This is a genomic window from Nonomuraea sp. KM88 (genome assembly GCF_052245635.1).
Taxonomy (GTDB): domain Bacteria; phylum Actinomycetota; class Actinomycetes; order Streptosporangiales; family Streptosporangiaceae; genus Nonomuraea.
The window spans coordinates 56,828-112,339 of the sequence record NZ_JBQQCC010000019.1 but is presented as its reverse complement, the minus strand read 5'-3'; the positions used below and the strand labels follow the sequence as shown (position 1 = coordinate 112,339).

Sequence of the window (55,512 nt, the reverse complement as noted above, 5' to 3'; positions counted from 1 at the left end):
ATGCTCCTCCGTCTGGACTCGTGGGTGCATGGCCGGCATGTGCCGCTGCGGCGCGATCACGGGCCACAAGGGGGTGTTCTCGTGGGCGGCGCCCCCTCCCAGCGTCACGACGGTTATCACCTGACACCCGACCGCGGATGCACCGACCGGCTCCGGATCCACAGCGAACACGCACCTCATGCCGGGATCGGGCGGGAGCGCCGACGGTGGGCGCCGGGTGGGACGCCGATCTGCCGCATGAAGGCGCGGCGCATGGTTTCGGCGGTGCCGAACCCGCTGTGACGGGCCACGACTTCCAGGCCCTCGGTTGTGGTTTCCAGCAGCAGGCGGGCGGCTTCGACGCGGGCGCGTTCGACGTACTTGCCGGGGCTGAGCCCGACTTCGCGGCTGAAGATCCGGGTGAAGTTGCGGGTGCTGGTGGACAGTCGGGCGGCCATGGCGGGCACCGTGTGGTCGGCGGCGGGGTCGGCGGCGATGTCGCACAGCAGCTGGCGCAGTGCCTGGTTGCGTACCGTCCGCGTCCGCTGCCAGACGCTGAACTGGGGCTGGCCGCCCGGCCGTTGCATGAACACCACCAGCCACCTGGCCACCTGCCGCGCGAGCTCCGCCCCGTGGTCCTGCTCGATGAGGGACAAGGCCAGATCCACCCCGGCGCTCACGCCCGCCGCGGTCACGATCGGCGGGTCCTGGACGAAGATCGCATCAGCCTCGACCGTGACGGCGGGATAGGCGGCGGCCAGCTCCTCGCGAAAACGCCAGTGCGTGGTGACGTGACGCCCGTCCAGCAGGCCGCCCTCGGCCAGCACGAACGCGCCCGTGCACATCGCCCCCACCCGCCTGGCCTGATGCGACAGACGCCGGACATGCTCGACCAGCTCACGCTCCAGCATCGCCCGCCGGCGACTCAGCCCTCCGGCCACCATGAGCGTGTCCAACGGACCCGCGACATCCGCCACATCCACATCCACCCCCATGCGCATCCCGCACGAGGTCCGCACATCCCGCCCACCGGCCGAGGCCAGCCACACCCGGTACCCGCCACCCGCCATCCGCGCGGCACTGGCGAACGCATCCGCCGGCCCGGCCACATCCATCAGCTGAACCCCGTCGTACACCACGAAGAGCACCCGCCGCTCGCCGGCCCCGCCACCGGGCACGTCGATGACATCGCGCATCACCCACCCCCGCACTTCACAACATGTCTGATCAGCCGTCGTGTACCTGGACCCGCTGGCTCTGAGCGGCCAGCCGGGCCCGCAGCAGCGGTGCCAGTTCCCGGTCTCGCTCGGTTTCGGCCGGCAGCGCCTCCATGAGTGACCGCATGCGCTCCTCGATCAGCGGTGCCACGTAGCGGTCGGTGTGCACGTACAGCTTGTCCGCCAGAATCGCCTCCAGCACCTGGTCCCCGACCACGTCCGGGTCGAGCCCGTAGCGTTGGAGAAGGGCGTGCCCCTCCTCGGCGGACGGGTCCTGCCGCTCCTCGGCTCGAGCGCTGTTGAGGGTGACGTTCGTTCGCACGAGTCCTGGGCACACGACCGTCACCCCGATGCCGTTCGCTATGAGCTCTGGCTGGATTCGCAGCGACTCCGACATGCCGACCACGGCGAATTTCGACGTCACGTACGTGACGTTGGTGGTGGCGATCAGCCCTGCCCCGGAGGCGGTGTTGACGATGTGCCCCGGCCCGCCTCGGTCCAGCATGCGTGGCAGCACGGTCTGCACGCCGTTGATCACGCCGCCGAGGTTGACGTCAAGCACATGGTCCCACTGCTCGTAGCGCAGAGCCCTGATCGGTGTGAGGAAGCCGAGCCCGGCGTTGTTGCAGAGCACGGCGATCGGGCCGAGCCGGTTCTCCGCGGCGTCGACGACGCGGGTGAACGCGTCCCGATCGCGGACGTCGAGCGGGAAGACCGCCACGGCCGAACCGTCGCCCGCGAGCGCTAGCAGTTCCCGCTTCGCCGACTGCAGTCGCTCCTCATCGAGGTCGGCCAGCGCGAGACGGGCGCCTGCCCTGGCGAACGCGCGGGCCATGCCGAGCCCGATGCCTTGGGCGCCTCCGGTGATGAACACGGTTCGGCCTGCTAGATCCTTCATGGCGCCTCCTGCTCGTGACAGTGACTCTCACTTTTACTGTAGTGCATGTAACTGCCATCTGAAAGTCACTCCCAAAATTTCGGCTAGGCTGTTGCCATGTCTGAGGAGCCCCGGCTGCGAGAGCGGAAGCGTCGAGCAGCGATGCGCCATGTCCAGGCGGTGGCGCTGGACCTGTTCGACGAGCATGGCTTCGCCGCCGTCACGATCGAGCAGGTCGCGGCGGCGGCCGACGTTTCACCAAGCTCGGTCTACCGCTACTTCGGCACCAAGGAAGGGATCATCTTGTCCGGTCCCGACGAGGGTCTGGTCGGCGAACTGCGAGAGCTGTCAGCCGAGGGCCGCCCGATGATCGAGGCGCTACGCCGTACGGTCGCGTTGTTCGTCGCCACCTCGGCCGGTGACACGGTCGACCGACGGAGGGTGCGTTACCTGATGGAGGTGCCGTCCGTCCAGGCGGCGGTGGCTCATCGGTTCTTCAGCGACACCTCGGCGGTTGCGGATTATCTCGCCAGGCAGATGGGCCGTCCCGTACATGATCTCGAGGTTCAGATCATGTGCGGGGCACTGTACGGCGGGATAATCGGGACGCTCCGGCACTGGCACACCACGAACTACGCGGAGTCGCTGGGCGACTTGCTGGACAAGACCCTGACAGCCCTGGAGAGGGGTTTCCGCGTGGACCGCCACTGAGACGAATGCCGCTGGGCACTGCCGAAGATCCACGGCCACCGCGACGGGCTCAGCTGCAGGTCGCCTGCCGACGGGTCGGGCATTGATGTACACGCGCCGTCCCATGGCGCCGTGGCCTCACGGAAAATGGCTGGACAGAGCGCACGCCAATGTCGGCTGGTTGGTTATTTAGCGAAAAAGGTTCTAGCACACCCGGCATGTGACGGTCAATCAACAGAAAAGGATCCCATTCGAGCGGCCGAACCTTAGGCGAGTTCACGCGCGGCCAGATGATCGACGTTGCGTTGGACGAGAACCGACCATACATCCTGAGCGAAGGACACGTAGCCCACCTATTCGGCCATGCCGCCGTGGACTCCTCTTTCGTCGGCCGTCTCCATGATCGAATTGTTTTCGCGTGAGCGGCCGCGAGTCAGGCATGGAGTCAGAAATCAGCCGTAGCCCTGGGGTGGAATTATCGAACGAATGCCGCGGCAGGCCCCGCCCAGCCGCGGCCCTGAGCCTGAATCCACGGCATGATTCCAGGTGATCGTTCTCCGGTCCATTTCCATGAGGGGCCGGTCAAGCCGTCCATCACGCGGGGTGGATCATGGATGGCGGCGAAGGCGTTCATCCAGGCGGGCACGCTGATGAGTCGGCGGGGCGGGGTGGCCCCGCCGGCGCCGGGGTGGAATGCATCCGGAACGTGGTGATCAACGCCGGGATGACGACCACGGCCATGGCCAGGAAGACGTCGGAGAAGGCAGCGCCTTCGTGCCCGGAGTGCAGGGGGTTGATGGCGCCGCTGCCGCTCTGCTGCCTTGCGGTCACCAGCACACCGAACAGGGCGGGGCCGGTACCCGCGCCAAGAAACTGGGCTCCTTGCAGGATCCCGAGGCCGGCGCCGACCTGGTCGGCCGGCAGCGCGCTTGCCACGGCGCTGATGATCGGTGTCATCACGCAGACGAACCCGACGCTGAGCCCGAATATCCCGACCCCAGCGGGGATCGCCGACGTGCCTCCCGCGAAGGTCGACAGGAACAGCGCGAACACTCCGACGGCTGCGAGGCCCGTAAGCACCAGGAGCCGGGTGCCGGTGTGATCGGCGAGGCGGCCGATCAACGGAGAGACGATGGCGACGGCCACCCCGGCCGGGATCATGACCAGGGCCCCGGCCCCCGGTTCGAGACCGTTGACGTCAACCACCAGGAGCGGCACGAAGACCAGGCCGCCGAGGTTGATGATCATGGCGAGGAACGCGACGACGACCCCGGCCCGGTAGATCTGATGGGTGAACAGCGCGGGCGGGATGAACGGCTGCGCGCTGCGGGCGGTGCGCCACCCGAAGAGCGCGATGGCCACGATCGCCACCACGAGGCTGCCCCAGGACGTGGGTGCGGTCAGGCCGGCGACCTGTGCCTGGGTGATGCCGAAAAGGATCAGGCCGGCGCCGAGGCCCAGGAGGATGCCGCCGGGAAGATCGAACCGCTCCGCGCCGGCTGGGGCCCCGCCCGGTAGCACCCGCAGCGTCACGGGAAGCAGCACGCACGCGACCGCGAGCATGAGCCAGAACAGCGCGGGCCAGCCGAGGGACTGGCCGATCCCGCCACCGACAGCCGGTCCGGCGGCGGTGCCGATACCCGCGGCCGCGGAAACGACGCCGATCCCCATCCCCCGCTTGTCCTCCGGCATCAACCTGGTGACGGCAATGATGGAGAGCACCGGGATCGCGGCTGCGCCTACCCCCATCACGATCCGCCCGAGCACGAGCACGAGGAGATCCGGGGCGAGCGCGCAGATCAGGCTGCCGGCGGCGTATGCCAGCAGGGCGAAAGCGAAGAGACGCCGCAGGCTCACCCGGTCGGAGATGCGGCCGTAGAAGGGGATGCCGACCGAGAACGTCAGCAGAAACCCGGTGACGACCCACGCGAGCTCCGCCTCGGAAGCCCCGAACTCCGCTCCGATCGACGGGAGCACGAGATTGACCATGTCGCTGGCGATGACCGTGGCGAGCATCGCCGGCAGGAGCACTGCCAGCAGGGCTGGCCCTGAGCCGGTTCGTTCGGTTGCGGTCGACGTGGGTGTCATGAGACCCGTCCTCCGTGCGGCAATACTGCCACTGAAGTAGTTACAGTTAGGGCCGAAAGAAGGGCGGAGGACGTGCCTCCGCCAGTGCTCGGCTAGCGATTCGGTGGTGCGTGCTCACGCTCGGCGGCCAGCACCTGCTCGACCAGGTGGGCGATGGTCGTCCGGCCGAGCCGTTCCTTCATGGCCTGTTCCGCGTCCCGGAACTCCACCTCGAGCAGGTTTTGCATGTGGCGCCCGACCTCGCATGCATCGCTGGCCGGATGGGCGTGCCGCGACAGGATCGGCCCCTCCTCGACGGCGCCGTAGGCGTCGTGGAGCGTGATCTCGCGCGGGGCGCGGGCAAGGGACCAGCCGCCGCCACGCCCCTCGGTGGACCATACCAAGCCAGCGTTCCGCAGGCTGCCGAGGATGCGCCGCACGAGAACCGGATTGCTCGCCAGGCTGTCCGCGATCTCCGCGGAGGTCAGTGAGCGTTCCCAGCGCGCCAACATCGTGAGCGCGTGAATCGCGACCGCGCTCCTGCTGCTGAGACTCATCCGCACCCCTTCGCGCTCCGCTGCATGCGGATTGAACTGTAATGAGGCTAGTTGCAGTTTGATGGCTCGTCAATCCAGAAGGTGCGTCGGCGTGGATGCTCGCCGCGCGCGTGCCGGGGAGGTGGTCAGAGCTCGGCGAGGATTCCCGCGACCAGGGCCGCGCGCTCGGGCAGGGTGGACAGCACGATCCGCTCGTGCAGCGCGTGCGCGCCCGCCCCGAGGGGACCGAACCCGTCGAGTGTGGGCAGGCCCAGCGAGCCGGCCGTGTTCGTGTCGGCGGCCCCCGCGGCGGGTTCGGCGGCGACGTCCTGGCTCAGCCGCTGCCCCGCCGTGCGTACGGCGGCGCTGAAGGGGTCGTCGGGGCCGTCGGAGGTCCAGGTGGGCCTGCTGGACAGGATCTCCGCCCGGACCCGCGCCCCCTCGCGCACCGGCGCGAGGGCGGTCAGCTCGGCGAGCACCGCGCTTTCCACGGCGGCGTCGGCGAAGCGCAGCCCGATGTCGGCCGAGGCGCGTTCGGCCACCACGTTGGTCTTGCCGCCGCCCGACAGCGCGCCGACGTTGCACAGGACTCCTTGGGAATGCCTGCCGACGACCTCGCGCACCCTGACGAGCTGGTCGACCAGCTCGTCGATCGCCGAGATCCCCTTCTCGGGGTCGAGCGCGGCGTGCGCCGCGCGCCCGTGCACGCTCAGCCGCAGCCGGGTACTGCCGCGCCGCCCGCGCTTGAGCGCGCCGCCGGGGTGTGGGGACTCGAAGCCGAGTGCGGCGAACGCGCCCTCCGCGCGTTCTCTGACCAGAGTGCTGGACGTGGGGGAGCCGATCTCCTCGTCGGCCACCACGACCACGCGTACCGGCCGGTGCCGGACGCCGGTGCGCGCGGCCACTTCCAGGGCCGTCTCCATGACCACCAGGCCGCTCTTCATGTCGAAGACGCCGGGCCCGTGCGCGAGGGTGCCGTGCTCGGCCGACTCCGTCACCTGCCACGGCATCGGCCCTGCCAGATGGCCTTTCGGCCACACGGTGTCGTGGTGGCCGATGAACAGCAGCGGAGCCTCGTCCGCTCGTCCGGGGGAGCCGGGGAAGTCGGCCGTGACGTGGTCGCCGGTGGGCTCGGCGACCCGGCGGGCGACGCCGCCGAGCTCGGTGTAGCGGGCCACCAGCAGGTCGGCGAGCGCGTTGAGCGCCTCGGCGTCGCCGGTGGGGGTCTCGTGCTCCACGTAGCGGCGCACCCGTTCCGTCATCTCCGCCGCGCGCGCCCGGGCTGCCTCACGAAGCCCGGTGACCGGGGTGCCCGCCGCACCGTCGTGGGGGGATCCGACGCTGATCATCTGCTGTCCTCGGGGGTTGGAGGGCAGGCGACCCGGTGCGGGCCGCCCCTGCGTTGCAGAGCATGATACGTGACGTATATCCGTCGCGATGGCCCGGCTGGCGCGTGGCTTCAGCGTCTATTTCGCGATTATTCGCAGCTCAGCCAGCATTGACAGCATTGACGGCATCTTGATACCTACTCTAGATGCGACTTTAAGGTACGAATCCCCGACATCACCCTCGTTCGCTGCAGGAGCACCCCGTCCTCATGACGTCAACCACAACGCCCGTGGTCAGGACCCTCACCACCCCGGACGAGCTCGGTCAGGCGACCACGCTCTACCGGGACGTGTTCGGCTACACCGACCTGCGCCAGGGCGCCAGCCCGCGGCTGCTCACCGCCCTGCGCGACAACGGCGGCTCCGTCGTCGGCGCGCGTGACGGCGACCGCGTCATCGCCTTCGCCTTCGGCTTCCAGGCCACCGACGGGACCAGCTCCTACCACTACTCCCAGGCGGCCGTGGTCCACCCCAGCCACCAGGGCTGCGGCCTGGGCCGGGCGCTCAAGTCGGCCCAGCGCGAGGTCGCGCTGGGCTGGGGCGTCACCCGGATGCGCTGGACCTACGACCCCCTGATCGCGCGTAACGCGCACTTCAACCTGGATGTGCTGGGCGCGGTCGCACGCTGGTTCCACGGCGGCTTCTACGACGACGGCTCCGACCGCCTCCTCGTCGACTGGGATCTCGGCATCGCTCCGGGACCCCGCGTACCCGCCCAGGATCCCCCCGCTGACCTGGGCGACTGGGCCCGCCCGGTCCCCGACGGCGACCGGATCTGGTTGCCGATCCCGTCCGACTTCACCGCCCTCGCCAAGCGAGACCCGCTCCACGCGGCACGGGTGCGCACCGATCTGGCAGCCGCACTCGGACCGCTGATGGATGACGGGTGGGCGGCCGTGTCCTGCGTGCCGCACACTCCCCAGACCGCCCTTTACCGCTTGGAGCGTGCCCTGTGACGACAGGCGACCTCGAACTCGCCCATGCCGAGAACCGGAGGCTGAGCAGCCCCGGCGAGCGCTTCGGCGCCCGGTTGCAACGCCGCTCGTCGGCCGAGGCGTTACAGCAGAAGGTCATCGAGCAGGAGACCCGCAATCTCGGCGAGGCCCTGGAGCGGATCACCGCCGATGGATCCGCGACCCGGGCCGCCGCCGCCGTGGTGGCCGCGCGGCGGCGCTTCGTCACCGGGTACGGCAAGTCGTTCGCCTACGCCTCGCTGCTGGCCACCGACCTGTCCGCCGGACTCTCCCACGTCACCCTCGTCGACGGCGCCGTGGTGCGGGTCCTCGACGTGCTCAGCGAGGTGAGCCAGAACGACGTGCTGGTCGCGGTGTCGCTGCGCCGATACCGCCGCGAGACGGTCGTCGTCGCCCGGCACTTCGCCGAGGCCGGCGGCGCGGTGGTGGCCATCACCGACGACGCGCGGGCGCCCCTGGCCTCCATCGCGGCCGAAACCATCGTCGTACGGACCGACAGCGCCTCCTACGCCGACTCGCCCACGGCGGTCGCCGCGGTCGTGCACCTGCTGACCACCCTGGCCACCGCCAGTTCGAAGGGCGCCCGGCGCAGGCTCGCGGAGCGCGACCGGCTCAGCCACGCCCTCGGCAACTATCTGGAGGACTGAACCATGCGCATCGTCGAAGCGTCACTGCACCTCGTGCGGCTGCCGCTGGTGCACGCGTTCCAGACCAGCTCCCATCGTAAGACCCACCTGGATCACATCCTGGTACGGCTGGTGGAGGAGTCGGGAGCCGAGGGGTGGGGCGAGATCGCCTCTCCGTCCGACCCCTTCTACTGCCCGGAGACCACCGAGACCTGCTGGCACATCGCCGAACGTTACCTGCTGCCCTCCGTCGTCGACGCCGTCTGGGAGCACCCGGCGGAGTTGCCCCGGCTGTGGCGCAAGGTACGCGGCAACCGCTTCGCGATCGCGGGCGTCGACGCCGCCGGCTGGGCCCTGTGGTCGGAGATCCGCGGCGTCCCTCTGGCCAAGGCGCTGGGCGGGACCCGCAGCGAGGTCGTGGCGGGGGTGTCGCTGGGCATCGAACCCACCTACGACGCACTCCTCGACCAGGTACGCCGCCAGGTCGACGCCGGTTACCCGAGGGTCAAGCTGAAGATCGCCCCCGGCTGGGACACCGAGCCGGTACGGCTGGTCCGTGAGGCCTTCCCGGACCTGGCGATCCACGTCGACGCCAACGGCGCCTACGGCGAGACGGCGGAGGAGCTCGCCGTGCTCCGCGGTCTGGACGACTTCGGGCTGCTGATGATCGAGCAGCCGTTCGCGCCGCGCAACCTGGTCGCCCACGCCGCCCTGCAGCGCGGCGTGCGGACGCCGGTGTGCCTCGACGAGTCCGTCGACACCATCGACGACCTGCGCACGGCGCTCGCGCTGGGAGCCGGCCGGGTGCTCAACATCAAGGTGTCGCGGATGGGCGGGCTCACGGCCGCCGTGGCGGCCCACGATCTCGCCCGGGAGCACGGCGTGGACGTGTGGTGCGGCGGCATGCACGAATTCGGCATCGGCCGCGCCGCCAACGTGGCCCTCTCCAGCCTCCCGGGATTCACCCTTCCCTCCGACGTGTCGGCCTCGGCCAAGTACTACGCCCGCGACGTCGTCCAGCCGGAGGTCGTCGCCGACCAGGGCGTCGTCCGGGTACCGGACGGGCCTGGACTGGGTCACACCGTCGACGCCGCCTTCATCGGCGAGAACCGGCTGAAGGAAACCACGATCACCGCCCCGGCCACGTCCACCCGTCGCGGCTCCCCACCCGCAGGGGGCCCTGCCACGGCGGGATCAGCTGCCTGAACCCCGCGCAGAGAGAAAGCACATGAGCACCTCCTCCGGCACCTCCCCCAAGAACGACACCAACGCCTACGCCGTCGAAACCTCCCCCGGGCGCCGCAGGCTGACCAACATCATCGCCCTGATCGGCCTGGTCGCCTCGGTCTGCGCCGGTTTCCTCGCCAACGGCCCGACCCTCTGGGGCCTGCTGCCGATCGCGCTGTACGCACTGCTGTCCCTGCTCGGCATGGACATCGTGATCGCCACGGTCATCGCCCTGCTGTCGGGGGTGCTGGTCGCCCAGATGCCGCCGCTCGACGTCGGCGCGCTGCTCGGAGACTCCCTGGCCGACCAGGTGACGATGATCGGACTGATCATCATGCTGGGGTCCGGCGTCGGCGAGATCCTGAAGGTCACCGGCGTGGCCGCGACCATCGTGCGCGGGGTCATGCGCGTCGTGGGCGAGAGGAGCCGCTCCGCCGTGATCCTGGGCGTCATGGTGGCCTCGTTGCTGCTGGTGGCCAGCCTCGGCACGCTGGCAGGCGCGCTCGCCATCGCGGCTCCCATCCTGCTGCCGATCACCGCGCGAATGGGCTTCACCCGGTCGGCGACCGCGTCGATGATGTTCATCGGCGGCTGCGCCGGGTTGACCGTCGCGCCTTTCGCGGGGTCCAACGTGGCCATCATGGACGCGGCCGGGATCGGCTACCTCGGTTACCTGGGCTACGGAGCCGCACCGCTCGCGGTGCTCTCGCTGATCATGGGGCTCATCGTGGTCCCGTGGATGCAGCGCAGGACCGAGCGCGCCGACGACTTCTACAGCGAGGCCGAGGTCGGCGCGGCGACCGACGCGGACGAGCCGGCCGCGGGCACGGGCCGGGCCACGGCCGCCTTCCTGATCGTGCTGCTCGCCAGCGTCGTCTACGCGACCGTCACCATGGCGGGGACGGCGTTCCCGCTGCTCGCCCTGCCGGTGCTCGGCGTCGTCACGGGCCTGGCGAGCGGCCTCGGCCCCAAGGAGATCATCGAACATCTCTACCGGGGCGCATCCCGGCTGATCAGCATCTTCCTGCTCTTCTGGCTGCTGGCGGGGCTGTTCATCACGATCGACAAGCTCGCGCCCTTCAAGGTGATCCTGGACATGTACGGCGAGAGCCTGGCGGGCAGTTCCCCCTTCGTGTTCACGATCCTCATCGCGCTGCTCGGCTGGGTCGGCGTGCCGGGGGCGACGGCGGCCCAGGTGGTGCTGCTCGACAAGGTCTTCGGCGACCTGGCCGCCCACATCGGCGTCGGCGTCGGCGCGTGGACGGTCGTGCTGCTGTTCGCCTCCAAGGCCGACACCTACGGCCCCTTCCCCAACGGCAACATGGTCGGCGCGATGGGCCTGGCCCGCTCCTCGAACCTGCCGAACATGATGATCACGGGGTGGCTGCTGCTGGTCCCGGCCTGCCTGATGTACACGGTCATCCTGCTCCTCCTGTCCCCATGAGACCGGGATACGGCCTGCTGGACGTCGCGACACCTGGAGGATGAGCACAGTGACGGAGCACGACACCGTAGTCCGTGGCGGCACCCTGATCGACGGCACCGGCGCCCCCGGCTACCGGGCGGACCTCGGCCTCGACGGCGGGCGGATCACCCGGATCGCCCGCCCCGCCGGCGGCGACCCGCCGAAGGGCCGCACCACCGTCGACGCCTCGGGTCTGGCGGTCACGCCGGGCTTCATCGACCTGCACTCGCACGCCGACTTCAGCATCGAAGGCTGGCCCCAGGCCACCACCCAGCTCCACCAGGGAGTGACGACCCTGGTGACGGGGAACTGCGGGTGGTCGCCGTTCCCGCAGGATCCGGCGGGCCTGCTGCGCGAGTGGAGCGACTTCCTCGCTCCCGAGACCGGGTGGGACTTCACCGACACCGAAGGATTCGCGGCCACGGTGTCCGGCGCGCGGCCCGCCGTCAACCTGGCGTTGCAGGTCGGGCACGCGGCGCTGCGGGTCGCCGTCATGGAGGGAGCCGAACGGCCCCCCGAGCCCGCCGAGCTCGGCGCGATGCGCGCGCTGCTCCACGCGGCGGCGGCCCAGGGCGCCTACGGCTTCTCCACCGGCCTGATCTACGCCCCGGGTTCCTTCGCCACCGAGGAGGAGGTACGCGCGCTGGTGGCCGAAGCGGCGGCGGCGGGCCTGCTGTACTCGACGCACATGCGCAACGAGTCGGGGGCGCTGCTGCCCGCCGTACGCGAGGCGCTGGGCGCGGCGGAGGCCGCCGGCGGCCGGCTGGAGATCTCCCACCTCAAGGCGATGGGACCGGAGAACCACGGCTCCGTCGTCACCGCGCTCGCCGAACTGGACCGGGCGCGGGAGCGCGGCGTGGACGCCACCGCCGACGTGTACCCGTACACCGCCTCCAGCACCACCCTGACCTCGCGGCTCCCTCTGTGGAGCATGGACGGCGGGCCTCCCGCCCTGCTGCACAGGCTGGCCGACCCCGCCGATCGCGAACGGGTGGCCGAGGGCCTGAGAGCCCGCTTCGGCCGCGACGTCGACCCCGAGGGCGTCATCCTCGCCGAGCTGGCGGACGGACCCTACAGCGGTGCCGTCGGCGACAGCATCGCCGAGATCGGGCGGCGCGAGGGCACCGATCCGGCGGAGGCCGCGCTGCGGGTCCTCGCGGCACACCGCGCCTCGGTGAAGATCGTCAACCACGCGATGAGCGAGGAGGACGTCGTCACGGTGCTGCGCCACCCGATGGTGTCGGTCGCCAGCGACGGCTGGGTGCTGCGGCCGCAGGGCGCGGGGCTGCCGCACCCGCGCAGCTTCGGCACCTACCCGCGGGTGCTGGGACGGTACGTTCGCGAACTCGGCGTGCTCGACCTGCCCGAGGCCGTACGCAAGATGACCGGGCTACCGGCCCGGCGGCTGGGAATGGCCGACCGCGGCCGCCTCGCCGAGGGGGCGGTGGCCGACATCGCGGTCTTCGACCCCGGGACCGTCGCCGACCGTTCGACCTACACGGATCCCTGGCAGCTGTCCACCGGCTTCGCCGCCGTCCTGGTGGCCGGCGTCGCCGTACTCGCCGACGGCTCGCCCACCGGCGCGCGGCCGGGCACGGTGCTGCGCCGGCCTCGCCCTCGCCGCCCGGCCACCCGGTGACCTCGCCACCGATGCCAACCCGGGTGCCTCCTGTGCCCCTGCTCAGCAGGGGATGGCACCGGCCAGGCCGGCTCGTCAGAAGCACGGCAAGGTGTGCCGGCGATCCCTCACACGGTCGTGGACGGCGCGCAACCCCGCAGTCGTCGACGCGGGTCGCCACGGCCAGCCCGCACTGCTCGCACGCCAGGTTGGGGCCGTTCCGTTCGTCCAGGCCGCAGCAGCAGCCGTCACACCGCTCCGGGATGAGAACGGTGCCGCGGACATCCCCGGGCGCGATCGCGACCGTTCCGCGGGGTCCGTACGGCAGGCGAGACACCGGCAGATAGACGCCACGGGCCTCCGCCTCGTGCGCACCGACCTCGTCCCATGGCCGCCACGGCGGCCCGGAGGGTTCGGGGCGCACCGCGTAGGTTCCGGGCTCCAGCAGCGCCGGAAGCAGGTCGTGACCGTACGTCTGGTCGGCGTGGTCGGGAAGCTCGACCCGCGACAATCTCGCAGTGAGTACGGCACCGCATCCGGTGCATGCGAAAACGACCAAGCGTCACTCCCACGCCTTGACCATGCGATCGTGGTCATGCCAGAACAGGCCTGCCCACGATCACCTTGGCACACGAGGGCCTCACGAAGCACCGGGCGGCGTGGGCCGGGCGTACAGGTTCCCGTTGGAGCTGCCGACATAGACGAAGCCGCCGGCCACGACAGGGACAGTCGCGGCGGTGCCGCCCGTCCGGAACGTCGATCGCACCGTGCCGGTGGCCGGGTCGAGGGCATAGAGCGTCCCCTCGCGGTCCGAGACGTGGACGGATCCGGCCGCCGCCACCGGGCCGGCGTCGCGGCCACCGGGCAGCGGGAGACGCCAGCGCATCATGCCCGTGGCGGTGTCGAGCGCGTACAACGTACGGTCGGGTCCGGCGGTGAACACGAGCCCGTCCGCCACGGCGGCGCTCCACGTGAACAGGGGCTGGTCGCCCTTGGCCGGGAAGTCCCACAGGCGGGCGCCGGTGGCGGCGTCCAGCGCGTGCGTGGTGCCCTCGTCGTCGCCCACGTAGACGGTCCTGCCGGCCACCATGGGGCGGGAGGAGATGGCGCCGTCGATCCGGGTCCTCCACCGGACCTCGCCCGAGACGGCGTCCAGGGCGTGCACGCCGCCGTCGCCACTCGTGGCGTAGACGGTGGCGCCGGCCCGGAGCAGGAGGACGCGGTCGTGTTCCGCGCCGAGCCGGTGATGTCGCCGCCGGGTTCCGGTGGCGGGGTCCAGGGCGTACATCATGCCGTGGTCGCTGCCGGTGAGGACGACGTCGCCGGCCAGCACGGGCTCGGGGGCGAGCATGTCGCCCGCCGGCTCGAAGCCCCACAGCCGCCTGCCGGAGGCGGCGTCGAGCACGACGAGTTCGGCCTTCAGGGACCAGGCGGGGCGCCTGGTCCACAGGTAGAGGCGGCCCGCCGCGACCACCAGGTCGCCCATGACGATGATCTTCCGGCTCCACCTCGGGCGGCCGGTGGCGGTGTCCAGCGCCACCACCCTGCCGGTGCCGCCGGCCGCGTACACGGCGCCGTGCGCCACCACGTGGTCGTCCACCACGGGACCGCCCGTCCGATAGCGCCACCGCACCGCGCCGGTGGCGGCGTCCAGCGCGGACACCGTGCCGTCGCGGCTGGTGGCGTAGACGACGCCGCCGGTCACCACCGGCGCGGTACGCACGGCCGCGTCGGTCGGGAAGCTCCACCCGCGTTCGCGCACGGCGGCGGGAGGCCGGGCACCCGGCTCGTACCGGGCGAGCAGCCGGTCGCGCAGCAGCGGCGAGACGAGCCGCACCGCCTGCCGCGACGACGAGGTCAGCCGGACGACGACGGGGCCCGCGTTGATGATCGTCGCGCCGTAGGAGCCGTTCGTCTCGTGCACGGTGAAGGACAGGAAGCCCGGCGCCTCGGTGGTGGGGTCGATGTCGCCGGTCGCTCTGATGGCGGCGGTCTCGGCGGTGTACAACCTGCGCGCGCTCGCATGCGACGACGACACCCATTCCACGGACAGCGTGACGACGGCGCCGTCGTCACGCGGCGGTATCCAGTCGCATCTCGCCGCGCCGTCCGTCGCGGGGACCGCGCGGTAGCCGTCCGCGAAGGCCGACAGGTCGCGGCCGGTCAGCAGGCCGCAAGCGTCCGGCCAGGCGGTCTTCGGGCGGGCGGTCCCATAGATCAGCCTGTACGCGGTGAGCCGCTCGTCCCCGGGGACATGGCTGAGCACGAAGGCCAGGTCCTGGCTTGCCCCGGCGAGGGAGACGAGGTGAGCGGGCAGGTCGACGGGCAGCCCGGCGAGCCGTCCGGTGCCGGGGTCCACGGAGATCAGGTAGGCGGGCAGCGGCCACGTGGAGTCCTGCAGGGTACGGCCCTGGTCGTTCGCCACGGTGAAGGAGCCGGCGTACAGGGGCGGGTTCCAGCGGTCGGGATCCGTGACCTTGGCGGTCTTCGAGCCGGTGGACAGCACACGGCCGCCGGGCCCGAAGAAGAAGTCGTCCTCGCCCGCCCTGGCGCGCGCGTACCCTTCGGCGTTGGCCGTGAGCCGGATCGGCGGGCCCCCGTCCTTGGGGGAGGCCGTCGACGGCAACAGGCGCGTCCACACCTGCCGCAGGGTACGCGGATCCATCGAGGCCAGCCGCAGCGCGTTGCCCTGGCAGTAGCTGAGCAGGAGCACCGATCGGGTTGTCGCGGCGCCGGTCAGCCGGCAGCCTCGCGGGTAGGTCACCCTGGCCGTGGTCGTTCCGGTCCGCGCGTCGAGGGCCTGGATGTCGAGGGGTTCGTCCAGCCGTTCGAACACCACGATGCCGCGCTCGGTCGCCATGATGCGCGGGCCGTGGTAGAAGCCGGTGTCGCCGAGCCGGGGCTGACGGTGGCCGGTGGTGATCGTGCGCCGCCACAGCGGCGCGCCCGTCCCCAGGTCGTGGCCGTACAGGGTCTGCTGGGTGCCGTCCGGTTCTCCTCTGGCGACGGCGAGCGTGCCGCCCGCGATCCAGACGCCGGTGACGGGCGCGGGCCGGGCCGGGTCGGCGGGGATGGTGCGCTGGAGCGTGCCCGTGCGAGGGTCGTGCACGCGTACGGTGCCCTGGCGGGTCGCCACGGCGACCGCCCGGTCGGACACGGCGTGGCCCGCGGTCCCCAGGAACTCGACGCCGTTCTCGGCGTCCGCGGGCACCGACCACGACGCACGCCATTCGACGGGTACGCGGGCGAGCGTGGTGTCCACGGCCGCGGCCGGGCACGCCGCCAGGATGACCACGAGCAGGAGCGCGGCGGACCGGTACCGGCGCGGGGTCAGCACTTCCCGGCCTTGGCGAGCTTCCGTTCGATCGCGCACGCGCCGCTCCTGGAGATCGGCTGCCAGCCGCCGAGCGGGGAGGTCGTGTAGTAGGCGCGATAGGAACTGGAGGTGCCGGTCACCCGGAACGGGGTGCTGTCCGGCCCCTGCACCGTCACCTGCTCGGTCCGGTCCCCCGCGAGCGCGGTGATGACCAGGTCGAAGGCGTAGTAGGCGGCCGTGCCCGTGACCGTCAGGGCAAGCGTGACCCGTTCGTCCCGTTTGAGGTCGATCTGCTTCTTCCTGAAGTACGAGATGTCCGGATCTTCGGGAGAGGTGAAGCGGGGTGCGGGTTCGTCGAGGTCGGCGGAGAGTTCGACGGTGGCGGCCTCTCCGGCGGGGCTGTGGACGAACAGCGCGCCGTCCGAGACGGGCTTGCGGTCGAGGACCCGCGGCCGGATGTCGACGATGCGCAGGCTGCTGCGGTTGCCGACGAGGACGACGGTGAGCTCGGCCGTCTCCACCGGCGCCCGGTCGTGGCGCGCCATGACCGCGTCACGTCGCGAGCCGGACGCGCTGCCCAGCAGGAGCGCCCGGTCCGCCGGGTCGGTCACCGCTTCCCGCAGGGCGGTGTCCTGCGCGGCGTGGTCGACGGCCACGTGGCCGACCTTGATCGGGGGCTCGCCGCTGATGCCGTCGACGGCGTCGGAGCCGCTCGCGTTGTACCAGGCGGAGAACACGACCCCGACCGCCGCGACGATCACGGCGCTGACGATCCCCGCCAGCCACGTCCGCATGGCCGTCCACCCTCCCGCCTCCTTGGCGGGAGCGGCGGATGCGGAACGCCTCTTCTGGCGCGCTCTGGCCATGGGGCGCCCCTTCGTCGGCGGTGTGCGGCAGCTGATTTATAGCTGACGGGATGGCCGCGTGGCCGCGCCGTTGACGAATTCGGTCTGGGATCGCCCCATGGCCCGCGGCGCGGCCCGCCCATCCCGCACACCGCCGCCGGTCAGGTCTCCCGGGTCAGGAACTGGTGGAGGCTCCGGCAGGCCCGGGCCAGCGAGGGCAGCGCGGGGCCGGCTCGACCCGAATCCGACCGACGCCAGCAAAAGGACCCGATGATGACGGCATCGATGCGCTCGCCGAAGAAGAACGACGCCGGCGCGGTCAGCCGCCAGCAAGGTCAACCTCGGCTGGCGTGCGCTAGCGGAGCCCCGGCTTAGCCAGAGGTGGATCCGGGCGGGGGAGTGCCCTGCTCGTTTGGATGGAGTGCGGGGTCGGGTTCGCCGCGCCGGACGCTCCCGGGGGCGCGGTGCAGTGGTTGACGGGCGATGCGGTGTGAGGACGGCAGTCGCCAGGGGACGCTGATGACCACGACGCCGTCGATGAACATGAGCTGGTTCTTCAGCCACAGCGTGGTCCGGTTGTGCAGCAGGTTCTCCCACCAACGTCGGACGGTGTACTCCGGGATGATCACGTTGACCACATCGCGTGGGCTCCTGCGCTTGATGGAGCGGACATAGGCTGTGATCGGACGGGTGATCTCCCGATAAGGGGAGTCGAGAACCTTCAGCGGGACGTCAAGGCCGGAAGAATCCCATTGGGCCAGCAAGGCCTGGCTGTCTTCCCGGTGGATGGCGACCGTGACCGCCTCCACATGGTCGGCGCGAAAGGCTCGGGCGTAGCCCAGGGCGCGCATGGTCGGTGCGTCGACCCGAGACACCACGACCACGGTAGAGACGCGTGCGGGCGCGACGGACTGCGCGGCGGCGTCGGTGACGGCCAACTCCCGGGCAAACCTGTCGTAGTGGCGACGGATGCCGCGCATCATCGTCCACAGCAGCACACCCGTGGCCACTGCCAGATAGGCGCCCTCGGTGAACTTGGTGGCCATCACGATGACCAGGACCAGGCCGGTCGCCGCGGCACCTGCGGCGTTGATGACGCGGGCAATCTGGTGGTGACGTCGGAGCTTGGCGTTGGATGCGGTGCCCAGGGCCTGGCTCCAGTACCGGACCATGCCTGCTTGGGAGAGCGTGAAGGAGGTGAATACACCCAGGATGTACAGGTGAATAAGGTTGGTCACGGATGCCTGAAAAGCCCACAAAAGTGCTGCTGCGACGGCGGCCAAGGCGAGGATGCCGTTGGAGAAGGCCAGCCGGTCGCCGCGGGTATAGAGCTGCCTGGGCAGGTAGCCATGCTGGGCCAGGATCGAGGCGAGCAGCGGGAACCCGTTGAAGGCTGTGTTGGCGGCCAGCACCAGTACCAGGGCGGTGGCCGTCTGGACGGCGAAGAATCCGATGCTGTGATGCCCGCCGAAGACGGCGGCGGCCACCTGGGCAATCACGGTGCGCTGCGGCAGATCCGCACAATTTGGACCGGTGCCGCTCAGCTGGCAGGGATCGGGGGCGATGTGCACCTGGGCGATCAGTACCAACGTGGTGACCCCGGCGAACATCGTCACTGCGATCAGTCCCATGACGGCCAGGGTGGTCGCGGCGTTGCGTGCCTTGGGGCGCCGAAACGCCGGGACCCCGTTGGAAATCGCCTCTACACCGGTCAGGGCCGTACAGCCGCTGGAGAACGCGCGCAGGATCAACGCCACCAACGCCAGGCTCGTCAGATGCTCATAGCCCGGTTCAGGGCCTATCTGCCTGGCCGCGGACTCGGCCACCGGCGCATTTCCCGTGATCCAGCCGGCCAGGCCGGCCGCGCACATCACCAGCACAGCGCCGGTGAACAGATAGGTCGGCGCGGCGAAGATCCGGCCCGACTCTCGTTCGCCGCGCAGGTTCATCGTGGCCAGCACAGCCACGAATCCCACCGCCAATCCCACGCGGTGTTCGTGCAAGACAGGGAACGCGGAGATGATGTTGTCCACGCCCGCGGCGACCGACACCGCCACCGTCATCACGTAGTCCACCAACAGCGCTGCGGCCACCACCAGGCCGGCCGACGGTCCGAGATTGGCCGATGCGACCGCATACGAACCACCACCGCCAGGATAGGCGTACACCACCTGCCGGTAGGACACCACCACCACGACCAGCAAGGCGACCACGGCGGCTGCCACCCAGGCAGCCAGGTGCACATAGGCCAGCCCAGCCATGGTGAACACCAGCAAGATCTCCTGGGTGGCATAGGCCACGGACGACAGCGGATCGGAGGCGAAGATCGGCAGTGCCAACCGCTTGGACAGCAGCCGCTGGCGCAGTTCCTCGCTGCGCAAGGCCCGGCCGACCAGCAGACGTTTGAGCAACTCCCCCCAACCGATCACGAGAAAGAGCCTAGATGTGACTATCGCCAAGAGTCAGTAATCAATTACATATAGTAACTTGTCGGAAGAATGGGCGCCGATCGAGGCGGTGCCTCCCGCCGCGCAGCCCGACTCCATGATCGAAGCCGTGGTGCCGGCGACGACGGTCGACGGTGTGGCGTCCATCGGGACGAGCCCCGCGATCCGATCACGGTGCGCGGGAGCGGACCGGGCGGCCTGGGAGCGGTGCTGACCACGCTGGGGTTCGGCGCACCGGTCCTGCTGCTGGCGCTGGGCCGGGAGGCGGGCTGGCCCTGGTGGACAGTCCGGGACGATGCCGGTGTGGGTCCAGCCGCCGGTGAGGCGGACGTTCCCGGCCGTGACTCCGGGCTCGATACCCAGGAGTAGCAGGCCCGCGCCCACCGCCGCCGTCCGCGTATGGGCGAGGGCCGCCTGTCGCCGGAGTGAGTCCGCCCCAGCGGGGTGCACAGCCGGGCACCTCGTGTCCTCGCGCCCCCGGGGGGCAATCAGGACCTTGTTTGGAGGATCAGAAGCCGATGGGCTCACGCACCAGCACGACCGTGGCCCGGTCCGACAGGGCCTCGCGTTCGACGATGAGGATCTTGCCGATGAACGACGACTGCCCGAACTCCTGGAGCCGCTGGTGCTCGCGCGGCAGGCTGTACGAGCGGACCCGCCGCAGCGCCGTCTCCAGGTCCGGCACCACCTTCTGGGCGCCGGCCACCCAGACGACCTTGCGCGCTCCCGACGCGTACGGCGCGAGCTGGCTGCCGCTGGCTGAGGCGATGACCAGGTGGCCCTCCTCGGTCACCGCGTGCACGCTGCCCACGACGTACTCCGCAGTGGCGCCGAGGCGGACGACCGCCTGCACGTCGCCCCTATGGTCCTCGGCTCCGGCCCGGACGGAGGCGAACCGGCCCGACTCGTCGAGGTCGGCGGCGATGCCGGACAGCCGGAGCGTCTCGCTGGAGGTGGTGAAGACGCTTTCGTCGCCGGGGATCAGCCCGGTGACGAGCTCGCGGGCCTCGGCGGCGCTGTCGACGACGTGCACGATGAAGCCGTTGTCGCGCAACGCGGCGGCGGCGCGGTCCAGTTGCCCGGCGGGCGCGGGGGCGGCGAACGTCTCGTCGGGCACGACAGTTTGCACGGACATGATGTATCCCCTGAGATGAGAGATGGTTCTGACGGGTGATCGGAACCATTCTGGGTAACGCTATATCCCTATCGGAAGTAGGCACTTTTTCCTGCCTCGGTGAAGTGGAGGGAACCCTTGCACGTCGACAGGCCCGCCAGCGGTGCGAGCTCCGTGCTCAAAGCGCGCGACGAGATGACCTGCCAGGTCCGCGACGTCCTGAACCGTGTGGGCGACAAGTGGACTCTGTCGGTCGTCAACGAGCTCGGTGCCCGCCCGCGCCGCTTCAACGAGCTCAGGCGCACGGTTCCCGGTATCAGCCAGCGCATGCTGACCACCACCCTGCGCGTGCTCGAACGCGACGGGCTGGTCACCCGCAGCGTGTACGCCGAGGTGCCGCCCCGCGTCGACTACGAACTGACGCCGCTCGGCCGCACGTTGCTCGAGCGGGTCTGGGGGCTGATCGACTGGGCGGTGGAGCACCATGACGACATCGAGGGCGCCCGTGGCCGCTACGATGCCCGGCGCGCGACCGATCTATCCCAGCAGAACTCGTGATCTGGAGAACGTGCCGGTGCTGGTGTGCGGCGCGGGACGGGCGGCCTGCTGGCCGATGGCCCGTCCCCGCCCTCAGGCCGAGCTGCACGCCCTGGCCAGGGCTTGACGTGACCCCTTCACAAACTGGATCAGGCATGCCAAAATCATGCAAATTATGTAGGAATTGCGTGGAATGGGTGGGGCATGGGGGCAGGGGTGGGGTTGCGCGGCCTCGGCCACACTTTCGGCAACGGTCACGTCGTCCTGCGGGACATCGAACTGGACATCCCGCCGGGCGAGATCGTGGCCATCCTGGGCCCTTCGGGCTGCGGGAAGTCGACCCTGCTGCGACTGGTGGCCGGGCTGGAAGCCCCGGCAGCCGGAAAGGTGCTGGTGGACGGCCGCGCTGTCCGGGGGATCGACGAGCGCTGCGCCGTGGTCTTCCAGGAGCCGCGGCTGCTCCCCTGGCGCGACCTCGCCGGGAACGTCGCCCTCGGCCTGCCGAAGGGCACCGGCCGGGCGGACGGTGACCGCATGGTCCGGCACTGGCTCGACGTCGTCGGCCTGGCCGGCTTCCACGGGCACCGGCCGCGCCAGGTGTCCGGCGGCATGGCCCAGCGCGCGGCGCTCGCCAGGGCGCTGGCCAGGCGGCCAGGCGTGCTGCTGCTCGACGAGCCGTTCGCCGCGCTGGACGCCCTCACCCGGCTGCGCATGCAGGACCTGCTGGCCGACGTGCAGTGCGGCGCTGGAACCACGGTCCTGCTCGTCACCCACGACGTGGACGAGGCCCTGCACCTGGCCGACCGGGTGGTTCTGCTCGGCAGCAGCCCGCCGGATGCGGGCGCGACCGTCCTGACCGCGCTCGACGTGCCTCATCCCCGGCCGCGTGACCGCGCCCACCCCGAACTCGCCGCGCTCCGCGCCGACCTGTTGGCGCGACTCAGCGTTCCCCGGCCCGTCCCCGCACAAGAGGCAGCCCCGTGAGAAAGATGATCCACCGCCGCTTCCTGCTCACCACCGCCCTGCTCGCCGCCCTGACCACCGGTTGCGTGCAGGGTGAGAGCGGCGCCGTGCCGCCCGCGCAAGGGCAGTTGCGGCTGGACTACGCCTACTACAACCCGCTCAGCCTGGTCATCCGCAAGCAACGCTGGCTGGAGAACGAGCTCAGGGGCACCAAGGTCACCTGGGTGCTGTCGGCCGGCAGCAACAAGGCCAACGAGAACCTGCGCGCCGAGACCATCGACGTTGGCTCCACCGCCGGCGCCGCCGCGCTGCAGGCTCGGGCCAACGGCACCCCGATCAAGACGATCGGCATCTACACCAGGCCCGAATGGACGGCGCTCGTCGTGGCCAAGGACTCGCCCGTCACCGAGGTGAAGCAGCTCAAGGGCAAGAAAGTCGCCGCGACCAAGGGCACGGACCCGTACTTCTTCCTGCTCCAGGCGCTTAAGGAGGCAGGACTCGGCGGCACGGACATCGATGTCGTCAACCTGCAGCACGCCGACGGCAGAACGGCGCTCGAACGCGGCGACGTCGACGCCTGGGCCGGGCTCGACCCGCTGATGGCGCAGAGCCAGGTGGATGCCGGCTCCAAGCTCGTCTACCGTAACCCGGCCTTCAACTCCTACGGCTTCCTCAACGCCCGCGAGGGCTTCCTCACCGAGCATCCGGACCTCGCGCAGAAGGTGATCGACGCCTACGAGCGGGCGCGCGCGTGGGTCGCCGCGCACCCGGACGAGGCCGTTCAGTTGCTGGCGGCCGAGGCCAAGCTCGCCCTGGAGGTCGCCTCGGTGGTGCTGAAGGAGCGGACGGGAGCGGACATCAGTCCGGTGCCCGGCGCCGAGCAGCGCGCGGTGCTGGAGCGCATCCTGCCGACCCTCGTCCGGGAGAGCCAAGTGCGCTCGGAGGCGGAGGCCCGTAACGCGCTGGACTCGCTGCTCGAGCTCCAGTTCGCGGAGAAGGCGCAGGCGTCTTCGTGACCGAGCGTGCCGACGGTCCCGCCTCCCGCCCGGCCGGCGTCGGGCGGCCGCGTGCAGGCGGGCGTTGGTCGTCGCGGCCGGGGCGGATCGCCGCGGGGCTGGTGGTGCCGCTGATCGTGCTGGCCGCCTGGCAGGTCGCCGCCACCGCAGGTGTGTTCACCCCGGCGCAGCTTCCCGCGCCCTCCACGGTCCTGGCGGCGGTGGCGGAGCTGGTTCGGCGCGGCGAACTCTGGCAGCACGTCGCGATCAGCGGGCAGCGTGTCCTGCTGGGCTTCGCTACCGGTGCGGCCGCAGGACTGGTGCTGGGAGCGGCGGTCGGCCTGTATCCGCCGGTCAGGGCGTTGCTCGCACCCAGCGTCGCCGCCCTGCGCGCGGTGCCGTCGCTCGCGTGGGTGCCGCTGCTGGTGCTCTGGCTGGGCATCGCCGAGGCCCCGAAGATTGTCCTGGTGGCGATCGGCGCCTTCTTCCCCGTCTACACCACGGTCGCCACGGCGCTGGCCCACGTGGATCCGCACTTGGTCGAGGCCGGCCGCGCGTACGGGCTGCGCGGGGTGGGCCTGCTCACCCGCATCCAGCTCCCGTACGCCGCACCCGCCGTCCTCGCCGGGCTGCGGCTCGGCCTCGCCCAGGGCTGGTTGTTTCTGGTCGCGGCCGAGTTGATCGCCTCGTCCATGGGGCTCGGCTTCCTGCTGATCGACAGTCAGAACACCGGCAGGACGGACATCCTGCTGCTGTCGATTCTGCTGCTCGCCCTGCTCGGCAAGGCCGCGGACGCGCTGCTCGGTCTGCTGGCGAGGAGCTTGTCCGGGCCCCTCGCCCGCGATTCCGGGTGACGAACGGCGTCCGCGACCGCTCTCACTCTCGCCTGACGCGGGCGCGCAACCGTCAGGTCTCGGCAGGAGGGCCGGCCATGACGCTGCCCGGGGCCGAGGCTCCCGCCCTCCAGGAGGCGGAACGCCCCCTGGAGGTGGTGACCGCCCGCCGTCCGCTGCGTTGGCTGGCCGCAACCGCGCTGCTCACGCTGGAGCTGACCGCGCTCGGCATCGGGCTCGGCTTCGCCCTCGGCACGGTGCTGGCGCCATGCGACTGTTGCCCAACCGGCTGCTGTCGGCGGTGGCGTGGGGCTGTGCGTTGGTGCTCCGGTCGATGCCCGGATTGTCGTCCAGGGGCGCTCGGCTCAGGACTCGGGGGTGATGCGCAGGGCGTGCGGGGACAGGCTGGCCTGCAGCCGGAGGCCGCCGATGATCGTGGCCCGCTCGCTGGCGGCGTTCTTCTGGGCCCAGCTCCGCGCGCGCTCGCGCAACTTCGGCTGCGGAACGAGGGCCGCGTCGGCCATCGTGGCGAAGACCGTGGTGCAGGCGTCCTCGTAGGTGCCGAGATGGCAGGTGGCCTTCACCACCCTGATCCTGTCGGCGGCGTCGTACTCGATGTCCACGTACCTGCGCCCGTCGTCGCCCTTCGGCTGGCACCGCATGTGCTGCTTGGCCATGCTCCACGTGTCCGGGTTGCCGGGCTTGTTGGCGCACGTCCAGGAGTTGGCCTTCTTCATCCACTCGTCGACGATCAAGGTCAGGGTCACGCCGGGCAGGTACTGGTCGCCGACATCGGGGAAGTCGTCGGCGAAGGCGGGTGCGGCGGTGCTGGCCCGTACTTCGGTGGTGAGCAGGCCCACGGCGCCTCCCAGCACACCGCCCAGGACGAGCGCCGCGATCACGACGCCGGCGAGCGGCAGGAGGAGAGCCCTCCGCCGCGGCGGCCGGGGCGGCGAAGGTGCCGGCGACGGGGCGTGCTGGAAGGGAAAGGGAGGCGGGGGCTGGACCGGGCGCCAGCCCGTGCCGTCCCACCAGAACCTGCCGTCGGGGGAACGCTGGCCCATGGTCAAGTGGGAATCCTTATGTCGAGCCGGACGTGGGCCTTCTCCGAGGTACGCAACACGTACGTGTAGTCGAGGATCGTGGCCTGGGTGTCCTTGCCGGCATCCACCTGCGCGGTCAGCCAGTCGCGGATCTCGGCCGTGGCCGCCGGGTCGTCCCGGTAGGGGAGGACGGCGAACCAGGTCAGGTAGGCCAGACCGGCCTCGGTGAGCGGATCCTCGTCGGCGTGGAAGACCCGGGGGGAGAGGCGGTAGACACCCCCGTCCGAGGACTCCACCCACGCCTCGAAGTGGACCGAGCCCACCACCATCTCGCACATCCAGGAGCCACGCGACTTGTCCTCGCAGGTGTGCCCGCGGCCCCGCAACGCGTCGAGCAGCGCGGACGCCTCGAGCCCTGGGATGCAGTCACGCGAGCCGCAGGACTGTGTCACCTGGCCGGCGCGCAGGTCCCGGGCATACAGGTACGCGCCGGCGCCGGCCGCGAGGAAGGCTGCCAGACCGGCCGCGAGGATCAGGATCCAGCGGGAGCGTGTGCCCACCTCACCCACCGTTCCGCACGAAGGCGGTCCACCGGCCGCGGAACGCCGACGCGGACAACCCGAGCACGTCCCTGGCCATCCCGTCGAAGATCGGCAGCTCGAAGAAGGAGGCGCCGGTGCTGGGGCGCTCGATCACCCGCGCGTACAGCTCCACCGCCGCGTCCCGGCCCTTGAGCCGTTCGGCCAGGCTGAACACCGACGAGCCGAGCTCATAGTTGAAGTGGATGTCCTGGCCGTAGAAGTCCTTGTTCGAGGGCGGCGCGCCGCGGAACTTCCCGGCCCGTACCCCGGCCGCCACACCCGCCCGGACCTGCGCGGCCCTCGCCTGGTTGCCGATGGTCTCGGTGTACCGGGCGAAACCTTCGACGGCCCAGGTCGGCGGGCCCAGCTCGCCGATGTTCGTCATCGTGGCCCGTGCGGTGACCGCGTGCGCCAGCTCGTGGCGGATGGTGCTCGCCGGATCGGCGCCCTGGTGGTTGCGCAGGTTGACCACGATCCGGGAGGCCGCGTACTCGCCTTGGTAGAGCTGGCCGTTCTTGCCCACGCCGCGCTGCCGGATCTGGAAGCCGAGGATCTCCGGGTTGAAGTCGCCGGCGGAGCCCAGGCCGAACCACTGCCGGTAGTTCGCGGCGTCACGCGTGAAGAACAGGACGTGTCCCGGGTACGTGAGCCGGTCCCCCCACAGGCGTTCGAGCATGCGCAGCTCCCGGTCGGCGGCGGCCGCGTACCGGTCCAGGTCGCCGGCGCTGCGGTCGCCCGCCAGCCACACCTTCTCGCCGACCTGGACGACCTTCAGCGCGTCAGTGTGCCAGGGCGCCTCGGCCGGCGGCGCGCTGCCGCTCGGGTTCTCCCTGGTCACGCGGGTGATGCCGGTGACCACGTCATCCTTCATCCGGTAGACGAACGACTCGGCGGGCGCGATGTCGCCCGGCCCGGCGTCCGCGGTCAGCTTCAGCACCCGGATGACCGGCTTGAACTGGCTCTCCCCGCCGGACATGCGCTGCTCGATCGTCGGTCCGGTGAGGTGGCGGACGTCTTCGAGCTCGAACTGGCGCAGGTTCGCGAAGACCAGCTTCTCGTACCGCATCAGCTTGTCGTTTGACGTGTCCAGACCGGCCAGGTAGGCGCCTTCGTCACGGTCCTTCAACGCTCTGGCCCGGCGCTCCAGGAACGGTCGCAGACGCTGCATGCCCGAAGTGCCGGAATCGTAGTCCTCGCTCTCGATGAGCGGCCTGCGCTGCCCGCCGCACCCGGCGACCAGCAGCCCTCCGGCCAGCAGCACGGCACGTCTCGACCACGCCGCGTTCGTCTCCGGCATCCTTCCCCCACGCTTCACGGTCAGCCTTCGTCCGCGACCCGCCCCTCACGAAAGGCAGCGACCGCGGAGCGGTGTGACGGAGTGAAAGACGGACACTGACGTGCGGACAGGCGGCCCCCTCGACGACTGTGCGGGACGAGACTCTAGCGAGGCATCCGCATGACGGTCATTGACCGTCAGCGCACGAACGTTGGCACCCGGCGCAAGCCGCGGCCGGCGGTCCGGCCGCCCGCGTGCTCACGCGCCGCCGTCCCTCTCGCGCGGCGCGGCCGGACGGCAGGGAGCGTCTGCCGGCTGGTGCCGCGTCCTGAGAGATCTCCGGTATTCGCCAGGGGGCATGCCGTACGCCCTCCTGAAGGCGCGGTTGAAGGCGGCGGCGTCCCGGAAGCCCCAGCGCCCGGCGATCTCCGCGACGCGACGCAGGTCGTGGTGGGGATCGGCCAGGTCCGCGCGGCAGCGTTCCAGCCGCTGCCGGCGGATGTACTCGCTGACGGTCTGCGCCTCCTCCTCGAAGACGTGGTGCAGGTGGCGTACGGAGACGTTGTGGGCGGCGGCGATCGCCGGCGGAGCCAGCGCCGGCTCTCCGAGGTGCCGCCGGATGAACAGCTTGATCTCCCGCGCGAGCGCCTGGTGGCGAGTCGCCTCCGGTAGCGTGCGCGTCGCGTCGGCCAGCCCCGCCAGGAAGACGGTGGCGAGCTCGCTCGCCACCTTCCCCAGCGAGGCGTCCTCTGCGGAGCCCAGTGTCCCGCCCTCCCGGATCAGACCGCGAAGGAACTGGGCGAGCAGCGCTCCTGACCCGCGGGCCGACGACACCGGCCGGCCCACGTGCCGGCGTAACCGCTGCTCGGGCACGGGCAGCGCCCGGCGCGGCAACTGCAGCGAGATGATGCCGGACAGGCCGCCGTCTCGGCAGAGCACCCCGCTGTCGTACGGCCGGGAGGTGTCCATCAGCACCAGGTCGCCGACCGCCAGATCGGCCGTGGAGCCTGCTTGCTCCAGCCACATCCTCCCGGTGCACACGAGCGCCACCCACCACTGATCCGGGTCCGACTGGCGGATCATCCTCGAGGTGCGGAGCGTGCGCAGGTCGGGGTACCTCGGCGCCGACACGGTGATCTCGCCCAGCTGCAGCAGCTTCAGCGCGGCCGGGAAGTCGGCTTCGTGCTCGCTGCTGATCCGCGTGGGCATCAGGTGTCGCCCGACGAGAGCGCACCATCCCTCGAAACGGTCGGGAGGAGGCAGGTGCGAGCTGCGCCACTCGAACACATCGCTCCTTGAGCTTTCCGCGATGCCGCAGGCCGTCGTGGCCCGCACGTGCCGGCCACGTGCCGGCACGTGGCCGGCGGGAGAGCGCGCGACCGGCAGCCGATGCGCGTGCTCATCCGCCGTGTGATCGTACACGAACGTCCCATCAGGCGGCCTTTGTCTGACCGGTGCGGACCGGGTTGCCCGGCTCCTGGTCGCGGGTCCACCGGCCGGCGTCCGCGCCAGGGTGATGGCTCCGCGTCCGCTCGGGGACCGGGCTTCGTATCGAACATGTGATCTAAAACTAGGGGCCTTCCGGTCTATGATCTTGCTGTTCGCCGACAGGGGCGGGCATGACCGGACAGGAGACCGACTTGAGGCGTGCGCTGATCGCGTTAGGCATCGGCCTGAGCGTGCTGGCATCCACAACCGTCACCGCGCCGGCCCGGGCCGCGAGCGTGGTGAAGGTGCGGCTGGCGTACACGATGGCCGATGCCCAGGAGGTCGCCAGGTTCTGGTTGGCCGACGGAGCCGCCAACCTGAGGAACGCCACGCCGTACGACGTGTGGACCGGGCTCGCGGGGGAGCGGCTGGCCACGGACGTCGTCCCCAGCGGGCCCCCGTACTCCGTCCCGCCGGTGGAGGGGACGGTCCAGCCCGTAGGGGACGCGCCCACGACCCTGGGCAAGGTGTTCTTCATCGGCAGCGACCTCGCGCCCCACTGGTGCACCGGTACGTCCGTGCAGACCGCGTACCGCAACCTCGTCGCGACGGCCGGCCACTGCATGCTGGACGTCGAGGCCCCGATGGGCGCGCTCGGCAAGTGGGTCTTCGTCCCTGGCTACTCCGGGGGCGCGGTCCCGCACGGCCTCTACGTCGGCAAGGAGGCCATCGGCCACTACGACTTCGACGATCTCCGCGACCGGGACCGCGACTACGGCTTCGTCGCCGTGCACGACGGCGCCGTCCTGTCCGCCGCGGGCGTGCTGACCAGCGTCGGCAGGCTGGGCGACAACGTCGGCTGCCAGGGCATGACCTTCAACCAGCCGCTCGCGCCTGAGGCCGACCTGTTCGGCTACCCCGGTGGCGAGAGCCACGAACGGGTGGCAGGATCCCCGTTCGCGATGCTGCTGGCCGGACCTCGCGAGGACCGGCCCGTCGGCGTGGGCTCCTCGTTCGCCGGTGCGGGCTGGCTCGGGTCCTCGTGGCTGACGCGGTATGCGGGCGTCAGCCGTACCGGGTATCTCAACGGCATCACGATGGGCGTATCCGACACCGATGGCGACGGCCGGAACGACGCGAGCGTCTCGGCGTACTTCGACGGGGAGGCCGCAGAGGTCTACCGGTACGCCGCCCACCGCTGGAGCGGCCCCATCGCGTAGACGGCCGCCGCGCCCGCCCCTCCGGGCGGGCGCGGGGCCGCCCTCCCTGATCACCGTGGGTCCTCCGGCCACGCCCGCCGTCCAGGGCGTCAGCCGTCGAGCGCCGCCCCGTGCCGGGACCTCAGCCGGGCCGGCCCGCGCCTCAGCCGGACTCGTCGTCCTCGTGGCCTGCCGGCGCGCGGCGCCGGCGCCGCAGCAAGGCCACGGCCGCGACGATCAGCGCCAGGGCCGCGAGCAGCAGCCACGAGAAACGACCCAGGAGCTCCTCCAGGCGAGCGGCCGACGCTCCGGCGAACGCGCCGAGGCCGACGTACACCGCCGACCACAACAGGGAACCCGCGAGCGACGCCGGGAGGAACCGGCCGTAGGGCACGTGCGCGGCCCCGGCGGCCGCGGGCGTGAGCGTGCGGACGATCGGAACCAGCCGGGTGACGAACACCGCGGCCGCGCCGTGGCGGTGCAGCGCGGCGGTCGCGCGATCCCAGTGGCGCACTCCGAGCCGTCGCACCACCCGGGTGCCGCGCATGCGACCGGCGTACCGGTGCCCGAGCCAGTAGCCGACGTGGTCGCCGGCGGTGACCCCCAGCGCCACGATCAGCAGCATGGCGGCGAACCGCACGGGGGTGGTCGCGGCGACGCCCAGCAGCAGCACGCCCGTCTCGCCGGGGACGACCGAGCCGACCCCCAGCCCCGACTCGGCGAACGCCATGGCTCCGGCCACCAACCCGAGCAGGGGGAAGGGAAGATCGCTCACTGCCTGAACGCCTTCAGCGATCCAGTCCACCCAGTGCCCCCCGTATCCCGACCGCCGCTTTCCCCGCTTGACCCTACTGTTCGTGTCCTGTGCGGTGCCCTGATCAGGCCATCGAGGCGGACGCTGCGGGCGACCCGACGATCGCGTGTGCTCAGGCCAGGGCGGCCTGGATCAGGGCCGTGCACGCGCTGGCGACCAGCACCGCCAGGACGATCCTTCTGAAGCGCTGCGGGTCCGTCCGCGCGAAGATCCGCTCTCCCAGCCACCAGCCCACGGCCATGCCGGGCAGGCCGGCGGCGGTCAGGAGCAGGCTGTCCGCGGTCAGCCGGCCGACGGCGACGAACCCCAGGACGGCCAGGGCGTCTCCCGCGCAGAACGTCGCCTGGAGCGTCGCGCGGAACTCGCGGGGTTCCAGCTTCATCGCCTGGAACGCCGCGACCACGGGAGGGCCGTTCATGCCGGTCGAGGTCAGCAGCGCTCCGCTGACGAAGCCGGCGGCCGCCGCGGAGCCGGCTCCGCGGCGGAGGGTCACCCCGCGGCCGAGGAGGAGGGTGAACGCCAGGACGACGCAGGCGATGAGCACCGACAGCGAGCGTGCGCTCAGCACCGTGATCGCGAGCAGGCCGAGCGGCATGCCGACGAGCCCCGCCCCGGTCACCAGGACCGCGATCCGTCGCTCGACGTGACGCCTCTGGTGGACGGCGATGGCGAGCGCGAGCAGGCCTCCCAGGGCCGTCACCACCGTGACGGCGGTCTGGGGTCCGATCAGGAGGGTCAGGAGCGGTACGGCGACGAGGGCGAAGCCGAAGCCGCTCAGGGCCTGGGCGAAGGCCGCCAGTGCCGCGATCGCCACCACGCCGGCGACGAGTGTCGTCATCACTCACGTTTCCTTCGGTCTGTTCCATCGGCTTCAGTCGTGTCCACGAGCGTCGCGTTCCGGCGGGCGAGGGGCCCGATGCGCGCGGCTCCTGTCAAGGGTGGCCGCCGGCCAGCGCGTTCGTCTCGTCGAGTGCCGCGCCGAAGCCGGCCATCAGAGCCTCCTGAGGGGACGGTCGCCTTCAGGCGACGGGGGAGTCGGGAGCGGGAGGTCCGCCAAGGCTCGGGCGTTCAGGGGCAGAACCTCGGACACCGTCGCCTCCTGCGGGTAGGATGGTGCTTGTGCTTTCGGGCATCGGTCAGGGCTTGGCCGTCGTCTCCCGCGTAAGCGGGGCGAGAAGCCGCTTCCTTCAGGGAGCGGAGGAGTCACCGTGAGGACGAGCTGGTCGGCTCCGTTCTCGAGCGCGAACGCCTTCTCGGAGGTGGACCAGGCGGGCAGCACCCAGGGCTTGCCGACGGCGCGGGCCGCGTCGGCCACGATCCTGAGATCGGCGAAGGCGTCCTCGATCATCGGGTACACGCGGGTCTCGCGGTCCTGCCGCTCGATCCAGCCGTCGTCGTGGCCGCCGTACCGCGCGGTCCTGCCGCCGGCGAAGCTCCTGTCACCCAGTGGGGGGAACTTCCCGAACGCGCAGACGGCGGCCGCGTGCGCGGCGTTCTCGATGTGGGGCACGACGACGGCGGTGGCGCCGAAGTCGAGAGCCTGCTGGATCGGCCCTCTCTCCGGCCCCAGCACCTTCGCCAGCGCCTCGAGGTTCAGCCCTCGGAGGAACGGGATGAAACGGTCCAGGTCGGCGAGGTCGAAGGTGCCGTGTTCGATGTCGAGGACCACGGCGCCGTAGCCCAGGCCGGCGACGATCTCGGCCGCGGCGAAACCGGGACCGGACAGCCATGCGGCGTACCTTCGGTCCTGCTCGTACGTCATGGAGTCTCCTTCGGGGATGTGGTATACGCTGTGTATACACATGGACAGGGGGGTGGCATGAATCAGTCACTCGGCAACGGCCGGGCGATGACAGCCGGCGAGCGTGCCTACCAGTGGACGCGGGAGGCGATCCTCAGCGGGCGGATCCCCGAGGGGGCGTTCCTCGAGGAGAAGCTCGTCTGTGACGAGGCCGGAGTGTCACGCACCCCCGTACGCGAGGCGTTCCACCGTCTGGCCGCGGAGAAGTTCATCGACCTGCTGCCCCGTCGAGGCGCCCAGGTGCGGCGCGTGACAGCCGGAGAGCTCTTCGAGACCTACGAGATGCGGCTGCTGCTCGAGCTCCACGGCTTCAAGATCCTCTGCGACAAGAGCATCGACATCCCGGCCGGGCTGTCCGAGCATCTTGACCGGATGGAGGACCCCGAACGGGTGGCACGGGTCCGCGCCGGTGACCGGGACGCCATCGCCGAGCACGCGAAGATGGACTTCTTCTTCCACTACTCCTTCGTGCGGGCGACCGGCAACAGCATCCTGATCGACCTCTACGCGACCCTGCAGCCGCGCCACCAGCGGATCGCGGTCAGCGCCGTGTCCCTGCGCCCCAAGCGCCTGGAAGTCATCGCCCCGGAGCACCGCACCCTGCTGAAAGCGCTGACCGATCACGACTTCGACACCGCCGAGCGGACCCTGCGCCACCACCTGCGCCCCGACGAGACAGTCGTCTCCCACCTGAGGTGACGGCGCGTCGGCCCCGTCACCTCGCCGTCTCCCGCCAGAGCCTGCGGCGCTCGGTCTGCTCGACAGGATCGGGCACCGGCGCCGCCGCGATCAGCCTCCTGGTGTAGTCCGTACGCGGATCGCGCAGCACGTCACGGGCGGGCCCGCTCTCCACCAGCCGCCCGTGCTGCAGGACGGCGACGTCATGGGAGAGCAGCTCGACGACGCCGAGGTCGTGGCTGATGAACAGACAGGAGAAGCCGAGCCTGTCCTGCAGGTCCTGGAACAGCCGCAGGACGGTGGCCTGAACCGAGACGTCGAGCGCCGACGTCGGCTCGTCGGCGATGAGCAGCTCCGGATCGAGCGCCAGCGCGCGGGCGATGCCGACGCGCTGCCGCTGGCCGCCGGACAGCTCGTGAGGGAACCTGTCGGCCCAGCTCGTGGGCAGTTCGACCTGGTCGAGGAGGCTGAGCACCCGCTTGCGGACGGTCTGGCGATCCGCGTAGCGGTTCACGATCATGGGGGCCGCGATCGAGTCTCCGATCGACAACCGCGGGTTCAGCGACGACCCCGGGTCCTGGAAGACCATCGAGTATTTCCTGCGCAGGCCGCGCAGTTGCCTGGGCCTGAGGCTCGTCACGTCCTGCCCGCAGACCTCGATGGAGCCGGCCGACGCCCGCACCAGGCCGACCATCGCCCGGCCGATGGTGGACTTGCCCGAGCCGGACTCGCCCACGAGGCCGAGGACCCTGCCCTTCTCGATGGTGAAACTGACTCCGTGGACGGCCTTGAAGCCCTTGCGGCCCAGCCGCCCCGGATACTCGACCTCCAGATCGGACACGCGGAGGGTCGTGTCCCCGCCCCCGCCGGCCGTGGCCGCGTCCGCGTGCCCTCCGGGCTCCTGCCGCGGCACCGCGGAGAGCAGCTTCCTGGTGTACTCGTGCCGCGGGTCGGAGAACAGCCGGGTGACCGGCGCCTCCTCGACGACCTCCCCCTGCCTCATGACGACCACCCGATCGGCGAGATCGGCGACCACCCCCATGTCGTGGGTGATGATGACGACCGCTGAGCCGAGGTCCTCCCGCAGGCGGCGGAGCAGCTCCAGGATCTCCGCCTGGACCGTGACGTCGAGCGCCGTGGTCGGCTCGTCGGCGATGATCACCTCCGGCGAACCGGAGATGGCCATGGCGATCATGGCGCGCTGGCGCTGACCACCGGAGAGCTGGTGCGGGTAGCTGTTGATCCGGCGCTCCGGCTCCGGGATCCCGACCTTCTTCAGCAGCTCCAGCGTCCGCGCGCGGGCCTCGGCCGCCGGCACGGGCTCGTGACACTGGATCGCCTCGATGATCTGCTCTCCGATGGTGTAGACGGGGTTGAGCGCCGTCATCGGCTCCTGGAAGATCATCGCGATCCTCCTGCCCCGGATGGCGCGCAGAGCCTCCTCGCCGAGGCCGAGCATCTCGGTGTCGCCGAAACGGATGCTGCCCCGGCGACGCGAGTTCGGCGCCAGCAGCCCGAGCACCGACATCGAGCTCACGGACTTGCCGGAGCCGGACTCTCCGACCAGCGCCACCACCTCGCCCTTGGCAACCGAGAAGCTGACGTCCCTCACGGCCGGTGTCCACTCGCCGGCGATCCGGAAGTCCACGGAGAGCCGCTTGACCTCAAGAATCGGGTCGGAAGGAATCGTGCCGGTTGTCATGGCCTCTCCTCAGATGCTCGTGCGGGGGAAGGACGGTGAGCTACTTCGCCGACGCGGTGTTCTTGTCGTACTCCCGGATGTACGCCGAGCAGAAACCGATCACGCGCTCGATCCAGATCTCGCCGGTCTTCGCACTGCCCAGGCTCACGTCGCCGGTGCATCCCGTCGAGCTGACCTCGGAGAAGTCCCAGAAGACGGTGCCGCGGACGTCGTAACCGGGAATCGCCGCCTCCGTGTAGCTCGTCGGGGTCCAGCCGCTGGAGGACTCCAGGCCCCCGGCCACGGCGAGGTCGCCCTGCACCTGGTCGGGGAACATCGCGAGCATCGCGGAGTGCTCGGGCTCCGCCCCGTGGCCGTACGCCTTGGCCGGGTCGTCGTAAACGTCGCGCATGAGCGCGTAACCCAGCTGCCACGGATACAGATGCCCGATCAGGACCCCGAAGTCGCGCCGGGCGTCGAGGCCCGCGCCCGTGACCGGCCCGACGTTCCCGCCGTTGTTGTCGACGATGATGATGCGCCTGAAACCGGACTTCACCAGCGCCTCGATGATCTCGTACGTGACGTTGCGCAGCGTGGCCTGGCTCAGCGAGAGGTTGCCGTGGTAGCCGCGGAACGTGCCGGAGTGCCCGTAGTTGAGGGCCGGCGCGACATAGCAGCCGTTCTCCTTCGCCAGCTTGTCCGCGACCCACTCGGCCACGATGGAGTCCTCATGGATCGGCAGGTGCGGCCCGTGCTGCTCGACTGCTCCGATGGGCAGAAGGATGATCGGATCCTGCTCCGCCAACTCCTTGACCTGGGTCCAGGAGAGCTCGCCGAGCCTGTGCGTGGCGGGAAGGGCCATGGTGATGGGGTTTCCTTTCTGAGATGCCGTCGTCGCCGTGGAAAGCGGTGGTCAGGTGCGGTGACGCGGGTCGAGGAGGTCGCGCATGCCGTCCCCGAACACGTTGAGCGCGAGGACGACGAGGATGATGAGCACGGACGGGTAGATCAGGAGCGTCGGCTGGACCTCGAGGAAGTCACGTCCCGCGCCGACCATCGTGCCGAGGGACGGAAGCGGCGGCTGCGCCCCGAGGCCGAGGAAGCTCAGGCCCGCCTCCATCTGGATGGCGAAGCTCACCGAGAGGCTGAGCTGGACGATGATCGGCGCGGCCACGTTCGGCAGGATCGTCTTGGCGAGGATGTCGGCCGGTCTGGTCCCCATGATCTCCGAGGCCTCGACGTACTCCATGGTCCTGATCGAGAGCACCTGGCTGTAGACGATCCGGGTGAACCTCGGGATGTAGAGCACGCCGATGACGAGGACGACGTTGACCAGCGCCGGGCCCAGAATCGCCACCACCGCGATCGCCAGCACGATCGGAGGGAAGCTGAGCAGCACGTCGATGCCACGCATGATGATCGTCGACACCCACCGGCCCACGTAACCGGCCACCAGGCCCAGCGCGACCCCGATGACCCCCGCCACCAGCACCGCCGACAGGGCCACACCGAGGGAGGTGCGCAGCCCGATCAGCAGGCGGGACAGGACGTCACGGCCGAAGTCGTCGATGCCCAGCGGCCCGCCGGAGGTCAGCGGCTTGCCGACGATGTCGCGGTAGTCGTAGGGGGCGATGACCGGCGCGAACACCGCGACGACGGCGACCAGCAGGAGGAACGCGCCCGCGATGGACGTCCTGCGGTTCGACGCCATCCGCTTGAGGAAGGGTTGCCTGCCGGCGCCTTCGGCCAACGACGCGCCAGGCAGGGCCTGCGCCAGTGACTCGGGAGCAGTTGCCATAATCAGTTGTCCTCCGCCCGAGGATCGAGGGCCCTGACCACCAGGTCCCCGACGAGGTTGACCAGGATGACGATGGTCGCCGCGGCGAGGACCACGGCCTGGATGACGGGGTAGTCGCGCTGCCCCACGGCGTTCATGAGCAGGGAGCTCATTCCCGGCCACCCGAAGATGGTCTCGACCAGGACCGTGCTTCCGATGAGCGTCGTCAGCTCGACGGTCGTCATGGAGACCACGGGAAGCATGGCGGTCCGCAGCGCGTGACGTTTGATGACGCGCTTCTCGACGAGCCCTTTGGCCCGTGCCGTACGCACGTAGTCCGCGTTGAGCGTCTCGAGCATCGCCGCTCTGGTCATCCGGGTGACCACGGCGCATGAGGCCGCCGCCAGCGTGACCACAGGAAGGACGAGGATCTGCAGGTGCGCGACGGGATCCTCCAGCGGCGAGGCGAAGCGGCGCGGCGGCAGGACGGGGATGAGGACCGCGAACACCAGCAGGAGCAGGGTTCCGACGACGAAGACGGGAAGGGAGATCCCGAAGATCGACCCCGCGACGAGTGCGTGGTCCGCCGGCTTGTCGGCCCGCGTGGCGGCGATGCGGCCGAGCACGATGCCGGCCACCAGGGAGACGGCCAGGGCGAGCAGGACCAGCTCGAGGGAGTTGCCGATCCGGGAGGGGAGGTCCTGCATCACCGCGCGGCCGCTGATGAGGGAGGTGCCGAGGTCTCCCTGGAGGAGCCGCGCCCAGAAGCCGAAGAACTGTCCGAGGAAAGGCTCGTCGAGGTGCATCGCGGCCCGGGTCAGCGCCACCTGCTCCTCCGTGGCGGCGTCCCCCAGGGCGGCCCTGGCGGGATCGCCGGGGATGAGCCGGGCCAGGAAGAACACGATGCTTCCGACGAAGAGCAACTGGACGATCGCCTGGGTGAATCGTCTGACAAGGAAACGCCTCACGCTGTCTTCTCCATCCAGGTCCGGCGGAGGGCCGTGGCGGTCCACGCGCCCTTCGGCGGGTGCTCGTAGCCCCTGACGTAGGTGTAGTGAGCCTCGCCCTGCTCGCGGCGGACGGTGTAGGTCATCGGGACCAGCTCCAGCGCTCGTTTCTCGGCTTCGAGGTAGATCTCGTTCCGCAGAGCCGGGTCGGTCGTCCTCCTTCCCTGGTCGAGCAGGTCGTCGATCCTGTCGTCCTGGAAGTCGAGGTTCTTCGCGAAGGTGCCGGTGCCGCCGATGAAGTCACGCAGCGACGCGGGATCGCCGAACTTCGGCGCCGTCCCCCACGAGTGGACCGGGAACGACTTGGCGGAAACGCTGGCCCTGAAGGTCAGCCACTCCTGCTGGGTGAGGTGCACGTTCATGCCGGCCGCGCGCAGGCCTGGCAACATCGCCTGTGCCGGCCGGGCGATGACCGAGTACGAGCTGGTGGTGACCACCGGCAGCGTCAGCCCTTCCTGACCCGCCTGCTTGAGCAGGTATTTCGCCTGCTCGGGGTCGTACGGCATGGAGCCGTCGAGCTGCCGCGCGTAGGGGGCGAAGATCTCGGGCATCAGGGCCCCGTCCATGGGCCGCCCGTTCCCGAGCAGCGCGGTGTCGAGGACCGACGGCCTGTTGATCGACATGGCGACCGCCCTGCGGACGCGCACGTCGTCGAACGGCCGCCGGCTGGTGACGAACCCGACGAAGCCGAAACCGAACGTCTTGTCGGACGCGAACCGCAACCGCGGATTGCCGGTGATGACCCCGACATGGGTCGCCGGAACATAGTCGATCATGTCGACGGTGGCGGTGCGGAGCGCCGTCACGCGCGCGTAGTCATCGCTCATCGGCTGGAACACGATGCCGTTGAGGTACGGCAGTTCGGGCTCGAAGTAGTCGTTGAACCGGACGAAGGTGGTGCTGACGCCGGGGATGCGCTCGACGAACCGGAACGGGCCGGTGCCCATCACCTGGGTCTTGGTGTTCGCGCCCGACTCGATCCACTTCCTGGACACGATGTTGGAGGTCGGCGCCGCGAGGGCGAACGGGAAGGCCACGTCGGGCTGCTTGAAGCGGAAGACCACGGTGGTGGCGTCGACGGCCTCGACGGAGGCGACCTGTTCGAGGAGCGGCCCGGACGTCGCCGCGGTGTCCTTGTCCATCATGCGGCGGAACGAGAAGACCACGTCCTCGGCCGTCAGGGTGGACCCGTCGTGAAATCTCACGCCCGGACGGAGCTTGACCTTGTACGTCCGCTCGTCGGTCCAGCCGAACTCGGTCGCGAGATCGGCGACGATCTCGCCGGCGCCGTCGTACTGGACCAGGCCGTTGTAGGAGAGCTGCCGCAGATAGTCGGACGCGCTGCCCGTGGAGACGTGCGGATCCAGGTTGGCCGGATCGGTGGACAGGCCGAAGTGAAGAGCTCCGCCGCGGTTCGGACCGCCGGGGTTGGGCCTGATGGCCTCCATGGACTCTGGCAAGGTCACCGGGTTGCCGCAGGCCGCCAGAGTCGTGGTCCCCAACGCGGCGGCACCTCCCGCGAGGAAGCTTCGCCTGCTCATCATCGCCATGACATCTCTCCAGGTGGCCGGGCCTGACACTGAGCCGTCTTGGGTAGGAATCCAGCACGTATGGCGCATGTATACACGGCGTTCACACGAGGGGTCAACGGCTATCCGAAAACCCGTCCGGACGCCAGCCCGGAACCCGGCCAGGTTCCGGGCCGGCGTGCCGCGCGGCTCACCCGCCGTCCGCGTCCTCGATGATGCGGAACACGGGATGGCGAGGGGCGATCAGGCGGAACTGCTCCAGCGGCGCCGCCGGCGCGAGACCCAGGTGCGGTCTCGCGCCGGGCGCGATGGCGAGGTAGCGGCGCAGGATCTCGGCGCGGTGCTCGGGCGGGACCTCCTCCAGCCTGACCGGCAGCTCGCGCCCTCGGCGGCGGAGTACGGCCCGGCCGTCCGCGGCGTGGACGTTGCGCACCCAGTTCGCGTCCGGCCCGAGCATGGACACGAGGAACTCGGCGCCCTGGTGCTCGGCGATCGCGACGGGGACCTGGGTGAGGTTGCCGCTGCGGCGTCCGGCCACCTGGAGCACGGCGCCCTGGCGCGGCGCCGACCACCCGAACCGGTACGCCAGCGCGTCGAACCGGTTGACGAGCCGCATGAACGTGTTGGGCCGTCCGTTCCGGTACGTCCAGCGCTTGAGCGCCGCGACCCCGCGCAGGACGGCCCTGAGAGTCGTCCCCGCCGTCATACCGCCCTTCTCCACAGCAGGACGACCGCTGCGAGTCCGGGGAGCAACGGCAGGAACTGCAGCCAGCCCAGCAGCGGCGCGAGCCCGACCTGACCGTTGATGTCCTGAGTCGTCACGCCCGCTACCGCGACGCAGAGCGCGATCGCGAACATGCCGGACGCCGGCCAGCGGGCCCAGCCTCTGCCGCCGCGGGCCGCCCAGGCGGTGCCGAGCCAGCCGAGGAGTCCCAGGGCTCCCACGACGGACAGGATCACCGTGTACGCGGTTACGGCGGCGTCGACCTCTCCCGGCCCGTAGGCCGGGTAGCCCGCGTGGATGTGGCCGGCCAGGCCGGCCCGGTCGACGAACGCGAAGAGGGTGACGAGCACCGTGAGGGCGGCGCCGCCGTACATCAGGGGGAGAGCCGCCTGCCTGGCCGGTTTCGTTGCCGACGCTGTCATGGTTCGAGTCCTTCCGGATTCTTACAACGTATGTTTGTCGTCCACCACTATACTTACGACGTAAGAATCCGTGCTGTGAGAAGGGCCACCATGTCCCCCAAGCGCACCCGCGGCCAGAACGCCGGGCTGACCCGCCAGGCCATCCTTCGTGCGGCCCTGGCGCTGGCCGACCGCGAAGGGCTGAAGGCGCTGTCGATGCGCCGCATCGGCCAGGAGCTCGGGGTCGAGGCCATGTCCCTCTACCAGCACGTCGCCGGCAAGGATGCCCTGCTGGACGGCCTGGTCGAGCAGCTGTTCACGCAGGCCGCGCCACCGCTGGCCGAGGCCGCCTCATGGCAGGAGGGCCTGCGCGGCTACGGCCACACGTTGCTGCGCGTCCTGCTCGCGCACCCGAACGTCATCCCCCTGGTGGTCGGCCGGCCCGCGATCACCCCGCAGAACCTGCACCTGATGGAGGACGCGCTCCACATGCTGCGGGCTGCCGGACTGCCACTGGAGCGGGCCCTGGACATGTTGTACGCCGTGACCGGTTTCGTCGTCGGTCACGTCGCCATCCTGGCCGCCAGCGGGAGTGACCGGCACGCGCCGGGCGACCGGCTGCAGGCGATACCCGATCCGGATCTGCGGGAGACCCCGCTCCTCGCCGAGGCCACCCGAGCCCAGCGTCCCTCCGGACCGGATCCCCGCTTCGGATTCGCGCTCGAAGCCATGCTGAAGGGCTTCGAGACAGGGTGACCCGCCCGCGGGGCATATATGATCGACCTTTTGGTTTGGTTTTGCCCGATTGTCGGAAGGACTCCATGTCCCACCCCCTCAGCCGGCGGTCCGCCCTGCTGGGCGCCGCGGGCGTGGCCGGCCTCACCCTCTGGGAGGAGCCGGCCGAGGCGGCCGGCGGCGCCGCCTTCGACGCCGCGCGCGAGCGGTGGGTGGGCCTGCTGGCCGGCAGGTCGTACGACCCCGCCTACGCCGACAAGACGCGGGCGGTCGAGGGCTCGGCCCACGCGGTGCTGCGCAAGCTGAAGCCGGCCCCCGGCCGCCCGAGCCTCTGGCCCGACCTGCCGCTGGACGACCCCAGGACGGGCAACTTCAACCGCGCCTACAACCGCATGCGCACCCTGGCGCTGGGCTGGGCCACGCCGGGCACCGCCATGCACCGGGACAGGCAGGTCGCCGAGACCGCGGTCAGGGCGCTGGACTTCCTGTACGAGCACGCCTACCACGAGAAGCTCGACCCGCGGGGCAGCAACTGGTTCTGGTGGGAGATCGGCGTGCCCCGCTCGCTAACCGACACCTGCGCCCTGCTCTACGACGGCCTGCCCAAGGACCGTCTCAAGCGCTGGTTGCGCCCGTTGCGCCGCTGGTGCCCCGACCCGGAGCGCCGCGTCAGCCATCCCGGCGTGACCGAGACCGGCGCCAACCGGGCGAGCAAGGCCATGGCGGTGGCGATGCGGGGATTACTCACCCACGACGCACGGCTCGTCAAGCGGGCCAAGCACGCGGTCTCCGACCTGCTGCGGACGACCAGAGGCCCGGGTGACGGCTTCTATCGTGACGGATCGTTCATCCAGCACGACGTGTACCCCTACACCGGCAGCTACGGCGTCGACTACCTGGAGAGCGTGGCCAAGCTGATCGCCATGCTCGCGCACTCGCCCTGGGAGATCTCCGACACCGGCAAGGTCTACGACATCGTGGATCGCTCGTTCGTGCCGTTCGTCTTCGACGGGCTGATGATGGACTGCGTACGCGGCCGGGCCATCTCGCGCCAGGGCCACCGCGACTACCACGCGGGACAGAAGACCGTGGAGGCCATTCTCACCCTGCTGGACGCGGCGCCCGAGCGCCATGCCCGGCGCTGGCAGCCGATGGTGAAGGGCTGGCTCACCCGTAACCAGGCCGTCCCCTACGACACGCTCGCGCCGCTGGCGAGCATCGCGAAGGCCAGGGCCCTGCTGGAGGACCGGTCGGTGCCGGTCGGCCCGCGGACGACGGGCACGTACGTCTTCGCCGACATGGACCGGGTCGTGCACCGCCGCCCCACCTGGGCCTTCGCGATCGCGATGAGCTCGGAGCGCATTGGCGCGGCCGAGGCCATGAACCGGGAGAACCTGCACGGCTGGTACACCGGCGACGGCATGACCTACCTCTACACCGGCGACCTCACGCACTGGAACGACGATCTGTGGCCCACGATCGACCCGTACCGGCTGCCGGGCACGACGGTGGACACCCGCAGGCGCGCCGATCTCCGGCACGGCAGGCGCCGCCTGCCGCCCACCCCGTGGGCCGGCGGCGTGGCGCTCGACGGGTTCGGCGTGGCGGCCATGAAACTGGTCGCCGGCGGCTCCTCGTTGCGGGCCAAGAAGGCGTGGTTCCTGCTCGACGACGCGGTGATCGCGCTCGGCGCCGGGATCACCGCCTCGGACGACCGCCGCATCGAGACCGTCGTGGACAACCGCAACACCCATGACCGGCATCCGCGGTTGTGCCGGGGCGACGGCTGGGTGCACCTGTGCGGAGTGGCCGGCTACGCGCTGCTCGACGGCGCCGACGCGAAGGTGGTCCGCGAGAAGCGCACCGGCCGCTGGCGCGACATCGACAAGGGCGCCACCACGGGCGGCGACAAGACCCGCGTCACCAGGCACTACACGACGATCCTCGTCGACCACGGCGTCGATCCGCGCAAGGCGCGCTACGCCTACGCCGTGCTGCCCGGCGCCTCCGTCGCGCAGACCGCGGCCTACGGCCGGCAGGTCGAGATCCTCGCCAACTCCGGAGGGGTGCAGGCCATCTCCCGCGACGGCCTGCTCGCCGCCGTGTTCTGGCGCGCGGGGACCGTGGAGACCGCGGACGGGCCGCTCGCCGCCGACGGCCCGTGCACGCTGCTGATCCGCCGCGACGACGAGAACGTACGGCTCGCGGTCTCCGACCCGTCCAGGACCGCCGGCGAGGTGAAGATCACGCTGCCCTGGCCGGTGAAGTCGGTCAAGACCGGTGACCGCGGCGTGCGTAGAACTAAGAAGTCGGTCAAGGTGGAGCTCGACGGCAGCCGCGGGCACGCCCGCACCGCGGTGGTACGCGTCTGACCCACCGGAGGTGACCGGCCTCGGCGATCGTGCGGCCGGTCACCTCGCAGGGCGGGGCCAGGCTCAGGGCCCGCGTGCACCGCCAGGTCCGGCCCGGGCAGCCGCCAGCCCGCCGTCCACAGGCGCGCCCCCGACCGGCGGTCGAGGCGGCGCAGGAACGACAGGACGCCCGCGGTGCCCGTGCTCCAGGTGTAGGCGGCCTTGTCGAGGTCGTTGCCGGGGAAGACCGGCTGCGCCGGCTCGCCGCCGGCCCTCACCAGCATCAGCTCGGCGATCTTCTCGGCGTGACGCCAGTAGCCGTCATCGCCCGTGATCATCGCCAGGTCGATCAGCGCCTCCCCGGTGCCGGCCAGGCCGCAACACTGGGAGACCACCCAGGCCTGCGGGGCGACGACCAGGCACGCCCGCGCGCCCCGCTCGGCCAGGTCGAGGTAGCGATCATCGCCGTACGCTCGGGCCGTGCGGGCCAGCGTGCCGGCGATGCCCGACATGCCCTGGCACCAGGAGGCCCCCCATCGCCCGGGCGTCCGGGCCGTGCAGCTCGGCGATCAGCGCCTCGGCCTGGCCGGCCAGCGCCGCCAGTCGCTCCCGCGCCGCCTCGCCCGCCGCCGGGTCGCCCGTGGCCTCGTGGTAGGAGAGCAGGAAGTCCGCGCAGCCCGCGTCGCCGTGGGCGTACGCCGCGTCGACGGACACGCCGGATCCGGGCTGGGCGGGCGCCACGGCGTCCTCCGACCGCGTGACCTGACCCGTGATCAGCAGCCGGGCGCACTCGGCGGCGATCCGCAGGTGCCGGGCGTCGCCGGGTTCGAGGGCGGCCAGCGCCAGGTGGCCCGAGCCGATGCCCGCCACGCCGTGCGCCTGGTCGGCACGTTGCGGGCCGTCGATGGTGACGGGGTCCGGAGCTCCCAGCTCCGGCGCGGCGGTCAGCCGGGCCGCGGTCAGGAACAGGGCGGTGCCGGTGCGGCCGAAGTACAACGAGGGCGGGAGCTTGGCGGGCGGCATCACGCGGGACGTCCACCGGGCCAGGTCGGCGGCCACGGCCCTGGACACCGCATGGTGCAGCAGCTCCATGCCGACTCCTGCGCAGCCGCCGTAGACGTTGGTCACCGGCGGGCTCTCCCGGCGGGCGTCCTCGGGCCCGGCCATCAGCTGCTCGGCGAAGGCCGCGCACTCCCGTACGGTGTGGTCGAGCGCCTTGGACAGCAGCTCCCCGGTGAGCGCCGGTGTGGCGGGCACCCTCCACCGCCTCACGGGCGCCCGCCCGCCGGCCGCGACGGGGACGCACCTGATCGCGGCGGCGGCCGCGGCGCGGTCGGCGGGGTCGAGGCTCAGCAGGCCGGGCAGCAGTCCGAGCACGCCCGTGGTGACGTCCGGGTACATCCCCGCCAGGCACATGAGCGTGCGCTCGACGTTACGGACCGGGTCCGGGCCGATCATGATGGGGTTCATCCCGGTGGCCGCGAAGAACAGGGTGGCGCCCAGCGAGAAGTAGTCGTCGGCGGGCACGGACTCCCGGTCGGTGTGCTGGTCGGGGACGCTGTAGCCGCGGCTCCACCCGGGCGCGTCAGGACCGCGCCCCGGCGCCCGGTTCGCGCTGGCCGGCGCGCCTGAGCCGGACGGCGACCGGGTGATGTACGCGCTGGTCTCGCCGGCGTGCGGGCTGTGCGGGGCGATGCTCCCGGAGTTCGCCGCGGCGGCCGCCCGCCTGGAGGTCGTGCTGGTCAGCGCGGTGGACGGATACGGTGGCGACGGGCTGCCCGTGGTCGTGGACCCGGACGTCTTCGACCGCAACGACATCCCGTGGCCGCCGTACGTCGTGGTGACCGACCGTGCCCGAACCGTCCTGGCGGCCGGCGGCGCGGCCACGCCCGCCCAGCTGGAGCAGATCCTGTCCGGCGCCGAAGCCGCCGCTCCCCGCCGCGAGCATTGAGGCTGAAAGGCGTCAGGGCCGTTCGAGCGTGAGCAGCGGCTCTGCGAAGACCGGCGCCGGCGCGTCGGGATCCGCGGCGACGGCCTCCTCCAGGCGGCGGAAGCCGGCCTCCAGATCGTCGGGAGCGAGCTGGGCGAAGAACGACAGGGTGCGCAGGCGCAGCCGTTCGAGCATGTCGCCGCGGGTGCCCGCGGACGGCTCGGTCACCGTGCCGAAGCCGGCGACGCGCCAGCCGTCCGACGTGAACATCGCGATGACCTCGTGCAGCGGCTGGAACAGCGAGGCGTCCACCTCGTAGCCGCGGGGGAAGTGCTCCAGCCACCACGGCCGGGGATGGTGGTCGCGGAAGTTCGCGCGCAGCAGCAGCCGGCCGCCGGGCCTGAGCACCCTGGCCAGCTCCCGGACCGCCCCCGCCTTGTCCTGGACGTGGTGCCAGGACAGGAACATGAGAGCGTAGTCGGCGCTGCCGGACGGCACCGGCATGTCCTCGGCCGAGCCCGCCAGATAGCGCACGCCGGGATGCGGGGCGCGCGCCTGCGCCGTCTCGCGCATGCGGACCGACGGCTCGACCCCGGTGACCGGCCCGAACGATGTCGCGAGCGCGGGGGTGAACCTACCGGTCCCCGAGCCGACGTCCAGCCCCTCCAGCGGACGCCGCTCGGGCAGCACCTCCGCGAAGGCGCTGATCCAGGTCCGCAACTGCTGCTCGTTGAGCGCGCGGCCGCGCGCGTAGTCCTGGTACTGCTCGGTGTCGTAGTCGATCCGCCTCATCGCAGCTCCCGCGCGCCGGTCGGACTTCCCCGAACCATCAGTCCGATATATCGAGTTGATACATCGTCACGATATGCAGCGTTCGCGTCATATCGCAAGACCGGCATGGCGGACGGGCGTACCCGGAGGATCGGCAACACGCGGTGGCGGCCCGGCCGCCACCGTCCTCATCGTGTTACGTGTGGTCCTTGCCCTTGTTCCAGTCGCACTTCGGGTAGCTGGAACCGTGGACGGACCGGAAGTTGGCCACGGACATCCACCCGTACGTCCTGGTGCCCTTGACCCGCCCGTAGACCCAGAGATTGCCGTAACTGTTCTTCGTCCAGCAGTGGAAGTAGAGCACCTGGCCCTTGTGCATCCGCCTGACGTTGCAGGTGCGCGTGACCGGCTTCCTCTTGAGGTTGTACGACCCCTTCATGACACCCCAGCCGTCGTCCAGGTTCGGGCCGCTGGCCGAGACCGTTATGCACGGTATCGATGTCGCGGCCTGGGCGGCCGGGGCGCTCACCAACGCCAGGCCCGCGATCGCGCCGACGGTCGCGAACACTGCCGTGGATGTGCTCAGGTAACGCATACGGTTCCCTTCTCCGCTGTCTCGTCCCTCGTGAAAGGGGGACATCCCGGAGAAGTGTGGGGCCCCTCGTGTTGAGGATCTGTTGAGGATGTGTTGCATCCGGCCGACGGCCGGATCCAGGGCCGTCCCGGCCGCCCGCGGAGACCGGCGGTCAGGCGCCGCCGCGCACGGCCAGGTGCCGCGCGAGGTGGTCGATCACCTCGCGGGCGTCCGCCTCGACACCGTGTATGAACGTGGACCGGCGCCGGCGCAGCACGGGCAGCCCCAGCGCGTAGAGCCCGGGGCTGTCGACCACGCCGCCCTCGTGGCGCAGCAGGCCCTTCGCGTCGATCACGGGCACGTCGAGCCACCCGTAGTCGGGCCGGAACCCCGTCGCCCACACGATCGTGCGGATCTCGCCGCTGCGCAGGTCGAGCTGGAGCCGGGCCCTCTCGGGAACGCGGGACGCCGCGAAGTCCTCAGGGGGCCCGATCTCGGCGTCACGGCCGTGCGTCCGCGCCCACTCGTCGAACGTGTCCAGCAGGCGCCGCATCTTGAGGTCCGCGAGCGAGAACACGTTGCGCAGGCCGCCGGAGAACAGCGCCCGGCCGTCGCGTACGGCGGCCCAGCGGCCCACGATCTCGACCCCCATCGAGGCGAGCGCGTTGAGATCGAGGGTCGTCCGCTCGGGGGTCCCGACGAGCTGGGGCGAGGGCAGCCGCCGGGCCCGCGTGAGGTCGTCGATCCGATCGAAGGGCTCGTCCCACACGCCCGACGCGTCCATCCACCAGAGCACGTCGCGCCCGCGGTACGTGCGGGGCATCCGCACGTGCTCCCCTACGGAGAGGGTCACCGGCCGGCCGGAACGCCGCAGCTCCGCAGCCAGCTGCACGCCGGTGGCCGACGCTCCCACCACGAGCACGCCGCCGTCGGGCAGCTGGTCGGGGCCGCGGTAGCCGAACGGCGTCAGCTGCTCGACGGAGTCGGGAACCGCGCCGGCGAACCCCGGCACGGACGGCAGGTTGCAGGCGCCGCTCGCGATCACGACCGTCCGGCAGCGGTAGTCGCCGCGGTCCGTCGTCACGTGGTAGCCGCCGTCGGCCCGGCGTACCGACGTGACGGTCGTGCCGGTCCGTACGGGAGCCCGCGACAGCGTGGCGAAGCGCTCGATGAACGCGATCACTTCGCCCATCGTCATGTAGCCGTCGGGGTCGGGGCCGTCGTAGTGATGGCCCGGCAGGCGGCTCTGCCAGTTGGGCGTGAGCAGCCGGAAGGAGTCCCAGCGTTCGCGCCGCCACGAGTTCGCCACCTCGCCGCGTTCGAGCACGACGTGGTCGATCGACCGTTCATCGAGGAAGTGGCTCGCGGCGAGGCCGGCGTGTCCCGCGCCGATGACGATGGTCGTGACGGACTCGATGGCTCGGCTCCTCAGGCGACTTCGACGGTGACGTCCGTCGGGTTCGTGAGGGCGTCGAACACGGCGGAGCGCTTCTGGGACTGGGCCACCAGAGCCTCGATGTCCTGCTTCGACGCGTCCGCGTCGATGGTGAACGTCACCTTGATGTCGTTGAAGCCGTTGCGCACGTCGCTGTCGACGCCGAGGATCCCGCGGATGTCGTGCTTGCCTTCGAGCGTCGCCTCGACCGAGCGCAGCTGGATGCCGCGGTTCTGGGCGACGGACGCCACGCCGGCCGTCAGACAGCTCGCCAGGCCGACGAGGAGGTATTCGATCGGCGTGATGCCGTTGTCCTCCGCCGCGAAGACCGCGGGGTGGTCGGCGTCGAAGACCCCTTCCGACTTGTGGCTCTGCTCCTGCCCGAGACCGAAGAACTCCCGGACCCGCGTCGTGCTGTGCACGCCGTCCTGCCACTTGGAGGAGGCCCGCCAGACGAACTGGGCGGCCTCGGGCGCGCCCTTGAGCGCCTCGCGTGCGTCCAGCAGTGCCTGCACGTTCACTCCGTTGGCGACCGTGGTCATGTCACGCCCTTTCGCATGCTTCCCGTATTCCAAGTAGGTATTTGACCATACACCCCGCGTGTCGGGCTACCATAGCCCCATGTCGCAGCCGGTCCGTACGCTCGCTGCCGGCTCGGTCGGCACGGTGGAGACGCAATACCTTGATCTGCCGCAGCCGCTACGCCTCGATTGCGGGCGGGAGCTGCACCCGGTCCGCGTGGCCTACGAGACCTACGGCGTCCTGTCGCCGCGGCGCGACAACGTCATCCTGGTGTGCCACGCGCTCAGCGGCGACGCCCACGCGGCCGGCCTGGCGAAGGCGCCGCCAGGGGAGGGCACGCGCGACGGGTTCGGGGCCGAGGAGCGCGACGGCGCGAGCCGCAAGGGGCTCGGCTGGTGGGACGGGATGATCGGCCCGGGCAAGGCGTTCGACACCGACCGCTATTTCGTCGTCTCGACCAACCTGCTCGGCGGCTGCCGCGGGACGACGGGGCCGTCGTCGATCGATCCGGCGACGGGCAAGGCGTACGGCCCTGACTTCCCCGTCATCACCGTCGCCGACATGGTGCGCACCGAGCGCGCCTTGCTCGACGCCCTGGGCATCGATCGGCTCGCGGCGGTGGCCGGGGGTTCGCTCGGCGGGATGCAGGCGCTGGAGTGGGCCATCCGGTTCCCTGACCAGGTCGACGCCATCATCCCGATCGCCAGCACGCACGCGCTCCACGCCCAGGGCGTGGCCTGGAACGCGATCGCGCGTGAGGCGATCATGCGCGACCCGGCCTGGCAGGGCGGCCGCTACCACGGCACGGGCAGCGCGCCGGAAGCCGGCATGGGCGTGGCGCGGATGGTCGGCCACATCACCTACCTGTCCGCACCCGCGCTGAGCGAGAAGTTCGGCCGGCGGCTGCAGTTCGCCGACGACGTCCGCTACACGATCAGCGAGCCGGAGTTCGAGGTGGAGAGCTACCTGCGCCACCAGGCCGGCTCGTTCGTCAAGCGCTTCGACGCCAACACCTACCTCTACACCTCGCGAGCGCTGACGTATTTCGACCTGGCCAGGCAGCACGGCGGCGGATCGCTCAAGCGGGCGCTGGAGGACGTCCGGGCGCGGACCCTGCTGATCGCGTTCAGCTCCGACTGGCTCTACCCGCCGTCCGCGTCGCGCGAGATCGACGAGGCACTTCGCGGCCTCGGCAAGCCGGTCGAGTTCCATGTGATCGAGGCGCCGTACGGCCACGACTGCTTCCTGCTGGAAGAAGCGCGGCAGACGCCCATCATCCGGCGGTTCCTGGCCCAGGGCGGGCCCGAGTGACATCAAGGAAGAGAGCTTCGTGACCGACCAGCCCTCCCGTTCAGAGCAGGCCCGCGCGTTCGGCTTCGAGACCCGGCAGCTGCACGCCGGGCAGCGGCCCGACCCCAACACGGGCGCGCGCGCCGTGCCGATCTTCCAGACCACCAGCTACGTGTTCGAGGACCCGGAGTCGGCGGCGGCCTACTTCAACCTGCAGGAATACGGCAACACCTACTCGCGGATCATGAACCCGACCGTCGCGGTGTTCGAGGAGCGCATGGCGAACCTCGAGGGTGGCGCCGGCGCGGTCGCGTTCGCCAGCGGGATCGCCGCGCAGGCGGCCGCGCTCTTCACGCTGCTGCAGCCGGGCGATCACGTCGTCGCCTCCTCGGCCCTGTACGGCGGGACGGTGAACCAGCTCAAGCACCTGCTGCGCAAGATGAACGTGGAGCTGACCTGGGTCGACCCCGACGACCTCGACGCCTGGCGGCAGGCGGTCCGCCCGGGCACCAAGGCGTTCTTCGGCGAGACGATCGGCAACCCCGCGGGCAACGTCCTGGACATCGAAGCCGTGGCGGCCATCGCGCACGAGCACGAGCTGCCGCTGATCGTGGACAACACGTTCGCGACCCCCTACCTGTGCCGCCCGATCGAGTGGGGCGCCGACATCGTCGTCCACTCGGCGACCAAGTTCATCGGCGGCCACGGCACGAGCATCGGCGGCGTCGTCGTCGAGGCGGGGACGTTCGACTGGTCCAACGGGCGCTTCCCCGTGGTCGCGGATCCGTCGCCCGCCTACCACGGCCTGCGCTTCCACGAGACGTTCGGGACGTACGGCTATCTCATGAAACTGCGGGCCGAGACCCTGCGCGATCTCGGCGGGGCGCTCGCGCCGCTGAACGCCTTCCTGTTCCTGCAGGGGCTCGAGACGTTGTCGTTGCGGATGGAACGCCACGTCGACAACGCGCTGGCGGTCGCGGCGTTCCTCGAGTCGCACGAGCTGGCCTCCGGCGTGACCCACCCCGGCCTGCCCGGGAGCAGGTACGCGCCGCTGGTGGAGAAATACCTGCCGCGCGGCGCGGGCGCGGTCTTCTCGTTCGACTGCGCCGGCGGCCGGGCCGGCGGCCAGGACCTCATCAACGGCCTGACGCTCTGGTCCCACCTGGCGAACGTCGGCGACGCCAAGAGCCTGGTCATCCACCCCGCCAGCACGACGCACCGCCAGCTCGGCGACGACGAGCTGCGGGCGGCCGGAGTCAGGCCGGGAACGGTACGCCTGTCCGTCGGCACGGAGTCCGTCGAGGACCTGATCTGGGATCTCGAACAGGGCTTCGCCCGCGTCGCCGCGGCCACCGGGAAAGAGGGGAAGACGGCATGATCGACCTCGAGCGTTACCAGGACCCGTTGACGATCCAGCGCGTGCTCCACACCGCCGGGACGATCGCGGTCGTGGGCCTGTCGGGCAACGAGCTGCGGGCCAGCCATTTCGTCGGCTACTACCTCAAGCGGCACGGCTACCGGGTGATCCCGGTCAATCCCCGGGAGAAGGAGATCCTCGGGGAGACCAGCTACGCGAGCCTGCTGGACGTGCCCGTGCCGGTGGACGTCGTGAACGTCTTCCGCGCACCGGACGCGTTGCCGGGGATCGCCCGGGATGCCGTGGCGATCCACGCCGGCGCCCTGTGGTGCCAGTTCGGCGTGATCAACGAGGAGGGCGCGCGGATCGCCGAGGACGGCGGCGTGACGGTGGTCAAGGACCGCTGCATCAAGGTGGAGCACGCGCGCTACGTGGGCCGGATGCACTGGCTCGGCTTCAACACGCAGCGCATCACGTCCGTTCGCGCCGGGCTGCAGTAGCAGGCGCCGGGACGGGCGCGGGCGGGCGCGGGCGGGTGACCGCGCCCGTCCTCCACCGAGGGTGGATCGCCTGCCGCTAGCGGCACGCGATCGGCGGGCTAGGGCGATGGGTGAGCCTTGACGTCGTGTCGGCTCCGCCCGCTGAGCGCACGCGACCGGCGGGCGGAGGGAGAGGCAATCCCTACAGCGAAGGAATGGCTCATGACGTCTGTCCTTGGGAAGGCTCGGCGACCGGTTGCTGGCGATGGTCGTTCCGCAGAAGAGCGCCGCGGCCGTGGAGTGCTACTACATCTACAAGTGCATATACCCCATCAGGCTCCGCGCCCGCTGCTGTGACGGAAGCTGCGGCAAGTACGAGATCATCAGCGAGAACGGCTGCTGACGGCCGTCCTCCACCGCGCCTGCCCGTCCGAACGTGACGGGCAGGCATACCCGCGACATACCTGGAACATACCTCCTCCGGCCAGGATTCCGGTCGGAGGTGGGAGATGTTCACATTGCTGGGACGTCTGGCGGTGGCGGATGGCGGCGGCCGGGCGGTCACGGTCCGGGCCGCCAAACAGCAGGCGGTGCTCGCCGTACTCGTCCTGCGTCCGGGCGAGGTGGTCACCATCGACCGGCTGATGGCCGAGCTCTGGCAGGACGAGCCGCCCGCCACGGCGAAGGCGAGTGTGCAGACGTACGTGTACCGCCTGCGGCGCACGCTGTCCCCGCTCGCCGCCGACGGTGTGGACCTGGCCACCGTGGGAAACGGCTACACCCTGATCGTCCCGGACCGGGCGGTCGACGTCAGGGTGTTCGAGGCGGCCGTCGCCGAAGGGTCGGACGCCCTGACCGAAGGCGAGGCGGGAGCCGCGGTCAAGCTGCTGCGGGAGGCTCTGGCGCTCTGGCGCGGCCCCGTGGCGCCGGAGATCGACGTCGAGCTCGTCCGCTGCGAGCGCCGCCGCCTGGAGGAGCTCCATCTGACCGCGCGCGAGTTGTGCGCCGAGGCCGAACTGCGGCTCGGCCACCACAACCGCGTCATCCCGGAGCTGGAACGGCTGGTCGAGGCCCATCCCTTTCGCGAGGCCGCGTGGGCGATGTTGTTGCAGGCGCTGGCCGGCCGTGGCCGGCGTGCCGAGGCGCTGGCCGCCTACCGCCGGCTGCGCGACATCCTCGGCTCCGAGCTCGGCATCGAGCCCGCCGACGCGCTGCGCCGCCAGCACCAGGAGATCCTGCGGGGCGGCGGCGTCCTCGTCATGGAGTAGGCCGGATCACGAGCCCACCGTGGTGGGGATGATGTGATCGCTGCTGGCCACCGTTCCGTCCGCGTCGAGCAGGAAGACGGTCGGGTAGCCGGCGACCTTGAACGCCGACTGGATCGGGCCCTGGGGCTCCTCGGTGACGACGCTCGCCACCCGCGCGAGGTCTTCGACGTACGGCGCCGCGTCCTCGTCGGAGCCGGCGGTGACCACGGCGAGCACCGCGCCCGGCGTCTGCCGCGCCGCCTCGACGAAATGGGGCAGCAGGTCCTTGCACGGCTTGCACCCCGCCGAGAAGAAGCCCACCATGGCGGGGCCGCCGAGCAGTTCACCCGAGATCGGCTCGCCGTCCGTGGTCGTGGCGGCGAAGTCCGGGACCCTGTCACCCGGCGCGAGCCCTCCCGTGGTCATCGGCTCGGAGAAGTCCTCCCGGCCGCTCTGCTGGCGGAGCCGGCGGATCACGCCCACCGTCAGCAGCAGGTTCACCATGCACAGCAGACCGACCAGCACGACCGCGGCGACCAGATAAGGCATCACACACTCCCTGACGTTTCCATGAACAGCCCAGCGATGTCGTCGAAGGCGATCAGCACGATCGCCCCCGCCAGCCCGGCGGGCACCGCGACCGCCAGCCCGGCGGCGGCCGGCGGCCCGCCGGAGTAGATCAGGCCCGTGCCGCCCAGCGCCACCACGAGCAGCAGCAGGGCGTTACGGACCAGGTGCACCCGCCCGAGAGGGGTCGCGGAGAGGCCGAAGCAGCGGCACGGCGCGCGTACGCCCTTCCGGATCGACATGATGATCACCAGCGTGAACCCGGCGAGCAGGATCGCGCTCAGGGCCAGCCCCGCCTGGGGGATCGGCATGAGGACCGCCGCCACCGCCTCGCCGGCCGCCACCGCACCGGCGGCGGGCAGGCGGAACGCCTCCGGCAGCATCGTCAAGGACGCCGCGAATGACCGCACGGCCGCGCCGCTGCGGAGCTTGGTGAACGCGGAGACCGCGAAGACGGCTCCGAGCAGGACTTGGCATGCGACGAGCAAGAGATCCACGACAGGACATGGTGTCCGGTCCGTCTAGCGCGTCTCTAGCGCCCCGCTGGCGTCGAGCCCTGCAGCGTGGCCCGCGCCGTATCGATCGGCAGGCCGAGGTGCGGGGCGGTGCTCAGGCAAGGGACGCCGGACGCCCGGTCGTCGTGACCGTAGGCGCCAGAGCCTTTATACGCCACGGATATACCTCCGGTGTATAGTCGCCGCCATGACAGTCCCCTTGGCGCTGCTGGGCCTCCTGGACCGCGAGCCCAGCTACGGCTACGACCTGAAGCGCGACTACGACACGTACTTCGGCAGGGGAAAGCCGCTCCCCTTCGGGCAGGTCTATTCGACGCTCGCCCGCCTGGCCAGGGACGGCAAGGTCACGGCCGGCCAGAGCGAACGCGGCGACGGCCCCGACCGCAAGCGTTACGCCATCACCCCGGAAGGCAGGCACGAGGTGACGGCGTGGCTGGCCGAACCGGTGGCGGCGGAGCCGTACCTGCAGACGGTGTTGTTCACGAAGGTCGTGCTGGCGCTGATGCTGGGCCACGACGCGCAGCGCTTCCTGGACCTCCAGCGCGCCACGCACATGCGGCGCATGCGCGAGTTGTCGGAGGTCAGACGCGGCGGCGCTCTCGTGGACGCGCTGCTGGCCGATCACGGCATGTTCCATCTGGAGGCCGACCTGCGCTGGATCGACGTGACCGCGGCCCGGCTGGGCGCGCTGGCGGAAACGGTCCGGCCCGCATGACCGTCGACGCCCTTCCCGTGCCGGGCCCGCTGCTGGAGGCCCGTTCCATCGACCGTTCGTACGGCCGGACGCCGGCGTTGCGCGAGGCGAGCCTGTTCGTGGCGGCGGGCGAGATCCTGGCGATCATGGGCCCGAGCGGTTCCGGCAAGTCCACGCTGCTGCACTGCCTGGCCGGGATCTTCAGCCCCGACAAGGGCGAGGTCTGGTTCGACGGGCGGCGGCTGGACACCCTGAGCGACGCGAGGCGGTCCGAGCTGCGCCGCACCGCCTTCGGTTTCGTCTTCCAGTTCGGCCGGCTGGTGCCGGAGCTCACGGTGGCCGACAACGTCGCCCTGCCGCTGCTGCTCGGCAAGGCCGGGCGCAAGCAGGCCTACCAGCGGGCGGGCGGCTGGCTGCGGCGGCTGGAGCTCGACGAGCTGGGCGGCCGGCGTACGGGCGAGCTGTCCGGAGGGCAGGCGCAGCGCGTGGCGATCGCCAGGGCGCTGGTGACGCGGCCCAAGGTGATCTTCGCGGACGAGCCCACCGGCGCGCTCGACTCGCTCGCCGGAGAAAGGGTCATGGAGCTGCTCGTCGGCCTGGCCCGCCAGGAGGGCACGACCGTGATCGTGGTGACCCACGACGCCCGCGTCGCCGCCTGCGCCGACCGGGAGGTCGTGGTGCGCGACGGCAAGGTCACCGATCCCTACGCCGGCGAGGTCGTGCGATGACCTTGTGGCTGGGCCTGCGGCTGTCGTTGCGCGGCGGCCGCGAGTCGGCCGTCCGGCTGGCGCTCGTCACCGCCGCCGTCGCGATGGGGGTGACGGTGCTGCTGTCCACGGTGGCGCTGTTCAACGCCTTCCAGGTGACCGCGGGCCGGCCGTGCTGGGAGTGCACGACCGGCTCCGCGCCGGGCGGCTGGGCGCTGGGCGCCACCCCGGGCGCCGTGTTGTGGAACCACCGCCAGGACTCCTACGCGGGCCGCCCGATCAAGCGCCTCGACGTCGCCGTGCTCGACGCGGGAACACCCGCGCCCGCCCTTCCCGGCATCCCGGAGTTGCCCGGAGCGGGGCGGCATCACGTCTCGCCCGCGCTCGCCGCGCTGATGGAGAGCGTGCCACGGGAGCGACTCGCCGACCGCTTCCCCGGCACCCGTACGGGGCTGATCGGGCGGGCGGCGCTGTCCGGCCCTGACGACCTGGTCGTCGTCGTGGGCCGGACCCCCGGCGAGCTGGCGGCCATGGCCGGCACCGTGGCCGTCGACGCCGTCGCCACCACCCCGGCCGCCGACGACACCACGGCGCTGTACGAGCACGGCTTCGGCATCGCCGCCGTCGGCCTGATCGTTCCGCTGCTCGTCCTCGTCGGCACGGCCACGCGCCTGGCCGCCGCCCG

General features: G+C 71.0%; 54 protein-coding genes and 1 pseudogene (1 of these 55 running past the window's edge). 24 read left to right on the top strand and 31 right to left on the bottom strand.

The features are described from left to right. Window positions 1–176: 176 nt before the first annotated feature. Both ACTWPV_RS40370 and ACTWPV_RS40365 read right to left on the bottom strand, forming a co-directional pair. Complete coding sequence (locus ACTWPV_RS40370; protein WP_443155818.1) at window positions 177–1,175, bottom strand: GlxA family transcriptional regulator; 999 nt, start codon at window positions 1,173–1,175, stop codon at window positions 177–179. 31 nt (window positions 1,176–1,206) lie between these two features. Continuing rightward, window positions 1,207–2,094, bottom strand: a complete 888-nt coding sequence (locus ACTWPV_RS40365; protein WP_443155817.1) for an SDR family oxidoreductase — start codon at window positions 2,092–2,094, stop codon at window positions 1,207–1,209. A gap of 96 nt (window positions 2,095–2,190) precedes the next feature. On the opposite strand from ACTWPV_RS40365, the gene ACTWPV_RS40360 reads away from it, so the two are divergent. Continuing rightward, window positions 2,191–2,784: a TetR/AcrR family transcriptional regulator gene (locus ACTWPV_RS40360; protein WP_443155816.1), complete on the top strand. Its 594-nt coding sequence runs from the start codon at window positions 2,191–2,193 to the stop codon at window positions 2,782–2,784. Between the two features lie 609 nt (window positions 2,785–3,393). Here the strand turns inward: ACTWPV_RS40360 and ACTWPV_RS40355 are convergent. The 3 genes from ACTWPV_RS40355 to ACTWPV_RS40345 form a co-directional block, all read right to left on the bottom strand. After that, window positions 3,394–4,851: an MFS transporter gene (locus ACTWPV_RS40355; RefSeq protein WP_443155815.1), complete on the bottom strand. Its 1,458-nt coding sequence runs from the start codon at window positions 4,849–4,851 to the stop codon at window positions 3,394–3,396. A 92-nt stretch (window positions 4,852–4,943) separates the two neighbouring features. Continuing rightward, window positions 4,944–5,387: an Rrf2 family transcriptional regulator gene (locus tag ACTWPV_RS40350; protein ID WP_347648728.1), complete on the bottom strand. Its 444-nt coding sequence runs from the start codon at window positions 5,385–5,387 to the stop codon at window positions 4,944–4,946. A 125-nt stretch (window positions 5,388–5,512) separates the two neighbouring features. Beyond that, entirely contained in the window at window positions 5,513–6,715 is a 1,203-nt protein-coding gene (locus ACTWPV_RS40345; RefSeq protein WP_347648729.1) for a M20/M25/M40 family metallo-hydrolase, read from the bottom strand. 248 nt (window positions 6,716–6,963) lie between these two features. On the opposite strand from ACTWPV_RS40345, the gene ACTWPV_RS40340 reads away from it, so the two are divergent. From ACTWPV_RS40340 to ACTWPV_RS40320, 5 genes are read left to right on the top strand one after another with little or no spacing between them, the layout of a single operon-like run. Continuing rightward, entirely contained in the window at window positions 6,964–7,710 is a 747-nt protein-coding gene (locus ACTWPV_RS40340; protein ID WP_443155814.1) for a GNAT family N-acetyltransferase, read from the top strand. Continuing rightward, window positions 7,707–8,375 (top strand): MurR/RpiR family transcriptional regulator, encoded by a 669-nt coding sequence (locus tag ACTWPV_RS40335; RefSeq protein WP_132332880.1) that lies wholly within the window; start codon window positions 7,707–7,709, stop codon window positions 8,373–8,375. Before ACTWPV_RS40340 ends, ACTWPV_RS40335 begins: the two co-directional genes overlap by 4 nt. A 3-nt stretch (window positions 8,376–8,378) precedes the next feature. After that, the gene (gene menC / locus ACTWPV_RS40330; RefSeq protein WP_443155813.1) at window positions 8,379–9,560 is read left to right on the top strand and encodes an o-succinylbenzoate synthase; all 1,182 of its coding nucleotides are present in this window, start codon (window positions 8,379–8,381) and stop codon (window positions 9,558–9,560) included. 22 nt (window positions 9,561–9,582) lie between these two features. Next, a complete protein-coding gene (locus tag ACTWPV_RS40325) occupies window positions 9,583–11,025 on the top strand; it encodes a Na+/H+ antiporter NhaC family protein (protein ID WP_347648732.1) in 1,443 nt (480 codons plus the stop codon). Between the two features lie 40 nt (window positions 11,026–11,065). Further along, a complete protein-coding gene (locus ACTWPV_RS40320) occupies window positions 11,066–12,685 on the top strand; it encodes an N-acyl-D-amino-acid deacylase family protein (RefSeq protein ID WP_443155812.1) in 1,620 nt (539 codons plus the stop codon). Window positions 12,686–13,304: 619 nt separating this feature from the next. Here ACTWPV_RS40320 and ACTWPV_RS40315 read toward each other — a convergent pair. The 3 genes from ACTWPV_RS40315 to ACTWPV_RS40305 all read right to left on the bottom strand — a co-directional run bounded on the left by ACTWPV_RS40315 (window position 13,305) and on the right by ACTWPV_RS40305 (window position 19,254). Continuing rightward, entirely contained in the window at window positions 13,305–16,037 is a 2,733-nt protein-coding gene (locus tag ACTWPV_RS40315) for an outer membrane protein assembly factor BamB family protein (RefSeq protein WP_443155811.1), read from the bottom strand. Then, complete coding sequence (locus tag ACTWPV_RS40310; RefSeq protein WP_443155810.1) at window positions 15,995–16,774, bottom strand: hypothetical protein; 780 nt, start codon at window positions 16,772–16,774, stop codon at window positions 15,995–15,997. The genes ACTWPV_RS40315 and ACTWPV_RS40310 overlap by 43 nt, the downstream gene beginning before the upstream one ends. Before the next feature lie 422 nt (window positions 16,775–17,196). Next, complete coding sequence (locus ACTWPV_RS40305) at window positions 17,197–19,254, bottom strand: APC family permease (protein WP_443155809.1); 2,058 nt, start codon at window positions 19,252–19,254, stop codon at window positions 17,197–17,199. Between the two features lie 192 nt (window positions 19,255–19,446). On the opposite strand from ACTWPV_RS40305, the gene ACTWPV_RS40300 reads away from it, so the two are divergent. Beyond that, window positions 19,447–19,641: a hypothetical protein gene (locus ACTWPV_RS40300; protein WP_443155808.1), complete on the top strand. Its 195-nt coding sequence runs from the start codon at window positions 19,447–19,449 to the stop codon at window positions 19,639–19,641. A 139-nt stretch (window positions 19,642–19,780) separates the two neighbouring features. Here ACTWPV_RS40300 and ACTWPV_RS40295 read toward each other — a convergent pair whose 3' ends face one another. Continuing rightward, entirely contained in the window at window positions 19,781–20,407 is a 627-nt protein-coding gene (locus ACTWPV_RS40295; RefSeq protein WP_443155807.1) for an LUD domain-containing protein, read from the bottom strand. 117 nt (window positions 20,408–20,524) lie between these two features. On the opposite strand from ACTWPV_RS40295, the gene ACTWPV_RS40290 reads away from it, so the two are divergent. The 4 genes from ACTWPV_RS40290 to ACTWPV_RS40275 all read left to right on the top strand — a co-directional run bounded on the left by ACTWPV_RS40290 (window position 20,525) and on the right by ACTWPV_RS40275 (window position 23,735). Then, on the top strand, window positions 20,525–20,944 hold the full coding sequence (locus ACTWPV_RS40290) for a winged helix-turn-helix transcriptional regulator (RefSeq protein WP_443155806.1): 420 nt from the start codon (window positions 20,525–20,527) through the stop codon (window positions 20,942–20,944). A gap of 183 nt (window positions 20,945–21,127) precedes the next feature. Then, window positions 21,128–21,907 carry an ABC transporter ATP-binding protein gene (locus ACTWPV_RS40285; protein ID WP_443155805.1) on the top strand — a complete coding sequence of 260 codons (780 nt, stop codon included), beginning with the start codon at window positions 21,128–21,130 and terminating at the stop codon, window positions 21,905–21,907. Window positions 21,908–21,912: 5 nt separating this feature from the next. After that, on the top strand, window positions 21,913–22,902 hold the full coding sequence (locus ACTWPV_RS40280) for an aliphatic sulfonate ABC transporter substrate-binding protein (protein WP_443155864.1): 990 nt from the start codon (window positions 21,913–21,915) through the stop codon (window positions 22,900–22,902). Next, on the top strand, window positions 22,899–23,735 hold the full coding sequence (locus tag ACTWPV_RS40275; protein WP_443155804.1) for an ABC transporter permease: 837 nt from the start codon (window positions 22,899–22,901) through the stop codon (window positions 23,733–23,735). Before ACTWPV_RS40280 ends, ACTWPV_RS40275 begins: the two co-directional genes overlap by 4 nt. Window positions 23,736–24,079: 344 nt before the next feature. Here ACTWPV_RS40275 and ACTWPV_RS40270 read toward each other — a convergent pair whose 3' ends face one another. From ACTWPV_RS40270 to ACTWPV_RS40255, 4 genes are all read right to left on the bottom strand, one after another. Beyond that, window positions 24,080–24,784: a hypothetical protein gene (locus tag ACTWPV_RS40270; protein ID WP_443155803.1), complete on the bottom strand. Its 705-nt coding sequence runs from the start codon at window positions 24,782–24,784 to the stop codon at window positions 24,080–24,082. Next, window positions 24,781–25,317, bottom strand: a complete 537-nt coding sequence (locus ACTWPV_RS40265) for a hypothetical protein (RefSeq protein WP_347648741.1) — start codon at window positions 25,315–25,317, stop codon at window positions 24,781–24,783. The genes ACTWPV_RS40270 and ACTWPV_RS40265 overlap by 4 nt, the downstream gene beginning before the upstream one ends. Window position 25,318: 1 nt before the next feature. After that, entirely contained in the window at window positions 25,319–26,635 is a 1,317-nt protein-coding gene (locus ACTWPV_RS40260) for a hypothetical protein (protein WP_443155802.1), read from the bottom strand. Window positions 26,636–26,872: 237 nt separating this feature from the next. After that, window positions 26,873–27,901, bottom strand: a complete 1,029-nt coding sequence (locus ACTWPV_RS40255) for a helix-turn-helix domain-containing protein (protein WP_443155801.1) — start codon at window positions 27,899–27,901, stop codon at window positions 26,873–26,875. A gap of 353 nt (window positions 27,902–28,254) precedes the next feature. On the opposite strand from ACTWPV_RS40255, the gene ACTWPV_RS40250 reads away from it, so the two are divergent. Further along, window positions 28,255–29,262 (top strand): trypsin-like serine peptidase, encoded by a 1,008-nt coding sequence (locus ACTWPV_RS40250; RefSeq protein WP_443155800.1) that lies wholly within the window; start codon window positions 28,255–28,257, stop codon window positions 29,260–29,262. A 142-nt stretch (window positions 29,263–29,404) separates the two neighbouring features. On the opposite strand, the gene ACTWPV_RS40245 is transcribed toward ACTWPV_RS40250, so the two are convergent. The 3 genes from ACTWPV_RS40245 to ACTWPV_RS40235 all read right to left on the bottom strand — a co-directional run bounded on the left by ACTWPV_RS40245 (window position 29,405) and on the right by ACTWPV_RS40235 (window position 31,817). After that, window positions 29,405–30,016, bottom strand: a complete 612-nt coding sequence (locus ACTWPV_RS40245) for a DedA family protein (RefSeq protein WP_347648745.1) — start codon at window positions 30,014–30,016, stop codon at window positions 29,405–29,407. 151 nt (window positions 30,017–30,167) lie between these two features. After that, window positions 30,168–30,893, bottom strand: a complete 726-nt coding sequence (locus ACTWPV_RS40240) for a sulfite exporter TauE/SafE family protein (RefSeq protein WP_443155799.1) — start codon at window positions 30,891–30,893, stop codon at window positions 30,168–30,170. Window positions 30,894–31,046: 153 nt separating this feature from the next. Continuing rightward, a complete protein-coding gene (locus ACTWPV_RS40235; protein WP_443155798.1) occupies window positions 31,047–31,817 on the bottom strand; it encodes an aldolase/citrate lyase family protein in 771 nt (256 codons plus the stop codon). A 57-nt stretch (window positions 31,818–31,874) separates the two neighbouring features. On the opposite strand from ACTWPV_RS40235, the gene ACTWPV_RS40230 reads away from it, so the two are divergent. Then, window positions 31,875–32,555 (top strand): GntR family transcriptional regulator, encoded by a 681-nt coding sequence (locus tag ACTWPV_RS40230; RefSeq protein ID WP_347648748.1) that lies wholly within the window; start codon window positions 31,875–31,877, stop codon window positions 32,553–32,555. Window positions 32,556–32,571: 16 nt separating this feature from the next. Here ACTWPV_RS40230 and ACTWPV_RS40225 read toward each other — a convergent pair whose 3' ends face one another. The 7 genes from ACTWPV_RS40225 to ACTWPV_RS40195 form a co-directional block, all read right to left on the bottom strand. After that, window positions 32,572–34,236 carry an ABC transporter ATP-binding protein gene (locus tag ACTWPV_RS40225; protein ID WP_443155797.1) on the bottom strand — a complete coding sequence of 555 codons (1,665 nt, stop codon included), beginning with the start codon at window positions 34,234–34,236 and terminating at the stop codon, window positions 32,572–32,574. Between the two features lie 40 nt (window positions 34,237–34,276). After that, window positions 34,277–35,077 (bottom strand): creatininase family protein, encoded by an 801-nt coding sequence (locus ACTWPV_RS40220; protein WP_443155796.1) that lies wholly within the window; start codon window positions 35,075–35,077, stop codon window positions 34,277–34,279. Window positions 35,078–35,128: 51 nt separating this feature from the next. After that, window positions 35,129–36,013, bottom strand: a complete 885-nt coding sequence (locus ACTWPV_RS40215) for an ABC transporter permease (RefSeq protein ID WP_347648751.1) — start codon at window positions 36,011–36,013, stop codon at window positions 35,129–35,131. Between the two features lie 2 nt (window positions 36,014–36,015). After that, entirely contained in the window at window positions 36,016–36,960 is a 945-nt protein-coding gene (locus ACTWPV_RS40210) for an ABC transporter permease (RefSeq protein ID WP_443155795.1), read from the bottom strand. Continuing rightward, window positions 36,957–38,501, bottom strand: a complete 1,545-nt coding sequence (locus ACTWPV_RS40205; RefSeq protein WP_443155794.1) for an ABC transporter substrate-binding protein — start codon at window positions 38,499–38,501, stop codon at window positions 36,957–36,959. Before ACTWPV_RS40205 ends, ACTWPV_RS40210 begins: the two co-directional genes overlap by 4 nt. A gap of 217 nt (window positions 38,502–38,718) precedes the next feature. Then, the gene (locus ACTWPV_RS40200; RefSeq protein WP_443155793.1) at window positions 38,719–39,234 is read right to left on the bottom strand and encodes a nitroreductase/quinone reductase family protein; all 516 of its coding nucleotides are present in this window, start codon (window positions 39,232–39,234) and stop codon (window positions 38,719–38,721) included. Further along, entirely contained in the window at window positions 39,231–39,674 is a 444-nt protein-coding gene (locus tag ACTWPV_RS40195) for a hypothetical protein (protein ID WP_443155792.1), read from the bottom strand. Before ACTWPV_RS40195 ends, ACTWPV_RS40200 begins: the two co-directional genes overlap by 4 nt. Before the next feature lie 90 nt (window positions 39,675–39,764). Here ACTWPV_RS40195 and ACTWPV_RS40190 point away from each other — a divergent pair, with 90 nt between their 5' ends. Further along, complete coding sequence (locus ACTWPV_RS40190; protein WP_443155791.1) at window positions 39,765–40,409, top strand: TetR/AcrR family transcriptional regulator; 645 nt, start codon at window positions 39,765–39,767, stop codon at window positions 40,407–40,409. A 65-nt stretch (window positions 40,410–40,474) separates the two neighbouring features. Continuing rightward, window positions 40,475–42,760, top strand: a complete 2,286-nt coding sequence (locus ACTWPV_RS40185; RefSeq protein ID WP_443155790.1) for a polysaccharide lyase 8 family protein — start codon at window positions 40,475–40,477, stop codon at window positions 42,758–42,760. A 197-nt stretch (window positions 42,761–42,957) separates the two neighbouring features. Here ACTWPV_RS40185 and ACTWPV_RS40180 read toward each other — a convergent pair. Then, window positions 42,958–43,251 (bottom strand): annotated as a pseudogene (locus tag ACTWPV_RS40180) (class IV lanthionine synthetase LanL); the annotation flags it as partial. Continuing rightward, entirely contained in the window at window positions 43,199–44,266 is a 1,068-nt protein-coding gene (locus ACTWPV_RS40175) for a hypothetical protein (RefSeq protein WP_443155789.1), read from the bottom strand. The gene ACTWPV_RS40175 and the pseudogene ACTWPV_RS40180, both read right to left, overlap by 53 nt. 121 nt (window positions 44,267–44,387) lie before the next feature. Between ACTWPV_RS40175 and ACTWPV_RS40170 the strand changes: the two genes are divergently transcribed. Further along, window positions 44,388–44,690, top strand: coding sequence for a hypothetical protein (locus ACTWPV_RS40170; RefSeq protein WP_443155788.1), 303 nt, complete (start codon window positions 44,388–44,390; stop codon window positions 44,688–44,690). A 12-nt stretch (window positions 44,691–44,702) separates the two neighbouring features. Here ACTWPV_RS40170 and ACTWPV_RS40165 read toward each other — a convergent pair whose 3' ends face one another. The 4 genes from ACTWPV_RS40165 to ACTWPV_RS40150 form a co-directional block, all read right to left on the bottom strand. Beyond that, complete coding sequence (locus tag ACTWPV_RS40165) at window positions 44,703–45,461, bottom strand: class I SAM-dependent methyltransferase (RefSeq protein ID WP_443155787.1); 759 nt, start codon at window positions 45,459–45,461, stop codon at window positions 44,703–44,705. 175 nt (window positions 45,462–45,636) lie between these two features. Beyond that, on the bottom strand, window positions 45,637–46,035 hold the full coding sequence (locus ACTWPV_RS40160) for a hypothetical protein (RefSeq protein ID WP_443155786.1): 399 nt from the start codon (window positions 46,033–46,035) through the stop codon (window positions 45,637–45,639). A 151-nt stretch (window positions 46,036–46,186) separates the two neighbouring features. After that, entirely contained in the window at window positions 46,187–47,407 is a 1,221-nt protein-coding gene (locus ACTWPV_RS40155; protein ID WP_443155863.1) for an NAD(P)-binding domain-containing protein, read from the bottom strand. Between the two features lie 35 nt (window positions 47,408–47,442). Continuing rightward, on the bottom strand, window positions 47,443–47,991 hold the full coding sequence (locus tag ACTWPV_RS40150) for an OsmC family protein (RefSeq protein ID WP_347648761.1): 549 nt from the start codon (window positions 47,989–47,991) through the stop codon (window positions 47,443–47,445). A 79-nt stretch (window positions 47,992–48,070) separates the two neighbouring features. On the opposite strand from ACTWPV_RS40150, the gene metX reads away from it, so the two are divergent. From metX to ACTWPV_RS40125, 5 genes are all read left to right on the top strand, one after another. Beyond that, window positions 48,071–49,282 (top strand): homoserine O-acetyltransferase MetX, encoded by a 1,212-nt coding sequence (metX, locus tag ACTWPV_RS40145; RefSeq protein WP_443155785.1) that lies wholly within the window; start codon window positions 48,071–48,073, stop codon window positions 49,280–49,282. Window positions 49,283–49,301: 19 nt separating this feature from the next. Then, the gene (locus tag ACTWPV_RS40140) at window positions 49,302–50,639 is read left to right on the top strand and encodes an O-acetylhomoserine aminocarboxypropyltransferase/cysteine synthase family protein (protein ID WP_347648763.1); all 1,338 of its coding nucleotides are present in this window, start codon (window positions 49,302–49,304) and stop codon (window positions 50,637–50,639) included. Further along, a complete protein-coding gene (locus ACTWPV_RS40135; protein WP_443155784.1) occupies window positions 50,636–51,118 on the top strand; it encodes a CoA-binding protein in 483 nt (160 codons plus the stop codon). The genes ACTWPV_RS40140 and ACTWPV_RS40135 overlap by 4 nt, the downstream gene beginning before the upstream one ends. 214 nt (window positions 51,119–51,332) lie before the next feature. Next, window positions 51,333–51,500, top strand: a complete 168-nt coding sequence (locus tag ACTWPV_RS40130) for a hypothetical protein (RefSeq protein WP_443155783.1) — start codon at window positions 51,333–51,335, stop codon at window positions 51,498–51,500. Between the two features lie 106 nt (window positions 51,501–51,606). Then, window positions 51,607–52,365 carry an AfsR/SARP family transcriptional regulator gene (locus tag ACTWPV_RS40125; RefSeq protein ID WP_443155782.1) on the top strand — a complete coding sequence of 253 codons (759 nt, stop codon included), beginning with the start codon at window positions 51,607–51,609 and terminating at the stop codon, window positions 52,363–52,365. Window positions 52,366–52,371: 6 nt separating this feature from the next. Here ACTWPV_RS40125 and ACTWPV_RS40120 read toward each other — a convergent pair whose 3' ends face one another. Both ACTWPV_RS40120 and ACTWPV_RS40115 read right to left on the bottom strand, forming a co-directional pair. Next, on the bottom strand, window positions 52,372–52,893 hold the full coding sequence (locus ACTWPV_RS40120) for a TlpA family protein disulfide reductase (protein ID WP_443155781.1): 522 nt from the start codon (window positions 52,891–52,893) through the stop codon (window positions 52,372–52,374). Further along, window positions 52,893–53,408: a MauE/DoxX family redox-associated membrane protein gene (locus ACTWPV_RS40115; RefSeq protein WP_443155780.1), complete on the bottom strand. Its 516-nt coding sequence runs from the start codon at window positions 53,406–53,408 to the stop codon at window positions 52,893–52,895. The genes ACTWPV_RS40120 and ACTWPV_RS40115 overlap by 1 nt, the downstream gene beginning before the upstream one ends. A 205-nt stretch (window positions 53,409–53,613) precedes the next feature. On the opposite strand from ACTWPV_RS40115, the gene ACTWPV_RS40110 reads away from it, so the two are divergent. The 3 genes in view from ACTWPV_RS40110 to ACTWPV_RS40100 are tightly spaced (each overlapping or abutting the next) and all read left to right on the top strand, a layout consistent with a single transcriptional unit that may run on beyond the window. Beyond that, window positions 53,614–54,141 (top strand): PadR family transcriptional regulator, encoded by a 528-nt coding sequence (locus ACTWPV_RS40110; protein ID WP_347648769.1) that lies wholly within the window; start codon window positions 53,614–53,616, stop codon window positions 54,139–54,141. Further along, entirely contained in the window at window positions 54,138–54,848 is a 711-nt protein-coding gene (locus ACTWPV_RS40105; RefSeq protein ID WP_443155779.1) for an ABC transporter ATP-binding protein, read from the top strand. The genes ACTWPV_RS40110 and ACTWPV_RS40105 overlap by 4 nt, the downstream gene beginning before the upstream one ends. After that, on the top strand, window positions 54,845–55,512 hold the start of the coding sequence (locus tag ACTWPV_RS40100) for an FtsX-like permease family protein (RefSeq protein ID WP_443155778.1). Its footprint extends 1,615 nt past the window's final position; the window shows 668 of its 2,283 coding nt (coding positions 1–668); the start codon lies at window positions 54,845–54,847; the stop codon falls past the right edge of the window. Before ACTWPV_RS40105 ends, ACTWPV_RS40100 begins: the two co-directional genes overlap by 4 nt.

Excerpts from the sequence above, each read along its gene's own strand:
- menC (WP_443155813.1), top strand. The coding sequence starts at position 8,379 with ATGCGCATCGTCGAAGCGTCACTGCACCTCGTGCGGCTGCCGCTGGTG.
- ACTWPV_RS40160 (WP_443155786.1), bottom strand. The coding sequence starts at position 46,035 with ATGCGTTACCTGAGCACATCCACGGCAGTGTTCGCGACCGTCGGCGCG.
- ACTWPV_RS40310 (WP_443155810.1), bottom strand. The coding sequence starts at position 16,774 with ATGCGGACGTGGCTGGCGGGGATCGTCAGCGCCGTGATCGTCGCGGCG.
- ACTWPV_RS40365 (WP_443155817.1), bottom strand. The coding sequence starts at position 2,094 with ATGAAGGATCTAGCAGGCCGAACCGTGTTCATCACCGGAGGCGCCCAA.
- ACTWPV_RS40150 (WP_347648761.1), bottom strand. The coding sequence starts at position 47,991 with ATGACCACGGTCGCCAACGGAGTGAACGTGCAGGCACTGCTGGACGCA.
- ACTWPV_RS40355 (WP_443155815.1), bottom strand. The coding sequence starts at position 4,851 with ATGACACCCACGTCGACCGCAACCGAACGAACCGGCTCAGGGCCAGCC.
- ACTWPV_RS40295 (WP_443155807.1), bottom strand. The coding sequence starts at position 20,407 with ATGTCCGTGCAAACTGTCGTGCCCGACGAGACGTTCGCCGCCCCCGCG.
- ACTWPV_RS40340 (WP_443155814.1), top strand. The coding sequence starts at position 6,964 with ATGACGTCAACCACAACGCCCGTGGTCAGGACCCTCACCACCCCGGAC.
- ACTWPV_RS40230 (WP_347648748.1), top strand. The coding sequence starts at position 31,875 with ATGAATCAGTCACTCGGCAACGGCCGGGCGATGACAGCCGGCGAGCGT.
- ACTWPV_RS40110 (WP_347648769.1), top strand. The coding sequence starts at position 53,614 with ATGACAGTCCCCTTGGCGCTGCTGGGCCTCCTGGACCGCGAGCCCAGC.
- ACTWPV_RS40200 (WP_443155793.1), bottom strand. The coding sequence starts at position 39,234 with ATGACGGCGGGGACGACTCTCAGGGCCGTCCTGCGCGGGGTCGCGGCG.
- ACTWPV_RS40325 (WP_347648732.1), top strand. The coding sequence starts at position 9,583 with ATGAGCACCTCCTCCGGCACCTCCCCCAAGAACGACACCAACGCCTAC.
- ACTWPV_RS40135 (WP_443155784.1), top strand. The coding sequence starts at position 50,636 with ATGATCGACCTCGAGCGTTACCAGGACCCGTTGACGATCCAGCGCGTG.
- ACTWPV_RS40240 (WP_443155799.1), bottom strand. The coding sequence starts at position 30,893 with ATGACGACACTCGTCGCCGGCGTGGTGGCGATCGCGGCACTGGCGGCC.
- ACTWPV_RS40195 (WP_443155792.1), bottom strand. The coding sequence starts at position 39,674 with ATGACAGCGTCGGCAACGAAACCGGCCAGGCAGGCGGCTCTCCCCCTG.
- ACTWPV_RS40220 (WP_443155796.1), bottom strand. The coding sequence starts at position 35,077 with ATGGCCCTTCCCGCCACGCACAGGCTCGGCGAGCTCTCCTGGACCCAG.
- ACTWPV_RS40165 (WP_443155787.1), bottom strand. The coding sequence starts at position 45,461 with ATGAGGCGGATCGACTACGACACCGAGCAGTACCAGGACTACGCGCGC.
- ACTWPV_RS40360 (WP_443155816.1), top strand. The coding sequence starts at position 2,191 with ATGTCTGAGGAGCCCCGGCTGCGAGAGCGGAAGCGTCGAGCAGCGATG.
- ACTWPV_RS40370 (WP_443155818.1), bottom strand. The coding sequence starts at position 1,175 with ATGCGCGATGTCATCGACGTGCCCGGTGGCGGGGCCGGCGAGCGGCGG.
- ACTWPV_RS40285 (WP_443155805.1), top strand. The coding sequence starts at position 21,128 with ATGGGGGCAGGGGTGGGGTTGCGCGGCCTCGGCCACACTTTCGGCAAC.
- ACTWPV_RS40125 (WP_443155782.1), top strand. The coding sequence starts at position 51,607 with ATGTTCACATTGCTGGGACGTCTGGCGGTGGCGGATGGCGGCGGCCGG.
- ACTWPV_RS40120 (WP_443155781.1), bottom strand. The coding sequence starts at position 52,893 with ATGCCTTATCTGGTCGCCGCGGTCGTGCTGGTCGGTCTGCTGTGCATG.
- ACTWPV_RS40225 (WP_443155797.1), bottom strand. The coding sequence starts at position 34,236 with ATGACAACCGGCACGATTCCTTCCGACCCGATTCTTGAGGTCAAGCGG.
- ACTWPV_RS40105 (WP_443155779.1), top strand. The coding sequence starts at position 54,138 with ATGACCGTCGACGCCCTTCCCGTGCCGGGCCCGCTGCTGGAGGCCCGT.
- ACTWPV_RS40345 (WP_347648729.1), bottom strand. The coding sequence starts at position 6,715 with ATGATCAGCGTCGGATCCCCCCACGACGGTGCGGCGGGCACCCCGGTC.
- metX (WP_443155785.1), top strand. The coding sequence starts at position 48,071 with ATGTCGCAGCCGGTCCGTACGCTCGCTGCCGGCTCGGTCGGCACGGTG.
- ACTWPV_RS40215 (WP_347648751.1), bottom strand. The coding sequence starts at position 36,013 with ATGGCAACTGCTCCCGAGTCACTGGCGCAGGCCCTGCCTGGCGCGTCG.
- ACTWPV_RS40260 (WP_443155802.1), bottom strand. The coding sequence starts at position 26,635 with ATGCCGGAGACGAACGCGGCGTGGTCGAGACGTGCCGTGCTGCTGGCC.
- ACTWPV_RS40185 (WP_443155790.1), top strand. The coding sequence starts at position 40,475 with ATGTCCCACCCCCTCAGCCGGCGGTCCGCCCTGCTGGGCGCCGCGGGC.
- ACTWPV_RS40190 (WP_443155791.1), top strand. The coding sequence starts at position 39,765 with ATGTCCCCCAAGCGCACCCGCGGCCAGAACGCCGGGCTGACCCGCCAG.
- ACTWPV_RS40320 (WP_443155812.1), top strand. The coding sequence starts at position 11,066 with ATGAGCACAGTGACGGAGCACGACACCGTAGTCCGTGGCGGCACCCTG.
- ACTWPV_RS40235 (WP_443155798.1), bottom strand. The coding sequence starts at position 31,817 with ATGACGTACGAGCAGGACCGAAGGTACGCCGCATGGCTGTCCGGTCCC.
- ACTWPV_RS40280 (WP_443155864.1), top strand. The coding sequence starts at position 21,913 with ATGATCCACCGCCGCTTCCTGCTCACCACCGCCCTGCTCGCCGCCCTG.
- ACTWPV_RS40350 (WP_347648728.1), bottom strand. The coding sequence starts at position 5,387 with ATGAGTCTCAGCAGCAGGAGCGCGGTCGCGATTCACGCGCTCACGATG.